This window comes from Citrobacter sp. CRE-46, from assembly GCF_059615875.1.
This window is the reverse complement of record NZ_JCAPUG010000003.1, coordinates 56,558-112,635: the sequence shown is the minus strand read 5'-3', so window position 1 is coordinate 112,635 and position 56,078 is coordinate 56,558. Positions and strand designations below refer to the sequence as shown.

General features: G+C 51.0%; 59 protein-coding genes and 6 pseudogenes (1 of these 65 cut by a window edge). 32 read left to right on the top strand and 33 right to left on the bottom strand.

The window, feature by feature from the left end; all coding sequences use genetic code 11:
- The 8 genes and pseudogenes from floR to AC534G_RS26690 all read right to left on the bottom strand — a co-directional run.
- A protein-coding gene (floR, locus tag AC534G_RS26725; protein WP_000214121.1) for a chloramphenicol/florfenicol efflux MFS transporter FloR crosses the window boundary here: on the bottom strand, positions 1 to 448 show its 5' end (the start). The gene continues 767 nt to the left of window position 1, outside the view; 448 of the gene's 1,215 nt are visible here — the first part of the coding sequence; its start codon is at positions 446 to 448; its stop codon lies off the left edge, out of view.
- Between the two features lie 216 nt (positions 449 to 664).
- Positions 665 to 1,549 carry a DUF3363 domain-containing protein gene (locus tag AC534G_RS26720; protein WP_001447541.1) on the bottom strand — a complete coding sequence of 295 codons (885 nt, stop codon included), beginning with the start codon at positions 1,547 to 1,549 and terminating at the stop codon, positions 665 to 667.
- 30 nt (positions 1,550 to 1,579) lie between these two features.
- Complete coding sequence (locus tag AC534G_RS26715; protein WP_001120888.1) at positions 1,580 to 3,073, bottom strand: IS91-like element ISCR2 family transposase; 1,494 nt, start codon at positions 3,071 to 3,073, stop codon at positions 1,580 to 1,582.
- A 210-nt stretch (positions 3,074 to 3,283) separates the two neighbouring features.
- On the bottom strand, positions 3,284 to 3,508 hold the full coding sequence (locus tag AC534G_RS26710) for a hypothetical protein (RefSeq protein ID WP_000743213.1): 225 nt from the start codon (positions 3,506 to 3,508) through the stop codon (positions 3,284 to 3,286).
- Positions 3,505 to 4,242, bottom strand: coding sequence for a recombinase family protein (locus AC534G_RS26705; RefSeq protein WP_001366550.1), 738 nt, complete (start codon positions 4,240 to 4,242; stop codon positions 3,505 to 3,507). Before AC534G_RS26705 ends, AC534G_RS26710 begins: the two co-directional genes overlap by 4 nt.
- 485 nt (positions 4,243 to 4,727) lie before the next feature.
- Positions 4,728 to 4,868: a hypothetical protein gene (locus tag AC534G_RS26700; protein WP_001044210.1), complete on the bottom strand. Its 141-nt coding sequence runs from the start codon at positions 4,866 to 4,868 to the stop codon at positions 4,728 to 4,730.
- A 5-nt stretch (positions 4,869 to 4,873) separates the two neighbouring features.
- Positions 4,874 to 5,578 (bottom strand): IS6-like element IS26 family transposase, encoded by a 705-nt coding sequence (locus tag AC534G_RS26695; protein WP_001067855.1) that lies wholly within the window; start codon positions 5,576 to 5,578, stop codon positions 4,874 to 4,876.
- Positions 5,579 to 5,641: 63 nt separating this feature from the next.
- A pseudogene (locus tag AC534G_RS26690) lies at positions 5,642 to 7,006 on the bottom strand (DUF4158 domain-containing protein); the annotation flags it as partial.
- 167 nt (positions 7,007 to 7,173) lie between these two features.
- Between AC534G_RS26690 and AC534G_RS26685 the strand changes: the two are divergent.
- The 5 genes from AC534G_RS26685 to AC534G_RS26665 all read left to right on the top strand — a co-directional run bounded on the left by AC534G_RS26685 (position 7,174) and on the right by AC534G_RS26665 (position 14,241).
- The gene (locus AC534G_RS26685) at positions 7,174 to 7,833 is read left to right on the top strand and encodes a recombinase family protein (protein WP_001567320.1); all 660 of its coding nucleotides are present in this window, start codon (positions 7,174 to 7,176) and stop codon (positions 7,831 to 7,833) included.
- Positions 7,834 to 8,556: 723 nt separating this feature from the next.
- Positions 8,557 to 9,207: a CPBP family intramembrane glutamic endopeptidase gene (locus AC534G_RS26680; protein ID WP_001567322.1), complete on the top strand. Its 651-nt coding sequence runs from the start codon at positions 8,557 to 8,559 to the stop codon at positions 9,205 to 9,207.
- 2 nt (positions 9,208 to 9,209) lie between these two features.
- Positions 9,210 to 10,463, top strand: a complete 1,254-nt coding sequence (locus AC534G_RS26675) for an HlyD family secretion protein (protein WP_001567323.1) — start codon at positions 9,210 to 9,212, stop codon at positions 10,461 to 10,463.
- Entirely contained in the window at positions 10,463 to 12,640 is a 2,178-nt protein-coding gene (locus AC534G_RS26670) for a peptidase domain-containing ABC transporter (RefSeq protein ID WP_086504903.1), read from the top strand. The genes AC534G_RS26675 and AC534G_RS26670 overlap by 1 nt, the downstream gene beginning before the upstream one ends.
- Positions 12,641 to 12,807: 167 nt before the next feature.
- Complete coding sequence (locus tag AC534G_RS26665; RefSeq protein WP_001288432.1) at positions 12,808 to 14,241, top strand: DNA cytosine methyltransferase; 1,434 nt, start codon at positions 12,808 to 12,810, stop codon at positions 14,239 to 14,241.
- A gap of 33 nt (positions 14,242 to 14,274) precedes the next feature.
- Here the strand turns inward: AC534G_RS26665 and AC534G_RS26660 are convergent, their stop codons facing one another.
- From AC534G_RS26660 to AC534G_RS26650, 3 genes are all read right to left on the bottom strand, one after another.
- A complete protein-coding gene (locus AC534G_RS26660; protein ID WP_001749969.1) occupies positions 14,275 to 15,483 on the bottom strand; it encodes a type II restriction endonuclease in 1,209 nt (402 codons plus the stop codon).
- Between the two features lie 46 nt (positions 15,484 to 15,529).
- Positions 15,530 to 15,640, bottom strand: a complete 111-nt coding sequence (locus tag AC534G_RS26655; RefSeq protein ID WP_072071622.1) for an NTP-binding protein — start codon at positions 15,638 to 15,640, stop codon at positions 15,530 to 15,532.
- A 109-nt stretch (positions 15,641 to 15,749) separates the two neighbouring features.
- The gene (locus AC534G_RS26650; protein ID WP_001389365.1) at positions 15,750 to 16,514 is read right to left on the bottom strand and encodes an IS6-like element IS6100 family transposase; all 765 of its coding nucleotides are present in this window, start codon (positions 16,512 to 16,514) and stop codon (positions 15,750 to 15,752) included.
- 87 nt (positions 16,515 to 16,601) lie between these two features.
- On the opposite strand from AC534G_RS26650, the gene AC534G_RS26645 reads away from it, so the two are divergent.
- Positions 16,602 to 16,715, top strand: coding sequence for a hypothetical protein (locus AC534G_RS26645; protein ID WP_001297012.1), 114 nt, complete (start codon positions 16,602 to 16,604; stop codon positions 16,713 to 16,715).
- A 305-nt stretch (positions 16,716 to 17,020) separates the two neighbouring features.
- On the opposite strand, the gene AC534G_RS26640 is transcribed toward AC534G_RS26645, so the two are convergent.
- From AC534G_RS26640 to AC534G_RS26630, 3 genes are all read right to left on the bottom strand, one after another.
- Positions 17,021 to 17,521 (bottom strand): GNAT family N-acetyltransferase, encoded by a 501-nt coding sequence (locus AC534G_RS26640; RefSeq protein WP_000376623.1) that lies wholly within the window; start codon positions 17,519 to 17,521, stop codon positions 17,021 to 17,023.
- A gap of 127 nt (positions 17,522 to 17,648) precedes the next feature.
- On the bottom strand, positions 17,649 to 18,488 hold the full coding sequence (gene sul1, locus AC534G_RS26635) for a sulfonamide-resistant dihydropteroate synthase Sul1 (RefSeq protein ID WP_000259031.1): 840 nt from the start codon (positions 18,486 to 18,488) through the stop codon (positions 17,649 to 17,651).
- Positions 18,482 to 18,829, bottom strand: coding sequence for a quaternary ammonium compound efflux SMR transporter QacE delta 1 (locus AC534G_RS26630; RefSeq protein WP_000679427.1), 348 nt, complete (start codon positions 18,827 to 18,829; stop codon positions 18,482 to 18,484). The genes sul1 (AC534G_RS26635) and AC534G_RS26630 overlap by 7 nt, the downstream gene beginning before the upstream one ends.
- Before the next feature lie 25 nt (positions 18,830 to 18,854).
- On the opposite strand from AC534G_RS26630, the pseudogene AC534G_RS26625 reads away from it, so the two are divergent.
- Positions 18,855 to 18,965, top strand: a pseudogene (locus tag AC534G_RS26625) (helix-turn-helix domain-containing protein); the annotation flags it as partial.
- Between the two features lie 94 nt (positions 18,966 to 19,059).
- Complete coding sequence (locus tag AC534G_RS26620) at positions 19,060 to 19,704, top strand: quinolone resistance pentapeptide repeat protein QnrB6 (RefSeq protein WP_001749994.1); 645 nt, start codon at positions 19,060 to 19,062, stop codon at positions 19,702 to 19,704.
- A gap of 91 nt (positions 19,705 to 19,795) precedes the next feature.
- Here AC534G_RS26620 and AC534G_RS26615 read toward each other — a convergent pair whose 3' ends face one another.
- From AC534G_RS26615 to AC534G_RS26580, 8 genes are all read right to left on the bottom strand, one after another.
- Entirely contained in the window at positions 19,796 to 20,704 is a 909-nt protein-coding gene (locus tag AC534G_RS26615) for an SDR family oxidoreductase (RefSeq protein ID WP_001749993.1), read from the bottom strand.
- 464 nt (positions 20,705 to 21,168) lie between these two features.
- Entirely contained in the window at positions 21,169 to 22,710 is a 1,542-nt protein-coding gene (locus AC534G_RS26610; protein ID WP_000050481.1) for an IS91-like element ISCR1 family transposase, read from the bottom strand.
- A 404-nt stretch (positions 22,711 to 23,114) separates the two neighbouring features.
- A complete protein-coding gene (gene sul1 / locus AC534G_RS26605; RefSeq protein ID WP_000259031.1) occupies positions 23,115 to 23,954 on the bottom strand; it encodes a sulfonamide-resistant dihydropteroate synthase Sul1 in 840 nt (279 codons plus the stop codon).
- Positions 23,948 to 24,295 (bottom strand): quaternary ammonium compound efflux SMR transporter QacE delta 1, encoded by a 348-nt coding sequence (locus AC534G_RS26600; protein ID WP_000679427.1) that lies wholly within the window; start codon positions 24,293 to 24,295, stop codon positions 23,948 to 23,950. The genes sul1 (AC534G_RS26605) and AC534G_RS26600 overlap by 7 nt, the downstream gene beginning before the upstream one ends.
- 116 nt (positions 24,296 to 24,411) lie before the next feature.
- Positions 24,412 to 25,257, bottom strand: a complete 846-nt coding sequence (locus tag AC534G_RS26595; protein ID WP_001749984.1) for an ANT(3'')-Ia family aminoglycoside nucleotidyltransferase AadA16 — start codon at positions 25,255 to 25,257, stop codon at positions 24,412 to 24,414.
- A 180-nt stretch (positions 25,258 to 25,437) separates the two neighbouring features.
- Positions 25,438 to 25,911: a trimethoprim-resistant dihydrofolate reductase DfrA27 gene (gene dfrA27, locus AC534G_RS26590; RefSeq protein ID WP_001749985.1), complete on the bottom strand. Its 474-nt coding sequence runs from the start codon at positions 25,909 to 25,911 to the stop codon at positions 25,438 to 25,440.
- A gap of 132 nt (positions 25,912 to 26,043) precedes the next feature.
- The gene (locus AC534G_RS26585) at positions 26,044 to 26,496 is read right to left on the bottom strand and encodes an NAD(+)--rifampin ADP-ribosyltransferase Arr-3 (RefSeq protein WP_001749986.1); all 453 of its coding nucleotides are present in this window, start codon (positions 26,494 to 26,496) and stop codon (positions 26,044 to 26,046) included.
- Positions 26,497 to 26,592: 96 nt separating this feature from the next.
- Positions 26,593 to 27,147 carry a fluoroquinolone-acetylating aminoglycoside 6'-N-acetyltransferase AAC(6')-Ib-cr5 gene (locus AC534G_RS26580; protein ID WP_063840321.1) on the bottom strand — a complete coding sequence of 185 codons (555 nt, stop codon included), beginning with the start codon at positions 27,145 to 27,147 and terminating at the stop codon, positions 26,593 to 26,595.
- A 291-nt stretch (positions 27,148 to 27,438) separates the two neighbouring features.
- Between AC534G_RS26580 and intI1 the strand changes: the two genes are divergently transcribed.
- Both intI1 and AC534G_RS26570 read left to right on the top strand, forming a co-directional pair.
- Positions 27,439 to 28,452, top strand: coding sequence for a class 1 integron integrase IntI1 (gene intI1 / locus AC534G_RS26575; protein ID WP_000845048.1), 1,014 nt, complete (start codon positions 27,439 to 27,441; stop codon positions 28,450 to 28,452).
- A gap of 145 nt (positions 28,453 to 28,597) precedes the next feature.
- Positions 28,598 to 29,302, top strand: coding sequence for an IS6-like element IS26 family transposase (locus AC534G_RS26570; protein ID WP_001067855.1), 705 nt, complete (start codon positions 28,598 to 28,600; stop codon positions 29,300 to 29,302).
- Between the two features lie 189 nt (positions 29,303 to 29,491).
- Here the strand turns inward: AC534G_RS26570 and aph(3')-Ia are convergent, their stop codons facing one another.
- The gene (gene aph(3')-Ia, locus AC534G_RS26565; protein ID WP_000018329.1) at positions 29,492 to 30,307 is read right to left on the bottom strand and encodes an aminoglycoside O-phosphotransferase APH(3')-Ia; all 816 of its coding nucleotides are present in this window, start codon (positions 30,305 to 30,307) and stop codon (positions 29,492 to 29,494) included.
- Positions 30,308 to 30,457: 150 nt separating this feature from the next.
- On the opposite strand from aph(3')-Ia, the gene AC534G_RS26560 reads away from it, so the two are divergent.
- Positions 30,458 to 31,162, top strand: a complete 705-nt coding sequence (locus AC534G_RS26560) for an IS6-like element IS26 family transposase (RefSeq protein ID WP_001067855.1) — start codon at positions 30,458 to 30,460, stop codon at positions 31,160 to 31,162.
- A 54-nt stretch (positions 31,163 to 31,216) separates the two neighbouring features.
- Positions 31,217 to 32,835, top strand: a pseudogene (locus AC534G_RS26555) (Tn3 family transposase); the annotation flags it as partial.
- A gap of 32 nt (positions 32,836 to 32,867) precedes the next feature.
- On the opposite strand, the pseudogene AC534G_RS26550 reads toward AC534G_RS26555, so the two are convergent.
- Positions 32,868 to 32,936: pseudogene (locus tag AC534G_RS26550) on the bottom strand (cytoplasmic protein); the annotation flags it as partial.
- Positions 32,937 to 33,193: 257 nt separating this feature from the next.
- Between AC534G_RS26550 and AC534G_RS26545 the strand changes: the two are divergent.
- Genes AC534G_RS26545 through AC534G_RS26530 form a run of 4 tightly spaced genes read left to right on the top strand, consistent with a single transcriptional unit; the run spans position 33,194 to position 36,221 of the window.
- A complete protein-coding gene (locus AC534G_RS26545; protein WP_275396284.1) occupies positions 33,194 to 34,309 on the top strand; it encodes a DNA-binding protein in 1,116 nt (371 codons plus the stop codon).
- Positions 34,302 to 35,165 carry a 3'-5' exonuclease gene (locus AC534G_RS26540; RefSeq protein WP_410001511.1) on the top strand — a complete coding sequence of 288 codons (864 nt, stop codon included), beginning with the start codon at positions 34,302 to 34,304 and terminating at the stop codon, positions 35,163 to 35,165. The genes AC534G_RS26545 and AC534G_RS26540 overlap by 8 nt, the downstream gene beginning before the upstream one ends.
- Before the next feature lie 52 nt (positions 35,166 to 35,217).
- Positions 35,218 to 35,613: a hypothetical protein gene (locus AC534G_RS26535; RefSeq protein ID WP_113336523.1), complete on the top strand. Its 396-nt coding sequence runs from the start codon at positions 35,218 to 35,220 to the stop codon at positions 35,611 to 35,613.
- A complete protein-coding gene (locus AC534G_RS26530; protein WP_275396285.1) occupies positions 35,610 to 36,221 on the top strand; it encodes a DUF2913 family protein in 612 nt (203 codons plus the stop codon). The genes AC534G_RS26535 and AC534G_RS26530 overlap by 4 nt, the downstream gene beginning before the upstream one ends.
- Here AC534G_RS26530 and AC534G_RS26525 read toward each other — a convergent pair.
- From AC534G_RS26525 to AC534G_RS26505, 5 genes and pseudogenes are all read right to left on the bottom strand, one after another.
- Positions 36,218 to 37,066 (bottom strand): annotated as a pseudogene (locus tag AC534G_RS26525) (Rpn family recombination-promoting nuclease/putative transposase); the annotation flags it as partial. The gene AC534G_RS26530 and the pseudogene AC534G_RS26525 sit on opposite strands and share 4 nt — an antisense overlap.
- An 82-nt stretch (positions 37,067 to 37,148) precedes the next feature.
- Positions 37,149 to 38,867, bottom strand: a complete 1,719-nt coding sequence (gene ltrA, locus AC534G_RS26520; protein ID WP_275396286.1) for a group II intron reverse transcriptase/maturase — start codon at positions 38,865 to 38,867, stop codon at positions 37,149 to 37,151.
- Positions 38,868 to 39,476: 609 nt separating this feature from the next.
- A pseudogene (locus AC534G_RS26515) lies at positions 39,477 to 39,569 on the bottom strand (Rpn family recombination-promoting nuclease/putative transposase); the annotation flags it as partial.
- A 145-nt stretch (positions 39,570 to 39,714) separates the two neighbouring features.
- Positions 39,715 to 39,915, bottom strand: coding sequence for a hypothetical protein (locus AC534G_RS26510; protein ID WP_275396287.1), 201 nt, complete (start codon positions 39,913 to 39,915; stop codon positions 39,715 to 39,717).
- 53 nt (positions 39,916 to 39,968) lie between these two features.
- Positions 39,969 to 40,601, bottom strand: coding sequence for a recombinase family protein (locus AC534G_RS26505; protein ID WP_275396288.1), 633 nt, complete (start codon positions 40,599 to 40,601; stop codon positions 39,969 to 39,971).
- A 616-nt stretch (positions 40,602 to 41,217) separates the two neighbouring features.
- Between AC534G_RS26505 and AC534G_RS26500 the strand changes: the two genes are divergently transcribed.
- From AC534G_RS26500 to AC534G_RS26475, 6 genes are all read left to right on the top strand, one after another.
- Positions 41,218 to 41,418, top strand: coding sequence for a hypothetical protein (locus tag AC534G_RS26500; RefSeq protein ID WP_253076407.1), 201 nt, complete (start codon positions 41,218 to 41,220; stop codon positions 41,416 to 41,418).
- Complete coding sequence (locus tag AC534G_RS26495; RefSeq protein WP_253076408.1) at positions 41,415 to 41,933, top strand: hypothetical protein; 519 nt, start codon at positions 41,415 to 41,417, stop codon at positions 41,931 to 41,933. The genes AC534G_RS26500 and AC534G_RS26495 overlap by 4 nt, the downstream gene beginning before the upstream one ends.
- Positions 41,934 to 41,942: 9 nt before the next feature.
- Positions 41,943 to 42,221 (top strand): hypothetical protein, encoded by a 279-nt coding sequence (locus AC534G_RS26490; RefSeq protein ID WP_253076409.1) that lies wholly within the window; start codon positions 41,943 to 41,945, stop codon positions 42,219 to 42,221.
- A 158-nt stretch (positions 42,222 to 42,379) separates the two neighbouring features.
- Positions 42,380 to 43,153, top strand: coding sequence for an HNH endonuclease (locus AC534G_RS26485; protein WP_253076410.1), 774 nt, complete (start codon positions 42,380 to 42,382; stop codon positions 43,151 to 43,153).
- Positions 43,154 to 43,593: 440 nt separating this feature from the next.
- A complete protein-coding gene (locus AC534G_RS26480; RefSeq protein WP_253076411.1) occupies positions 43,594 to 43,860 on the top strand; it encodes a DUF6953 family protein in 267 nt (88 codons plus the stop codon).
- A 565-nt stretch (positions 43,861 to 44,425) separates the two neighbouring features.
- Positions 44,426 to 44,737, top strand: a complete 312-nt coding sequence (locus AC534G_RS26475) for a hypothetical protein (protein WP_253076345.1) — start codon at positions 44,426 to 44,428, stop codon at positions 44,735 to 44,737.
- 442 nt (positions 44,738 to 45,179) lie between these two features.
- Here the strand turns inward: AC534G_RS26475 and AC534G_RS26470 are convergent, their stop codons facing one another.
- Positions 45,180 to 45,398 (bottom strand): hypothetical protein, encoded by a 219-nt coding sequence (locus AC534G_RS26470; protein WP_496594625.1) that lies wholly within the window; start codon positions 45,396 to 45,398, stop codon positions 45,180 to 45,182.
- Between the two features lie 308 nt (positions 45,399 to 45,706).
- On the opposite strand from AC534G_RS26470, the gene AC534G_RS26465 reads away from it, so the two are divergent.
- Both AC534G_RS26465 and AC534G_RS26460 read left to right on the top strand, forming a co-directional pair.
- Complete coding sequence (locus AC534G_RS26465) at positions 45,707 to 46,417, top strand: hypothetical protein (protein WP_496594624.1); 711 nt, start codon at positions 45,707 to 45,709, stop codon at positions 46,415 to 46,417.
- 219 nt (positions 46,418 to 46,636) lie between these two features.
- A complete protein-coding gene (locus AC534G_RS26460) occupies positions 46,637 to 47,035 on the top strand; it encodes a hypothetical protein (RefSeq protein ID WP_253076347.1) in 399 nt (132 codons plus the stop codon).
- A 41-nt stretch (positions 47,036 to 47,076) separates the two neighbouring features.
- Here the strand turns inward: AC534G_RS26460 and AC534G_RS26455 are convergent, their stop codons facing one another.
- Positions 47,077 to 47,304: a helix-turn-helix domain-containing protein gene (locus AC534G_RS26455; RefSeq protein WP_253076348.1), complete on the bottom strand. Its 228-nt coding sequence runs from the start codon at positions 47,302 to 47,304 to the stop codon at positions 47,077 to 47,079.
- 164 nt (positions 47,305 to 47,468) lie between these two features.
- On the opposite strand from AC534G_RS26455, the gene AC534G_RS26450 reads away from it, so the two are divergent.
- The 8 genes from AC534G_RS26450 to AC534G_RS26415 all read left to right on the top strand — a co-directional run bounded on the left by AC534G_RS26450 (position 47,469) and on the right by AC534G_RS26415 (position 54,209).
- The gene (locus AC534G_RS26450; RefSeq protein WP_012477564.1) at positions 47,469 to 48,059 is read left to right on the top strand and encodes a plasmid pRiA4b ORF-3 family protein; all 591 of its coding nucleotides are present in this window, start codon (positions 47,469 to 47,471) and stop codon (positions 48,057 to 48,059) included.
- 136 nt (positions 48,060 to 48,195) lie between these two features.
- Positions 48,196 to 48,768 carry a recombinase family protein gene (locus AC534G_RS26445; protein ID WP_001493762.1) on the top strand — a complete coding sequence of 191 codons (573 nt, stop codon included), beginning with the start codon at positions 48,196 to 48,198 and terminating at the stop codon, positions 48,766 to 48,768.
- Between the two features lie 36 nt (positions 48,769 to 48,804).
- Entirely contained in the window at positions 48,805 to 50,196 is a 1,392-nt protein-coding gene (locus AC534G_RS26440) for an ISKra4-like element ISKpn19 family transposase (protein WP_014839878.1), read from the top strand.
- Positions 50,197 to 50,504: 308 nt separating this feature from the next.
- A complete protein-coding gene (locus AC534G_RS26435; protein WP_253076349.1) occupies positions 50,505 to 51,023 on the top strand; it encodes a peptidase M14 in 519 nt (172 codons plus the stop codon).
- Between the two features lie 513 nt (positions 51,024 to 51,536).
- The gene (locus tag AC534G_RS26430) at positions 51,537 to 52,166 is read left to right on the top strand and encodes a nucleotide-binding protein (protein ID WP_042313791.1); all 630 of its coding nucleotides are present in this window, start codon (positions 51,537 to 51,539) and stop codon (positions 52,164 to 52,166) included.
- Between the two features lie 2 nt (positions 52,167 to 52,168).
- The gene (locus AC534G_RS26425; protein ID WP_253076350.1) at positions 52,169 to 52,558 is read left to right on the top strand and encodes a hypothetical protein; all 390 of its coding nucleotides are present in this window, start codon (positions 52,169 to 52,171) and stop codon (positions 52,556 to 52,558) included.
- 282 nt (positions 52,559 to 52,840) lie between these two features.
- Complete coding sequence (parM, locus tag AC534G_RS26420; protein WP_097361874.1) at positions 52,841 to 53,815, top strand: plasmid segregation protein ParM domain-containing protein; 975 nt, start codon at positions 52,841 to 52,843, stop codon at positions 53,813 to 53,815.
- Positions 53,816 to 53,819: 4 nt separating this feature from the next.
- The gene (locus tag AC534G_RS26415) at positions 53,820 to 54,209 is read left to right on the top strand and encodes a plasmid partitioning/stability family protein (protein WP_202837843.1); all 390 of its coding nucleotides are present in this window, start codon (positions 53,820 to 53,822) and stop codon (positions 54,207 to 54,209) included.
- A 3-nt stretch (positions 54,210 to 54,212) separates the two neighbouring features.
- On the opposite strand, the gene AC534G_RS26410 is transcribed toward AC534G_RS26415, so the two are convergent.
- Together AC534G_RS26410 and umuD are read right to left on the bottom strand one after the other, a co-directional pair.
- Positions 54,213 to 55,484 (bottom strand): Y-family DNA polymerase, encoded by a 1,272-nt coding sequence (locus AC534G_RS26410; protein ID WP_253076351.1) that lies wholly within the window; start codon positions 55,482 to 55,484, stop codon positions 54,213 to 54,215.
- Positions 55,484 to 55,897: a translesion error-prone DNA polymerase V autoproteolytic subunit gene (gene umuD, locus AC534G_RS26405; RefSeq protein WP_253076352.1), complete on the bottom strand. Its 414-nt coding sequence runs from the start codon at positions 55,895 to 55,897 to the stop codon at positions 55,484 to 55,486. Before umuD ends, AC534G_RS26410 begins: the two co-directional genes overlap by 1 nt.
- Positions 55,898 to 56,078: the final 181 nt, after the last annotated feature.

The following is a 56,078-nucleotide window of genomic DNA, read 5'->3' as shown; positions in this document are numbered from 1 at the left end:
ACGCCAGCATCGAACTGAAAAGGCCGTAGATGACGACACCCTCAGGACGGTTGGCATAAACGTCGCGAACCGTCGCGAACGTCGCCACCAGCATGGCCGACGCGCCCACTGCTTGAAGTAGACGGAAAGCGACAAAGGCCGGTGCAGTTGAAGACCAAGCTGCTCCCAGAGACGCAATGACGAAAGCCGTTGCGCCCGCAAGTAGAATTGGCCGTCGCCCGATTCTGTCTGAGAGCGGACCAAAAATCACCTGGCCCACGCCGAGCATCACCATATAGAGGCTCAACGTGAGTTGGATCATAGCGGGCGTCGTGTTCAGGATGCCGGGCATCGCTGGAACGACAGGGAGATAAATATCCATCGCCAGTGAAGCGAGGATGTCGAAAGGAGCCATCAGCAGCAGTGCTGCCGGCAGCGTATAGGCCCACGCGGGGCGTGTGGTGGTCATGACGAATCAACCCTCGATTAAGGAATACCGGGCGACGTCTGCTCGTCAGCAATCAGATGAGACTAGCCTTACAGAGCGCCGCAACAACAATACTGGTTGTTGCGGCTTACTTGTCTGCTGACTTGGAATTTCCCATCTGATTACTCCACGCTTACGAATATGAATTGCTACATTTTATCCGATTATCTTTTGCTTCGCAATGCGGCATGGGCGCACTCAGCGTTCCAGCCCCCTCTGCCGCCCTAACTGCCACGACACCGACCCGCCCTGCACGATGCCCATAACCTCGCGGCCGAGTTGGCGGTCGATGATCGGCCGCCACGGGACAAGGGTGAACTCATGGGATTTCTCGACCACGGCGAACTTGCCGCTCGATAGATGCACGGTTCCGGTAAACTTGCCGCTGACGCTCTCGCCGTCCGTGGCGGCGCGGAACGGCAGGCCCTTACTCAAAGCCATATCCGATCCGACGCCGGCTACCTCGCGCTCCCGCAGGATGGCGAGAAGGTTGCGCCGGTAGAAGACGCGGCTGTCCCGGCTGCGGGTGGCGTCGCCCTGTTCGATATGGTGCTCGCGGCGCTGGTCCATGGCTTCGCGGACTTGTTGCCCGAAGCCGGTTGGCGCAAGGTCGGCCGTCTCGCCGTGGATCAGCCGCCGGTCCAGCCAGGTCGCGCCGTCCGATCCGATCTGTTTGTTCAGATCGACCGGGGAAAGGACGCGAACGCTGGCCTGACTGTCTCGGCCGGCGTCATGGGCGGCGGCACGGCTGACCAGATCATCGGGGATGCGCCATTGGTCGGCGTCGATCCGCTCGACGATACCGGCCCGGCGTAGCGCCTCCAGCCGGCGCACATGGGCATCGACATAGCCCTCATAGTCGCCGCCTGGAACGCGGCACGTATAGGAAGAATAAACGCCCTTTTCACCCAAGTCCAACAGCTTTGGACCGCAGTTGACTCTTTCGACACCCCTGCGATGCAACCCAATCCGGCTGACGGGGAGCCAGCAACGCTGAAAATTTACCCTCCTCTTTCCCACTAGCGGCTCCTTTTCCGACAACCAGCACGGCGGATCCCTGCCGCGGCGCTGTGAACGCAGCATTTTGATTGGTATCGTTGGCCTTCAGGCTCGTCAGTCAAACAGACCCAGGAGCAGCTCAGCCGGTGGCGCCCGGCTTTCGGGTAACGCCCTGGTCCCGCTGGTTTCGGCTTTGTGCTTCAGGTGATCAAGGATCTGCTTGATCACTATAGGGTCTTCAATGCAGGCGATGACTTTCATGGCGCCGCCGCAGCCGCTGCAGGTCTCGATGTCGATATTGAAAACACGCTTGAGCCGTTGCGCCCATGTCATCGACGCTCGCCGTTGTGCTGGTGTTGCCGGTTCATCAGCCACCCTGACCTTGTTGCCCCTGCCCCGTTTTGCCGGCGTGACCAACGCCCGGTGCCGACTGTTGGGTGCGAACACCCCGTGGAAGCGGGTTAGGTTGACTCTGGGCTTCGGTACCAGGGCGGCCAGCCTTGCAATGAAATCCAATGGTTCGAAAATGACGTGCGTGGTGCCGTCCCGGTACGGCGTCTTGAGCTGGTAGCGCACGTTGCCGCCTCGTGTTAACGACAGCCGCTTCTCGGATACCGCCGGGCGGCTGATGTACCGGCACAGCCGTTCGAGCTTCTTGCGTTCATCGGCCCTGGCCGCCACGCCGGCGTGCAGGCTGGACCCGGCTACCTTGCCAATCCCGTCACCGAACGGATCACCACTGGTCGGCAGAGTTTGCAAAGTGAACACCTTTCGCCCCGCCTGTGAACCGACAGCGATACGGTAAGTGATCGAGTGCCCCAGCAGGGGTGTCATCGGGTCGTCATCCACCGCATCCGAGGCCAGATAGCTGTTTTCGACATCCCGTTCCAGCAGGCCTTGCCGTTCCAGATAGCGACCCACCCGGTGGGCGATGGTGTGCGTCAGCTGGGTGAGCTCTGGGCTGGTCGGCGCCTTGACCCAGCGGAAACGCGCTGAGCCGTGGGATTGCTCGACATACACACCGTCGAGAAACAGCATGTGGAAGTGAACATTCAGATTGAGCGCCGATCCAAAACGCTGGATCAGGGTGACCGCGCCCGTCTTGGCCACTTGGTGGGTATGGCCCGCTTTCTTGACCAGGTGCGTGGCAATGACGCGGTAAACGATGCCCAGCACCCACCCCATGATCTCGGGCCGGCTGGCAAACAGGAAACGCAGCTGAAACGGGAAGCTCAACACCCACTGACGCATGGGTTGTTCAGGCAGTACTTCATCAACCAGCAAGGCGGCACTTTCGGCCATCCGCCGCGCCCCACAGCTCGGGCAGAAACCGCGACGCTTACAGCTGAAAGCGACCAGGTGCTCGGCGTGGCAAGACTCGCAGCGAACCCGTAGAAAGCCATGCTCCAGCCGCCCGCATTGGAGAAATTCTTCAAATTCCCGTTGCACATAGCCCGGCAATTCCTTTCCCTGCTCTGCCATAAGCGCAGCGAATGCCGGGTAATACTCGTCAACGATCTGATAGAGAAGGGTTTGCTCGGGTCGGTGGCTCTGGTAACGACCAGTATCCCGATCCCGGCTGGCCGTCCTGGCCGCCACATGAGGCATGTTCCGCGTCCTTGCAATACTGTGTTTACATACAGTCTATCGCTTAGCGGAAAGTTCTTTTACCCTCAGCCGAAATGCCTGCCGTTGCTAGACATTGCCAGCCAGTGCCCGTCACTCCCACTCGATTGTAAACAAGCACACAAAACCCTTTAGTGACAACAATTTGCAAGAACTATCAGGCTCAGTGCCATGAAAAATACCATGACCAGATCATGAGGTTGAACACGGCTTGCGCCGGCAGCGTTCACGCTCCTGGTCGGCGATCTCGCCCGGCTGCAATGCTAGCTCAGCATCGGTCATGCGCTCCAGCACGTCGCGTAGGCGGATGGTGCAAGGAATGGGCGGCAGCTCGAACTCATAGCCGCCGGCGATCATTTCGGCCGCAATCTCCTCGGTGATGAAAAACGGCTCGTCGTCTTGGTTCGGCTTCTTCATGCCCTTTCCTCCTGGCGCTCATCCTGGCCGACAGCGGCCAGGGCATCGGCTTCCGTCAATGCGTCCTCCACGAACGCGCCGTGCTGCTTCGCTTCGGCCTGGCTGACCTCGGCCCATATCCGTTTCACCTGGGCCGCACTGTACCCGGCCAGCTCGGCGGTCTTGTTGATGCTGTAGCCGGACTTGCGCAGCGCGACAACTTGGGCGCGGCGCTTCGGATCAGCACGGCGGCCCTTGTACCGCCCGGCCTGGCGGGCCAACTCAATGCCTTGGCGCTGGCGTTCGCGCCTGTCCTCGTAGTCGTCGCGGGCCATCTGCAAGGCCAGGCGAAAAAGCATGATCTGCACGGCTTCCAGCACGATCTTGGCGACGCCCTGGGCCTCGGCCGCCAGGTCGGATAGATCGACCACGCCAGGGACGGCCAGGCGTGCGCCTTTGGCCTGTATCGAGGCCACCAGGCGCTCGGCCTCGGGCAAAGGTAGGCGGCTGATGCGGTCGATCTTCTCGGCAATGACCACCTCGCCGGGCTGTAGGTCGCCGATCATGCGCAGCAGCTCAGGCCGGTCGGCGCGTGCGCCGGATGCCTTCTCACGGTAGATGCCGGCGACGTAGTAGCCGGCGGCCTTCGCGGCCGTAGTGATCGCCTCTTGGCGTTCCAAGTCCTGCGCGTCGGTGCTGACGCGCAGATAGACCCGCGCCACCATCGGCGCGGCTACTGGCTTCGTCCTGCGCATACTTGCGGGCTCCTTTGGGCATACGCAAAGTGTCCGGTCATGCTACCCCCGGCCAAAAAGGCCGTCATGCGATTTATCTTGGCCGGGTCGTTATTGGCGGGTCTAAATGGCCGCTCCGTGGATCTCATCGCCAGAAATGGCGATGCGAGATCCAGGGCAGGGCGGCCGCCATCGTCAGACCTGGCGATGGTCGACGCCGGCGCGCATCGTCGGATGTGGCGATGCGAGCTCGAGGTCGGTGGCCACCGCCGGCGACCTGGTGCCATCGTCGGCAATGGCGATGCTGCAGCTCGACGTGCGCGGCCTGGTCGTCTCGGCATCGTCGGATGCGGCGATGCTCGAGCGAGGCGAAAAAAAACCGCCTCGGGGTGTCCGAGGCGGCAAGTCTGCATGCGGTTCAGGGAGGAAGAAACCGCGCCGGCGATCAGGGAGGAAAACCGCGCGGCCTGATGTGCAGCTCGGCCACTTTAGCCGGATTTTTCGACTTATCCGATGCGAGCGGCCCGCCGTGGGCGCTGCTCGATCTGCTGTTGCTTTTTCTCGACGTGCTTCTGCTCCTGGTGCTGCTGCTCGTCGCGCGGCACTGTTGCAAAGTTAGCGATGAGGCAGCCTTTTGTCTTATTCAAAGGCCTTACATTTCAAAAACTCTGCTTACCAGGCGCATTTCGCCCAGGGGATCACCATAATAAAATGCTGAGGCCTGGCCTTTGCGTAGTGCACGCATCACCTCAATACCTTTGATGGTGGCGTAAGCCGTCTTCATGGATTTAAATCCCAGCGTGGCGCCGATTATCCGTTTCAGTTTGCCATGATCGCATTCAATCACGTTGTTCCGGTACTTAATCTGTCGGTGTTCAACGTCAGACGGGCACCGGCCTTCGCGTTTGAGCAGAGCAAGCGCGCGACCATAGGCGGGCGCTTTATCCGTGTTGATGAATCGCGGGATCTGCCACTTCTTCACGTTGTTGAGGATTTTACCCAGAAACCGGTATGCAGCTTTGCTGTTACGACGGGAGGAGAGATAAAAATCGACAGTGCGGCCCCGGCTGTCGACGGCCCGGTACAGATACGCCCAGCGGCCATTGACCTTCACGTAGGTTTCATCCATGTGCCACGGGCAAAGATCGGAAGGGTTACGCCAGTACCAGCGCAGCCGTTTTTCCATTTCAGGCGCATAACGCTGAACCCAGCGGTAAATCGTGGAGTGATCGACATTCACTCCGCGTTCAGCCAGCATCTCCTGCAGCTCACGGTAACTGATGCCGTATTTGCAGTACCAGCGTACGGCCCACAGAATGATGTCACGCTGAAAATGCCGGCCTTTGAATGGGTTCATGTGCAGCTCCATCAGCAAAAGGGGATGATAAGTTTATCACCACCGACTATTTGCAACAGTGCCCTGCCGGTCAATACCCGCAGGTGTAATCACCACCTTGCGCCAGCTTTCAGGGACAAACTCAAGCGGCGCTGTCGCCGGAACTTTACGTGACTGCTTCCGGTACATATCCTGGATCACAACCAGCGCATCAGCCAGAGGTTGCGCTGCCGGGGTGGCGACTAACTGTAAAGCAGACAACATGCGCGGGGCATATTTCCGTAATGTGCTGTATTTCTCAGTAATAATATGCAGCGGATCAAAATTATTTTTTCTGGCGAGATGGCGCGTTTCTTCCAGACTGGCGACAAATTCAGGCCATGGCAGTATGTTTTCTATTGCGAGCCATGGATCGCCACCGGAATCACGAGCTTCAAACAGTGCCTGGCCGATATCTATGTACTGCCTCAGTTTTGACTGGATCAGCTTTCCGGTCTGCTGAAGGCGCTCAGCCTGTGTTCTTTTGGCTTTGCTGAACAGGCTGTTCAGCATGCGTTCATGCAGCTCAATCACTTCATCTGTCAGTGTGGCTCTGGCTTCTTCCAGCACGCACACCAGGATCGCATGACGCCGGGCTGCTGAAAATCGGGTCAAATCCCGGCTGCTCATCTTTCGGCCTTCCCGCGCCAGTTTCAGCAACCGGTTCTGGTGAATGGTACGATCTATACCTTCAGGTAATGCCAGCAATTCAATGCTACTGAGCCGATCAAGGTGTTGCAGCACGTTCTTACCATTGATTTTACCCGGCGGTTGCAGAAGCCACGTCAGTCTGGAAGACTTATTATCTGAGGACTCAAGTAAACGATCCAGGGCATCCCTGTGAGCCGGAGTTAACGGGGCATTCAGGGTCTGAAATACGATTTCATCGCCGCCAGCCATGGCCTCCGCACAGGTACGCTCCACGACATCAATCGCGGGGATTATCACGTTGTTCTTCCGGAGCCAGACCAGCAGTTCTTCGGCCAGAAGAATACCTTTATCGGTGCGCGTCGCCATCGGCAGCAGGTGTGTAATACAGTCCTGCTGTATTTTGCCGGTGAACGATTTTACGCCAAGGTAGCGGTACAGTTCGGTTAAATGTTCGCGTCGCGTGGTTTCCCTGCCGGAAAGGTAAGCAGGCCAGAGATCCCCGGTAAGTTTTAGCCTGCTGGCGATATGCTTCAGCAGCATATCAGAGGGTGGGATTTTTTTATCCGGTGCAAAGCCGACATTTTTCAGATAGCAAAGAAGGACAGCAAAACCAAAACGGCTGGCGGGTTTACGGTGAGCACTGATAAGCGCCAGATCATGTTCACTGAAATAGGCCATTCGTGTCAGCGTTAACTCATCGTCCGGTAATGCCAGTAATGATTCTCTTTCCGACAGAGAAAGAATCTGCCTCCTTGCCATATAGTTTCCTTCATAAATTATTCTGTGCGGTATTTTTAACAAAAATGCTTATCGCATAAGGGTACACCCTGACGCTATAACTAAAACGTGACGGCACATCATGAATGAAATAACCTATATGCGATAGATTAAATGCAATAACCTAAATGCGATAACACGGTGAAAAAATGTTCATCAGAGCTTATTTAAGGGCATCGACGGAAGATCAGTTCGCCGATCGGGCAAAAGAGATGCTGGAGCAGTTCGTTCAGGAACGAGGCTATAAAATAGCCAGTTACTACCGGGAGAACATCAGCGGAACAAAACTTGACCGCCCAGAACTGGGACGCTTACTGATGGACAGTCACCACAGTGATATTTTGCTGGTCGAGCAGATAGACCGCCTGACCCGTCTGAGTAACAGCGACTGGATGACGCTGAAAAAGCAGATAGAACAACATGAGCTGCGGATTGTCAGCCTGGATGTCCCCACGTCATGGCAGGCGCTGTCTGATAAAGACCCTTCACAGACTGACCCAATCACCTGCGCAGTGATAACAGCTATCAATAATATGCTTATCGACCTGATGGCTGCGATGTCGCATAAGGACTGGCTGAGCCGCCGCCAGCGGCAAAAACAGGGAATTGAACGGGCCCATATACTGGGGAAATATCGAGGCAAACAGGCTGATCAGGAACGACATCAGAAAGTTCTGTACTACCGGGAGGTCAAGAAACTGAGCATCCGTGAAACGGCAGAAGCAACAGGCTACAGCACTTCACAGGTTTGCCGAATCCAGGCATATCATCGAGATAAGTTAGATTTTAAATCAATAAGTAATAAATAATGCAAGTTCCATTCAATAACACATGATAATAAATTTACATTTATTTACATAAATTCACTTTGTGCATACATTTTGGTCATGTAATAGTGAAACAGCACTTTATGTTAAAATTTATAAGAGGGATTTTTATGTCAAATATCAGAGAATTGAGTTTTGATGAAATTGCATTAGTCAGTGGTGGCAACGCAAACAGTAATTATGAAGGAGGCGGAAGTCGTAGTCGTAACACCGGAGCCCGTAACTCACTGGGACGAAATGCACCGACACACATTTACAGTGACCCGAGCACAGTTAAATGTGCTAATGCTGTCTTTAGTGGAATGGTTGGTGGTGCCATTAAAGGTGGTCCTGTAGGAATGACCAGAGGAACTATTGGTGGGGCAGTTATCGGCCAGTGTCTCTCCGGTGGAGGAAATGGTAACGGAGGCGGAAACAGAGCTGGTTCCAGTAATTGTTCAGGAAGTAACGTCGGTGGTACCTGTAGTCGATAAGTAAGTATCAACGGAGGATACTGCAGTGTTTATTAAATTATTGTCTTTTATATTAAGTTTATTACTGGGTTTTGCGCTATTAAGTGGTTCCTCCATTATTGATTTGTCATGGTTTTCGTTGCCTGAGGAATTTTCAAAAATAGTAATTACATTGATCACCTTGTTTTCCACTGCTAAATTTACAGATATAGTTTTAGCAAAAATAATAACCTTCATAAAGTGATGTTTTGTAATGGATGAACGTTCGAGCCAGTTTAGATATAGTAAATACAGCGCTATTATTTTTCTTGCAGTGGTTATTATATCAACTATTGTAACATTATCGCCAACCTTTACACTGCGTTATGTTGGACTGGATATTGCATTTTTCATTGTGTTCATTACAGAGATTCTAATTTCAACTCTTGTTTACTTATTTTACCTAAAGGAATTTCCTGAGTGTAGAATAAAAATAAGAACAGACTCAGCTACAGTTAAATTTTCAGCCCTGTCATTCCTTATAATTATTCTGATACAGTTAGCTGTTTACTGCTACAGAGACTATTTATATCATTACGAACCATCACAGATAAACTGGATAACAGTTTTAGTGATGACACTGGTCGTACCCTACTATGAGGAGATCGTATACAGAGCCTGTGCCTTTGGATTTCTGCGTTCAATTTTCAAGGAAAACATTATCATTCCCTGTGTGATAACATCTTTGTTTTTCTCTCTGATGCACTTTCAGTATTATAATGTTCTGGATCAATCAGTCCTTTTTGTTGTATCTATGCTGTTATTAGGGGTCAGAATTAAAAGCAGATCCCTTTTTTATCCTATGTTAATACATTCAGGCATGAATACCTTTGTTATATTATTAAATATTCAAAATATTTTATAACCATGAGTATATTCAGGGAGGAAGCATTAGAACATAACAGTGATACAGAGTACGGAGATATTGTCTTACCCGCGTCATTTGGCATGTCAGTATGCGCCGTTGCTACATTACTTATATTTCTGAGCGTCTCATTATTCGTTTATTATGGTAGTTATACCCGCAAGGCTCATCTTACAGGTATAGTGATGCCTTCATCAGGACTGGTGAAAATCACACCGCAATATGCCGGATACGTCACCCGACAGACTGTTTCAGAAGGTCAGCACGTAGCTGCCGGTGAGCCTGTTTACCATATCAGCGGCGAGCATTACAACGGGCAGGGCACAGGTACACTGGCAGCCATGAGCATGTCCCTGAAGACTCAGTATGCCATGCTGTCTTCCCAGCAGACTCTGGAATTGCGTGACAACAGTCAGCAGCAGCAGGCCATACTACAGCGAATTGCCTCCCTGAAACCACAGATTAAAAGTGCAGAGCTGCGCCTGTCGCTTGCCGGGCATCAGGCCACGCTGGCCGTGTCCGTCATGGAGCGCTATAAAAAACTGGCTGGAACGCATTACGTATCAGATATCGAATACCAGCAGAAGCAAATTGACGTTTCTACGTCACTGCAAAACGTTGAGGATCAGCGTCAGGGGCTTCTGCAACTACACACTGCAATGGAGGCTGCTGAAGAAGATCTTAACCATCTCATCGTTCAGGGGGAAAGCCGTAAAGCTGAGCTGGACAGGCAGTTGCAGGGGATCAGGCAACAGCAGGACGAACTGGCCGGACAGGAGAACTTTACGCTGACGTCACCGGTATCCGGAACCGTTGCTGCCGTGCTGATCAGACAGGGACAGTCTGTCAGAGCATCTGAACCGGTCATGACTCTGGTTCCCGACAATGCTCGTCTGCAGATAGAACTCTATGCCACCAGTCAGAATGCCGGTTTTATTCAGCCGGGGCAGCGTGTTGCACTTCGGTTCGCCGCATTCCCCTATCAGAAGTTTGGCGTTCAGTACGGGACTATCCGAGAGATAAGCCGTACAACGCTGACCCCTTCGGATTTACTCTCCGTATCCCCTGTGACCTGGAAAGAGAATGAAGGGCACTACCGCGTCATCGTCGAACCTGAGAATACCTTCATTCTGGCTTATGGAAAACAGGAACCCCTGCGCCCCGGCATGACCCTTGAGGGGGATGTCAGCCTGGATACCCGCCATTTGTGGGAGTGGCTGACCGAGCCACTCTGGAGCCTGAAAGGAAAACTGTAATGGATACCCTTAAATGGACCGGGAGAAAACAGCTCCCCCTCATCCGGCAGACAGAGTCTGCGGAATGTGGTCTGGCATGTCTGGTCATGATGGCCTGCTGGCATGGTCTGCAGACAGATTTACCCACCCTGCGCGAACGTTTCAGTATCAGCACACAGGGGATGACCCTGCAGAGGCTGATAGAGTGTGCAGCCGGTATCCGGTTGTCCTCCCGGGCCGTCCGGCTGGAGCCGGAAGACCTGAAATCCCTTTCTCTCCCGTGCATTCTCCACTGGAACATGAACCATTTCGTCGTGCTTTATAAAGTTCGCGGGAGCAGGCTGGTTATCCACGACCCGGACAAAGGGAAGATAACGCTCTCCCTGCAGGATGCAGGAAAACATTTCACCGGTGTCGCGCTGGAGTTGACGCCGGCCAGTGATTTTACCGCCCGGGATGAAAGAAAAAAAATTCGCCTGCGCCAACTGACAGGCAGGACACCCGGGCTGCTGGCCGCGATGTCGCGCATCATCATTTTTGCCCTGGCGCTGGAAATCCTGACGCTGAGTAGTCCACTTCTCAACCAGCTGGTAATTGATGAAGTGCTGGTTGCCGCCGATCGAAGTCTCCTGACCGTTATAATCATTGCCCTGCTGCTGCTGTCAATGACCCAGATGCTGCTGTCGCTGGCACGCCAGTGGGCCAGTATAACTCTGTCCGTCAATTTTAACATGCAGTGGACAGCCCGGGTTTTCCATCATCTGGTGCGTCTCCCGCTGGGCTGGTTTGATGCGCGCAGTAAGGGAAGTATCAATGCCCGTTTTGAGGCCGTGGATACCATCCAGGAGGCGCTGACCACGCAGGTACTGGAAGGTATTCTGGACGTGTTGCTCGTGATAACTGCGCTCTGTATGATGCTGCTGTACAGTCCGGAAATGACGCTGATAGCCGTACTGGCAGCCATTATCTACGGTGTGCTGAGGGCGTTGTGGTATCCGTCCCTTCGACAGTCGGCAGAAGATGCCTGGGACGCAGGTGCCAGGGAGTCCGGGCATTTTCTTGAAACCCTCAACGGTATTCTGAGCCTGAGAATTAACGGCGTGACAGCGCACCGTGAGGCCGCCTGGCTGAACCTCAACATTGTTCGCAGGAATACGCAGCTGCGACAGAGCCGTCAGCTGATGTGCTATGACATTGCACACACCCTGACCGGCAGCGTGGTATCAGCGATTATTTTGTGGAAAGGTGCCGGGGAAGTACTGAACGGTACCTTCACCGTCGGCATGCTGGTTGCTTATTTGTCCTACCAGATGCGTTTTTCATCCAGTATCAGCAGCCTGACCGATAAGTATTTTTCCTGGCGTATGCTTGATATCTACAACGAACGCCTGGCTGACATTGTGCTGACCCCGACAGAAGACTATCAGCAACAACCCGCTCAGGAAGACAATGATACTTCTGTCTTCCCGTCCGTATTCCGGGGGGATGTGGCCGACGGTGCCCGTGTTCCTTTATCCCTTGAGCATATAACCTTCAGCCACAAGGGAGGGAATAAACCGATACTCCGCGGGGTGTCGCTGACACTCCATCCTGGCGAGGTGATGGCCATTACCGGTCAATCCGGATGCGGGAAATCGACACTGGTGAAGCTTATCCTGGGGATCCACATCCCGGATGAGGGAACAATCAGGGCATTTGGCATACCGCATACCCACCCGGATTATTTTCAGGTACGTCAGCGAATCGGTACCGTACTGCAGGATGACCATCTTTTCAGGGGCTCCATTGCAGATAACATCATTTTTTTCAGTGGAGACCGCAATCATGAACGAATGATCCAGTGCGCCAGACTGGCACTTATCGACAGCGATATCATGTCTATGCCGATGGGGTATCAGACGCTGATTGGTGAAACCGGTGGAGGGCTTTCCGGAGGGCAAAAACAACGCATTCTGCTGGCCAGGGCTTTGTACAAGAAACCGGGATTTTTATTACTGGATGAAGCGACCAGCCATCTTGATGTTGAAAGTGAAATTCAGATAAGCCAGACACTACGTCAGCTGGGGCTTCCTGTCCTGCTGATAGCCCATCGCCCGGAAACCATAGCCTCTGCAGACCGGGTTCTGTATCTGGCAGACGGCTGCTTTACGGAGCTGAGGCACAAGCGCACCATTGATGATGGGCTGAACAAAAATTAACCTTAACGTACAATAATTTTCGATATCCAAACTGACCCCCAGAAGACGCTCCAGCGTGGCCAACGTGCGTTACCTAACAATAAACCTGTTTAAATATCCAGATAAAAACATTCAATCTGGGTCAAATGAGTGATACAGTTTCACCCATAAGACCCAATGGAGGCAATATGTCTGAATTTGAATTACTGGCGCAGGATCTGCTTGAGAAAGCAGAAGCGGAAGAACAACTGCGACAGGAAAATGATAAAAAGCTGCTCGGGCAGGTGCTGGAAATCTATGACCAGAAGTACGTGGCTGAACTGCTTAGAAAAGTTGGTAAAAATGAGTGGAGTCGCGAGACTCTTAATCGCTGGATTAATGGTAAGTGCTCACCTAAGACGCTGACGTTAGCCGAAGAGGAACTTCTACGAAAAATGCTTCCGGAAGCGCCTGCACATCACCCTGACTATGCCTTCCGGTTTATTGACCTGTTTGCTGGGATTGGAGGTATACGGAAGGGCTTCGAAACCATCGGTGGCCAGTGCGTTTTTACCAGTGAATGGAATAAAGAGGCTGTGCGCACATATAAAGCTAACTGGTTTAACGATGCTCAGGAACACACTTTCAATCTCGATATTCGTGAAGTCACGCTCAGTGATAAACCTGAAGTACCTGAAAACGATGCCTATGCTTACATTAATGAGCATGTGCCGGATCATGATGTACTTCTAGCAGGTTTCCCCTGTCAACCGTTTAGCCTTGCGGGCGTAAGCAAGAAAAACTCGCTCGGGCGCGCGCATGGTTTCGAATGTGAGGCTCAGGGAACGCTTTTCTTCGATGTGGCGCGTATTATCCGCGCAAAAAAACCTGCCATCTTTGTTCTTGAAAACGTTAAAAACCTGAAGAGCCATGACAAGGGTAAAACCTTTAAAGTCATCATGGATACCCTCGACGAACTGGGCTATGAAGTTGCGGATGCAGCTGAGATGGGCAAAAACGATCCTAAAGTTATCGACGGAAAGCACTTTTTACCTCAGCACCGAGAACGTATCGTTTTGGTCGGTTTCCGCCGTGATCTGAACATTCACCAGGGCTTTACCCTGCGCGATATTAGTCGTTTTTATCCGGAACAGCGTCCGTCATTTGGCGAACTGCTGGAACCCGTGGTTGACAGCAAATATATACTGACGCCGAAACTCTGGGAGTATCTCTATAACTACGCCAAAAAGCACGCAGCTAAGGGTAACGGATTCGGTTTTGGCCTCGTTAATCCTGAAAATAAAGAAAGCATTGCCCGTACGCTTTCTGCTCGCTATCACAAAGACGGGTCTGAAATTCTGATAGACCGTGGCTGGGATATGGCCACAGGTGAAACAGACTTCGCGAACGAAGAAAATCAGGCGCATCGGCCCCGCAGGCTGACTCCGCGAGAGTGCGCGCGCCTTATGGGTTTTGAAAAAGTAGATGGCAGGCCTTTTCGCATTCCTGTGTCAGACACTCAGTCGTACAGGCAGTTCGGTAACTCCGTAGTGGTGCCCGTGTTTGAAGCCGTAGCCAAACTGCTTGAACCTTATATCCTGAAAGCGGTTAATGCCGATTCGTGCAAGGTTGAACGAATCTGATCGCTCCTCCCGGTATTTATGCCGGGAGATAATCTATGGAATATCTGCGTAAAGCCCTGTCAGCTCAGCAATAAACGCACCTAGCGTCATTAGCTCAGCTCTCACCGCCTCCGGGTATTTTTTGTGCAGAGATGATGGCACGACCAATCTGACACCCGACTCCCGCATCTCCCGATATTGAGCCAGAGAAACTCCCTCCTGGAGTGTAAACAGATGCACCTGATGAATTTTATCGGCCTCATTCAGTATCTGACGCCAGCGATCCTTACAGGTAGTCTTGACTGCCAGCATGCGCAGATTTTCTACGGGAAACTCAGTATCGTGGTAAGCCCCTGCGGAAGGGAAAAGGAAATCGGGTTTTTTATTACCTTCTGTGATGGCCTGCGTCGCAAAGTGTCGCAGGCCGTGCTCAATGAATAGATGCTCCAGGTGCAGTTCCAGCGACTTCCCGGCTCTGGATTTACGGCGATTGCTGACAGAATTGGCCAGCGCAATAAATTCATCCACAGAGCCAAATCCTTTCCGGATGATATCCAGAACATGCAGTTCCTCAACCAATAGAAATATGTCGTACTCCACGCGCCGGCGGTCAAGAAGTTGCTCATCCGGATCAAGGGAATTTTTCACATAATGGCTGGCTGCATACTGAATAATTTCACTTCCCGACGGAAAGCGCAGGTGCCAGTCTTCAGGTAGAATATATTTATGATTTACTGGCGCTTGCTGTAGAGATAGTCCGCCTAGAATCTGTCCTGCGGGGCCGGATATAAGCGCTCCGGGTATAACTTCACCAATAGCGGTCTCAATGACGTCCTCTTCATCAGTGCTGGCGCATACCCAAATATTTACTTCCTTACAGTCCCCCCCTTGCTCATCAAGCTTGAAAGCCAGGAGCGTCAGAGCCCCTGTATTTTCAGGATCCTGAAGTGGGCTGCCTCTACCCCAGCGGGTAATCCTTTTTTCATTCCGGGTTTTACCAAAATGACGGCTGTTATAATAAATTGCCCTGGCTTCGCTGTCAGGGCAATCATGCGATGACACATGTGCGGTGAGAAAAACCGAAGGGTTCAGTTCACGGGTATGGTTGATAGACGGAAAGAGTTTTTCAACGATACCTGAAGGGATATAAAGCCCTACCTGGTGACCACCTGTTGCGCCGGTATCGTTGGCGGAAAGGCGTTTGATGTAGACGAAGTAATTCTCACATGCGATCTCAAGTAGCCAGTTGTGGAAAACCGACATAAGCATCCCCTGTTACCCTGAAACTCTACTCACCATTTTTTCATGATTATATACAAACAGTGTCATTTTCAGAAGACGACTGCACCAGTTGATTGGGCGTAATGGCTGTTGTGCAGCCAGCTCCTGACAGTTCAATATCAGAAGTGATCTGCACCAATCTCGACTATGCTCAATACTCGTGTGCACCAAAGCGAGGTGAGCATGGCGACGGAGGCTCTGTTGCAAAGATTGGCGGCAGTCAGAGGTAGGCTGTCGCTCTGCGCCGATCAGGCGGCTGCTGCGAAATGGTGGTTGAGCATGCCCATGGCCTCCGTCAGCGCCGAGGGCCCAATGCCAAAAGCTCTCTCCACAAGGCGCACCTCGCCCCTGATGCCGGGCTGCAGGCACCAGGGGCGAGCCTGTCCTTTGCGCAGGGCTCGCATGACTTCGAATCCCTTGATCGTGGCATAGGCCGTGGGGATCGATTTGAAACCGCGCACCGGCTTGATCAGTATCTTGAGCTTTCCGTGATCGGCCTCGATCACGTTATTGAGATACTTCACCTGCCGGTGGGCCGTCTCCCGGTCCAGCTTTCCTTCGCGCTTCAATTCGGTGATCGCTGCACCATAGCTCGGCGCTTTGTCGGTATTGAGCGTGGCAGGCTTTTCCCAGTGCTTCAGGCCTCGCAGGGCCTTGCCCAGGAACCGCTTCGCTGCCTTGGCGCTGCGGGTCGGCGACAGGTAGAAATCGATCGTGTCGCCCCGCTTGTCGACTGCCCGGTACAGGTAGGTCCACTTGCCCCGCACCTTGACGTAGGTTTCATCCAGGCGCCAGCTCGGATCAAAGCCACGCCGCCAGAACCAGCGCAGCCGCTTCTCCATCTCCGGGGCGTAGCACTGGACCCAGCGATAGATCGTCGTATGGTCGACCGAAATGCCGCGTTCCGCCAGCATTTCCTCAAGGTCGCGATAGCTGATCGGATAGCGACAATACCAGCGCACCGCCCACAGGATCACATCACCCTGGAAATGGCGCCACTTGAAATCCGTCATCGTTCCGTCCGTCCAATCTCCGCCAAGCATGCTCAAGCTTCACGATTTTTGCAACAGAGCCCACACGAGTATTGAGCATAGTCGAGATTGGTGCAGATCACTTCTGATATTGAACTGTCAGGAGCTGGCTGCACAACAGCCATTACGCCCAATCAACTGGTGCAGTCGTCTTCTGAAAATGACATTTGGTATCTCTCATAAACGGATGTTTTTGAGAGAACTATCTTCGGCCTTCACACGCACGAAAGGCGGCGAAGCTCCGCCGTTAATCCGTCCGCCGGAGATCTCGCCCAGGCAGGCTGAAGGCCGAGCAAGCCTGACAGGCCCGAAAAGCCCGGCACGGGCGTCGGCGGCGATGACGGCGGCGGCATTATCCAGGGTTGATGATGGAAGTGGAGGATATCGACAACCTCTCGCGCAACCAAGACATCGCGGTCGGACTGCAAGTGATCTTGAAGCCACGGGCCCGTCCCACCCCGACATGGACCTCGATGCCCGAACGGACGTTAGATTTCGAGTTCTAGGCGTTCTGCGATGAAGGTTGGATCCCAGCCGGGATTGAAAGTGTCGACGTGGGTGAATCCGAGCCGCTCGTATAGGCCACGCAGGTTCGGGTGGCAGTCGAGCCGCAGCTTGGCGCACCCCTGCGTTCGCGCGGCATGGCGGCAAGCCTCGATCAGCGCGGAGCTGACACCCCGGCCCGCATGTGTCCGTCGCACCGCGAGCTTGTGCAGATATGCGGCCTCCCCCTTGAGGGCGTCGGGCCAGAACTCGGGATCCTCGGCCGACAAGGTGCAACAGCCGACGATGCCGTCGCTGCAACTCGCGACTAGGAGCTCGGATCTCAGGACGAAGGTCTCCGCGAATGTCCGGTCGATCCGCGCGACGTCCCAGGCGGGCGTTCCCTTGGCGGACATCCACGCCGCAGCGTCGTGCATCAGCCGCACAACCTCGTCGATATCACCCGAGCAGGCGACCCGAACGTTCGGAGGCTCCTCGCTGTCCATTCGCTCCCCTGGCGCGGTATGAACCGCCGCCTCATAGTGCAGTTTGATCCTGACGAGCCCAGCATGTCTGCGCCCACCTTCGCGGAACCTGACCAGGGTCCGCTAGCGGGCGGCCGGAAGGTGAATGCTAGGCATGATCTAACCCTCGGTCTCTGGCGTCGCGACTGCGAAATTTCGCGAGGGTTTCCGAGAAGGTGATTGCGCTTCGCAGATCTCCAGGCGCGTGGGTGCGGACGTAGTCAGCGCCATTGCCGATCGCGTGAAGTTCCGCCGCAAGGCTCGCTGGACCCAGATCCTTTACAGGAAGGCCAACGGTGGCGCCCAAGAAGGATTTCCGCGACACCGAGACCAATAGCGGAAGCCCCAACGCCGACTTCAGCTTTTGAAGGTTCGACAGCACGTGCAGCGATGTTTCCGGTGCGGGGCTCAAGAAAAATCCCATCCCCGGATCGAGGATGAGCCGGTCGGCAGCGACCCCGCTCCGTCGCAAGGCGGAAACCCGCGCCTCGAAGAACCGCACAATCTCGTCGAGCGCGTCTTCGGGTCGAAGGTGACCGGTGCGGGTGGCGATGCCATCCCGCTGCGCTGAGTGCATAACCACCAGCCTGCAGTCCGCCTCAGCAATATCGGGATAGAGCGCAGGGTCAGGAAATCCTTGGATATCGTTCAGGTAGCCCACGCCGCGCTTGAGCGCATAGCGCTGGGTTTCCGGTTGGAAGCTGTCGATTGAAACACGGTGCATCTGATCGGACAGGGCGTCTAAGAGCGGCGCAATACGTCTGATCTCATCGGCCGGCGATACAGGCCTCGCGTCCGGATGGCTGGCGGCCGGTCCGACATCCACGACGTCTGATCCGACTCGCAGCATTTCGATCGCCGCGGTGACAGCGCCGGCGGGGTCTAGCCGCCGGCTCTCATCGAAGAAGGAGTCCTCGGTGAGATTCAGAATGCCGAACACCGTCACCATGGCGTCGGCCTCCGCAGCGACTTCCACGATGGGGATCGGGCGAGCAAAAAGGCAGCAATTATGAGCCCCATACCTACAAAGCCCCACGCATCAAGCTTTTGCCCATGAAGCAACCAGGCAATGGCTGTAATTATGACGACGCCGAGTCCCGACCAGACTGCATAAGCAACACCGACAGGGATGGATTTCAGAACCAGAGAAAGAAAATAAAATGCGATGCCATAACCGATTATGACAACGGCGGAAGGGGCAAGCTTAGTAAAGCCCTCGCTAGATTTTAATGCGGATGTTGCGATTACTTCGCCAACTATTGCGATAACAAGAAAAAGCCAGCCTTTCATGATATATCTCCCAATTTGTGTAGGGCTTATTATGCACGGCTTACAGCAGGCAAAATTTAACCAGAAAAAAGCCGCTGAATTACTGGGGCTGACTTACCATCAGCTTCGCGCTTTGCTGAAAAAACACCAGATTTAACGCACATTTGCAGATGTCATATTGGCGGATTTGACGCATAACCCCATCAGGGTTTACCATGACGCCATTACTGTATAAAAAAACAGGTACAAATATGGCTCTGGCACTCGTTGGCGAAAAAATTGACAGAAACCGTTTCACCGGTGAGAAAATTGAAAATAGTACATTTTTTAACTGTGATTTTTCAGGTGCCGACCTGAGCGGCACTGAATTTATCGGCTGTCAGTTCTATGATCGTGAAAGCCAGAAAGGGTGCAATTTTAGTCGTGCGATGCTGAAAGATGCCATTTTTAAAAGCTGTGATTTATCCATGGCGGATTTTCGCAATGCCAGTGCGCTGGGCATTGAAATTCGCCACTGCCGCGCACAAGGCGCAGATTTCCGCGGCGCAAGCTTTATGAATATGATCACCACGCGCACCTGGTTTTGTAGCGCATATATCACGAATACCAATCTAAGCTACGCCAATTTTTCGAAAGTCGTGTTGGAAAAGTGTGAGCTGTGGGAAAACCGTTGGATGGGTGCCCAGGTACTGGGCGCGACGTTCAGTGGTTCAGATCTCTCCGGCGGCGAGTTTTCGACTTTCGACTGGCGAGCAGCGAACTTCACACATTGCGATCTGACCAATTCGGAGTTGGGTGACTTAGATATTCGGGGCGTTGATTTACAAGGCGTTAAGCTGGACAACTACCAGGCGTCGTTGCTCATGGAGCGGCTTGGCATCGCGGTGATTGGTTAGCATTCACGGAGCGGTAAGTACCGCTCCCGCCCTTATACAATAGTGTCCGCCCTTGCCTTAAAAGTCACTTTCGACGCACAGAGCGTAAACGTTAGAGGGTTCCGGTCCCCCCATCAGAACACCAGACCTGACCAGACGTATAGCTGTTCTCCCGAGCGGCCAGGGTGACATAAAGCGGCGCGATTTCCACCGGTTGACCAGGGCGTCCCAGCGGCGCATTTGCCCCAAATTTCTCCACCTTTTCCTGCGGTTGACCACCACAGCACTGCAGTACAGTCCAGTATGGACCCGGCGCGACGGCATTGACACGGATCCCTTTCGGGGCCAGCTGTTTCGCCAGCGATTTAGTAAATGCCACGATAGCTGCTTTAGTCTGAGCATAATCAAGCAAGATTTCACTTGGCTCATAAGCCTGTACGGAGGAGGTATTAATTATCACGCTGTCTGGTGAAAGATGGGGTATGGCCGCTTTGGTGATCCAAAACATAGCGTAAACATTGGTTTTGAATGTTGCGTCGAAGTCTTCTGTGGTGAGTTCCTCAATTGACTCACAAAATTGCTGACGACCCGCATTATTGACGAGGATATCCAACCCTCCCAGTCCTTTTACCGCCTGTGTTACCAGATGACCGCAAAAAGCCTCATCACGGATATCGCCGGGGATGGCCAAAACATTTCTGCCTGCTTTTTTTATCAGATCGACCACTTCACGCGCATCGTCTTCTTCTTCAGGTAAATAGTTAATCGCAACATCAGCGCCTTCACGAGCATAGGCAATAGCAACAGCACGACCAATCCCTGAATCCCCACCGGTAATTAATACCTTGCGCCCATTCAGGCGACCGCTTCCCTGATAGCTGTCTTCTCCATGATCGGGGCGCGGTTGCATTTTCCCCGCCAGCCCGGGAAAGGGCTGCTGCTGCTGTTGAAAAGGCGGCGCCGGAAAACGCGCAGAATTGGTTTTATTGATGGTCTTTTTTTCCTTGTTTAAGCCAGCCATTCAATTACCTCTCATTATTTATCACAAAGACTAATAATCGTAGACCAAAATGAATGGTATGACCTATATTATCCAGCTACACTTAATTTTCTCGGAATATTACCCTCCCTACTTTCCTCTACCGTTGCGCTTATATCCCCACCAACGTTAGATTTAATTTAAAAAATATTATTTGAGACTTATCCAGTTCGCAGTGTTAATAAATAGCAACCACACTTAACATCTCAATCTGGGGTATAGGAAGTATAAACCACCTTTTTGCTCCTCATCCGAAGTATCTTACCTGAAATTCCCTCACTCGTTTACCGCTCAAGCCCCAATTTTAACTGCCGGTCCAGCCTAAACCGCTCTAATAAGGTTCGATTTGGCGGTAAAATCTCTAGCCTGATAGCTCGAGAGATACAAACTGCCCCACCGCCCCGTTTAAAAGTTGGCAGTGTTGAGCAGTGTTGGATTTGGGGTCGTCAGTCAAAGAGACGACTCTGTGATGGATCGAACAGGCTGGGAGTCAGTGGCGGCGCTCGTTCTGGTGGCAGCTCACGCTGCTTGGCGGCATTCGCCTTGGCTGTTTTCTGTTTCAGATGCTTGAGAATCTGCTCAATGACCTTCGGATCTTCGATGCTGGCAATCACTTTGACGTGACCGCCGCAGTGTTCGCAGACTTCAATATCAATATTGAAGACTCGCTTGAGGCGTTGCATCCAGGTCATGGCGCGGTGGCGCTCTGCAGGACTCTTGTCACGCCAGTTAGTATCGAGACCTTCCGATTTGTCGGGCTTCTTGCCCCGCTTGGCGGGTGTTACTTGAACTCGGTGTTTGCTGTTCGGTGCAAAGACGCCGTGGAAGCGTGTGAGGTTGACTCGCGGCTTAGGTACCAACGCAGCGAGTTTGGCGATGAAGTCCAGCGGCTCGAAGATCACATGGGTGGTGCCATTGCGGTACGGAGTTTTGAGCTCGTAACGCACCTGCCCATTGGCGGTTAATGCCAGACGTTTTTCTGAAACCGCTGGCCGACTAATGTAGCGACACAAGCGCTCAAGCTTATCCCGCTGATGCGCTTCGGCCATCACACCGGCGTGTAGCGAGAAACCAGCATGGTTGGCTACTCGACTGCTTGAGTCGGCTTTATCCTCACGCCCTGGCAAGGTTTGCAGGGTGAAGACTTTGCGCCCTTGCTGGGGGCCGACGGCAATGCGATACGTAACCGAAGCACCATGTAATTGAGTCAGCGTATCGTCTTCGCCCTCTTCCAGTGTCAACCACGTATTCTCGGCATCACGCTCCAAAATCCCACGCTTTTCCATGCAGCGAGCGATGCGATGGCTGAGGGTGTGAGCGAGCGTATTCAGCTCATCGTAAGTGGGTGCCTTGACACGATGGAAGCGTTGCTTGCCATAGTCATCTTCGGCATAGACACCATCGAGAAACAGCATGTGGTAGTGGACATTGAGATTTAGCGCGGAGCCAAAGCGTTGGATAAGAGTCACTGAGCCAGTTTGTGCAGAGGCTTTGGTGTAACCGGCTTTTTTGATCAGATGAGTTGAGAGTGTACGATAGACGATACTCAAGACCTGGCCCATCAGCTGGGGATGGCGAGCCAGCAAAAAGCGTAGCTGGAAAGGAAAGCTGAGCACCCACTGGCGAATGGGCTCCTTGGGGAAGACTTCGTCTATCAGCAGCGCCGCACTCTCGGCCATCCGGCGGGCACCGCAGCTAGGGCAAAAGCCGCGTCGTTTACAGCTGAAGGCGACCAGACGCTCGTGATGACAATCCTCGCAGCGAACCCGCATGAAACCATACTCCAGACGGCCACATTGGAGGAGGTCGTTGAATTCTTGTTGGATGTAGCGAGGCAGGTGTTGACCTTGGGCTTCGAGTGAGGCTTTGAAGGCTGGGTAGTGCTGCTCAACCAGCTGGTAGAGCAGCGTCTGGTCGGGTTGGTGGCGTTCGTAACCGTTTGTTTGAGTGGGCGATTGACTCGCCGTGGCGTTCCTTGCCAGCGACATGGGTATCCTCCGCTGATACTGTGGTTATGTACAGTATCAGCGGCTTGCGTTCAGACGTCCAGTCTGGCCCTAGACATCGCTAAATGCTTAACCCGCAATAGCCCTCACGAGTTGTTATCAGCCACTACCGGTTGAGCGAGAAGGTTTTGGGTTCAGGGTGCTATTGCTCCACCAATCACAATACTGAAGCCCCAACTGTTATCAGTTGGGGCTTTTTCTTGTCTGTTTGCGGCGGTTGCGTTTTATCGGTAGTCGTCGAGCTCTGCACCATCCCACATAAGAGCTTAACGGTGCGATCTTCAACGCCATCACACAAAACTTTCTTTTTCACGCACAGTCAACTTATTGGATGTTTTATTAACAACCCAAAAGGAGATATTTAGCGGGCGGCCGGAAGGTGAATGCTAGGCATGATCTAACCCTCGGTCTCTGGCGTCGCGACTGCGAAATTTCGCGAGGGTTTCCGAGAAGGTGATTGCGCTTCGCAGATCTCCAGGCGCGTGGGTGCGGACGTAGTCAGCGCCATTGCCGATCGCGTGAAGTTCCGCCGCAAGGCTCGCTGGACCCAGATCCTTTACAGGAAGGCCAACGGTGGCGCCCAAGAAGGATTTCCGCGACACCGAGACCAATAGCGGAAGCCCCAACGCCGACTTCAGCTTTTGAAGGTTCGACAGCACGTGCAGCGATGTTTCCGGTGCGGGGCTCAAGAAAAATCCCATCCCCGGATCGAGGATGAGCCGGTCGGCAGCGACCCCGCTCCGTCGCAAGGCGGAAACCCGCGCCTCGAAGAACCGCACAATCTCGTCGAGCGCGTCTTCGGGTCGAAGGTGACCGGTGCGGGTGGCGATGCCATCCCGCTGCGCTGAGTGCATAACCACCAGCCTGCAGTCCGCCTCAGCAATATCGGGATAGAGCGCAGGGTCAGGAAATCCTTGGATATCGTTCAGGTAGCCCACGCCGCGCTTGAGCGCATAGCGCTGGGTTTCCGGTTGGAAGCTGTCGATTGAAACACGGTGCATCTGATCGGACAGGGCGTCTAAGAGCGGCGCAATACGTCTGATCTCATCGGCCGGCGATACAGGCCTCGCGTCCGGATGGCTGGCGGCCGGTCCGACATCCACGACGTCTGATCCGACTCGCAGCATTTCGATCGCCGCGGTGACAGCGCCGGCGGGGTCTAGCCGCCGGCTCTCATCGAAGAAGGAGTCCTCGGTGAGATTCAGAATGCCGAACACCGTCACCATGGCGTCGGCCTCCGCAGCGACTTCCACGATGGGGATCGGGCGAGCAAAAAGGCAGCAATTATGAGCCCCATACCTACAAAGCCCCACGCATCAAGCTTTTGCCCATGAAGCAACCAGGCAATGGCTGTAATTATGACGACGCCGAGTCCCGACCAGACTGCATAAGCAACACCGACAGGGATGGATTTCAGAACCAGAGAAAGAAAATAAAATGCGATGCCATAACCGATTATGACAACGGCGGAAGGGGCAAGCTTAGTAAAGCCCTCGCTAGATTTTAATGCGGATGTTGCGATTACTTCGCCAACTATTGCGATAACAAGAAAAAGCCAGCCTTTCATGATATATCTCCCAATTTGTGTAGGGCTTATTATGCACGCTTAAAAATAATAAAAGCAGACTTGACCTGATAGTTTGGCTGTGAGCAATTATGTGCTTAGTGCATCTAACGCCTGAATTAAGCTGCGCCGCGAAGCGGCGTCGGCTTGAATGAACTGTTAGACATCATTGGCGTGGAGCCGAGCAGACTGGCGGCTTCGTGCTTCACAAAGTAAATGAACGCAGTCAACTGATCAGCGCGTGAGGCCAAGCAATCCATCCCTTGTCCAAGGTAAGCCTGCTGGGCTTCAAGCAGCACGGGCTGATGTTGGACGGGCAGGCGTTCCATTACCCAGTTGGCAGCTACATCCTTCGGCGCGATCTTGCCGGTTGCTGCGCTGTACCAAATGCGAGACAAAGTAAGCACTACATTCCGCTCGTCGCCTGCCCAATCCGGTTGTGAGTTCCATAGTTTCAAGGTGTCGGCCAGTGCTTTGAATAGATCGCTTTCCGGGACTGAGTTGAAGAAATCTTCCGCGGCCGAACCTGCCAAGGCAAGGCTGTGTTGCCTTGCTTTAGTTAGCAGAATAGCCAGATCAACATCGGTTGTCGCGGGCTCGAAGATGCCCGCAAGAATGTCCTTGCGCTGCCACTCCCCGAATTGCAGTTCCCGTCTGGCTGGATAACGCCAAGGAACAACATCGCCGTACACGACGATGGTAACTTCCAAGGCACGGAGAGCTTCACTTTGGCCGGGAGAAGCGGAAACTTCCAGGAAATCTACGAACAGAGCCTGCCGCACAGTCTCATCGAGCTGTGCAGTCACAGTAACCAGCAAATCAATATCACTGCATGGCTTCAGGCCACCGTCGAGTGCAGAGCCGTACAAATGCACGGCCAGCAACGTCGATCCCAGATGATGCTCGATGACGTTGAGTGCCTGTGATAGCTGTACCGAAATCTCGGCGGGCACTGCGTTGCTCATGATGTCTAACTCCCAATTTGTGTAGGGCTTATTATGCACGCTTAAAAATAATAAAAGCAGACTTGACCTGATAGTTTGGCTGTGAGCAATTATGTGCTTAGTGCATCTAACGCCGCTAAGCAGCGGCACATTTTGCGTTTTGAGCGCAGCGAAGCAAAATGTGTCCGATGGCTTGGATGGTTAACCCCTTTGCCAGATTTGATAGCGATAATTTATATTTGAATGAAATTCCTGCTCGAACACCACATTGAACTCTTTGGGGATTTCCGGAAAGAAAACATTGCCCTCTGGCTCGGAATCTATTGTCGAGATATGTAGCGTGTCGGCATGGGCGATCAGACTCTTGTAGATCTCTCCACCACCAGAAACAACAACATGGTTCGTAAGAGTCTTTAGCTCCCTCATTGCTGCTTCTATAGATGGAAACACAACCACATCATCGTTAGTAGCTACCGATCCTGAGCGGCTGACAACTGCATACTTTCTATTTGGGAGAGCCCCCATTGCCTCAAATGTTTTACGGCCGACTAAGAGCCATTGATTGTAAGTTATTGCTTTAAAAAGCAGCTGCTCACCTTTAGCGTTCCACGGGATATCCGAGCCGCAGCCAATAACCCCATTTCTTGCTTTTGCAGCCATTAGTGATATTTTCACGATACTCCTTTGGGTTAACGCCGCCATAAACGGCGACAGGGTGGCGCGCCTATTGCGCATAAAATGGCGAAGCCATGCGCAACAGGCGCGGAATCTCTGGCGTCCGGTTTGATGGCTTTGTTATGCAAAGGACTAGTCTTCAATGACGTGTAAACCACGGCGCTTTAAGTCCTCCAACGAATCCAACATTCCCCTTATTAATTCAACAGGATGCCCCTCCCAGTCTTCAACAACGCCAACAATTCTCAAGGGTTCGCAGGTTCTATAGGACTGTGTTGGATTACCGGGAAATCTTTTGTTCGTAAGATTCGGATCGTCTTCGAACGGTCCTGTTGGCTCAACTATGTATATGTAGCCGCGACCCTCGAGGCCAGACAGTGACATAGCAAGTTCAGCTCCCCAAACTGCTGGCTCCATCAAGGCTGAAAAGTAGATGTGCTTAAGAATACGACCGTCCTCGAAATGAGAGATGAACCCTGTGGTTAGCAAGTCACCAATCGCCAAATTGGCTTTGGTTCCATGATAGAACGGTCCTTGCACCTGCTTGTAATTATCATGAGAGATGGGAATCCAATCTTTTACCATTTTAAGACCCTTAATTGTTGGGATTTGGCTGCATAACGTTTGACATGAGGGGCGGCCAAGGGCGCCAGCCCTTGGACGTCCCCCTCGATGGAAGGGTTAGGCATCACTGCGTGTTCGCTCGAATGCCTGGCGTGTTTGAACCATGTACACGGCTGGACCATATGGGGTGGTTACGGTACCTTGCCTCTCAAACCCCGCTTTCTCGTAGCATCGGATCGCTCGCAAGTTGCTCGGCGACGGGTCCGTTTGGATCTTGGTGACCTCGGGATCATTGAACAGCAACTCAACCAGAGCTCGAACCAGCTTGGTTCCCAAGCCTTTGCCCAGTTGTGATGCATTCGCCAGTAACTGGTCTATTCCGCGTACTCCTGGATCGGTTTCTTCTTCCCACCGTCCGTCCCCGCTTCCAAGAGCAACGTACGACTGGGCATACCCAATCGGCTCTCCATTCAGCATTGCAATGTATGGAGTGACGGACTCTTGCGCTAAAACGCTTGGCAAGTACTGTTCCTGTACGTCAGCAAGTGTCGGGCGTGCTTCTTCTCCGCCCCACCACTCGACGATATGAGATCGATTTAGCCACTCATAGAGCATCGCAAGGTCATGCTCAGTCATGAGGCGCAGTGTGACGGAATCGTTGCTGTTGGTCACGATGCTGTACTTTGTGATGCCTAACTTTGTTTTTGCGTTGCTCATGATGTCTAACTCCCAATTTGTGTAGGGCTTATTATGCACGCTTAAAAATAATAAAAGCAGACTTGACCTGATAGTTTGGCTGTGAGCAATTATGTGCTTAGTGCATCTAACTTTGTTTTAGGGCGACTGCCCTGCTGCGTAACATCGTTGCTGCTCCATAACATCAAACATCGACCCACGGCGTAACGCGCTTGCTGCTTGGATGCCCGAGGCATAGACTGTACAAAAAAACAGTCATAACAAGCCATGAAAACCGCCACTGCGCCGTTACCACCGCTGCGTTCGGTCAAGGTTCTGGACCAGTTGCGTGAGCGCATACGCTACTTGCATTACAGCTTACGAACCGAACAGGCTTATGTCCACTGGGTTCGTGCCTTCATCCGTTTCCACGGTGTGCGTCACCCGGCAACCTTGGGCAGCAGCGAAGTCGAGGCATTTCTGTCCTGGCTGGCGAACGAGCGCAAGGTTTCGGTCTCCACGCATCGTCAGGCATTGGCGGCCTTGCTGTTCTTCTACGGCAAGGTGCTGTGCACGGATCTGCCCTGGCTTCAGGAGATCGGAAGACCTCGGCCGTCGCGGCGCTTGCCGGTGGTGCTGACCCCGGATGAAGTGGTTCGCATCCTCGGTTTTCTGGAAGGCGAGCATCGTTTGTTCGCCCAGCTTCTGTATGGAACGGGCATGCGGATCAGTGAGGGTTTGCAACTGCGGGTCAAGGATCTGGATTTCGATCACGGCACGATCATCGTGCGGGAGGGCAAGGGCTCCAAGGATCGGGCCTTGATGTTACCCGAGAGCTTGGCACCCAGCCTGCGCGAGCAGCTGTCGCGTGCACGGGCATGGTGGCTGAAGGACCAGGCCGAGGGCCGCAGCGGCGTTGCGCTTCCCGACGCCCTTGAGCGGAAGTATCCGCGCGCCGGGCATTCCTGGCCGTGGTTCTGGGTTTTTGCGCAGCACACGCATTCGACCGATCCACGGAGCGGTGTCGTGCGTCGCCATCACATGTATGACCAGACCTTTCAGCGCGCCTTCAAACGTGCCGTAGAACAAGCAGGCATCACGAAGCCCGCCACACCGCACACCCTCCGCCACTCGTTCGCGACGGCCTTGCTCCGCAGCGGTTACGACATTCGAACCGTGCAGGATCTGCTCGGCCATTCCGACGTCTCTACGACGATGATTTACACGCATGTGCTGAAAGTTGGCGGTGCCGGAGTGCGCTCACCGCTTGATGCGCTGCCGCCCCTCACTAGTGAGAGGTAGGGCAGCGCAAGTCAATCCTGGCGGATTCACTACCCCTGCGCGAAGGCCATCGGTGCCGCATCGAACGGCCGGTTGCGGAAAGGGCACTGTTGCAAATAGTCGGTGGTGATAAACTTATCATCCCCTTTTGCTGATGGAGCTGCACATGAACCCATTCAAAGGCCGGCATTTTCAGCGTGACATCATTCTGTGGGCCGTACGCTGGTACTGCAAATACGGCATCAGTTACCGTGAGCTGCAGGAGATGCTGGCTGAACGCGGAGTGAATGTCGATCACTCCACGATTTACCGCTGGGTTCAGCGTTATGCGCCTGAAATGGAAAAACGGCTGCGCTGGTACTGGCGTAACCCTTCCGATCTTTGCCCGTGGCACATGGATGAAACCTACGTGAAGGTCAATGGCCGCTGGGCGTATCTGTACCGGGCCGTCGACAGCCGGGGCCGCACTGTCGATTTTTATCTCTCCTCCCGTCGTAACAGCAAAGCTGCATACCGGTTTCTGGGTAAAATCCTCAACAACGTGAAGAAGTGGCAGATCCCGCGATTCATCAACACGGATAAAGCGCCCGCCTATGGTCGCGCGCTTGCTCTGCTCAAACGCGAAGGCCGGTGCCCGTCTGACGTTGAACACCGACAGATTAAGTACCGGAACAACGTGATTGAATGCGATCATGGCAAACTGAAACGGATAATCGGCGCCACGCTGGGATTTAAATCCATGAAGACGGCTTACGCCACCATCAAAGGTATTGAGGTGATGCGTGCACTACGCAAAGGCCAGGCCTCAGCATTTTATTATGGTGATCCCCTGGGCGAAATGCGCCTGGTAAGCAGAGTTTTTGAAATGTAAGGCCTTTGAATAAGACAAAAGGCTGCCTCATCGCTAACTTTGCAACAGTGCCAATTTATGAGTAAAGGATTATGTCCACGATAAGCACCTGGGTCGATTCCTGGGAGGCGGCCATGAGGGTAGGGAAGCGCCGTCCCGTCAAGTCAGCGTAATGCTCTGCCAGTGTTACAACCAATTAACCAATTCTGATTAGAAAAACTCATCGAGCATCAAATGAAACTGCAATTTATTCATATCAGGATTATCAATACCATATTTTTGAAAAAGCCGTTTCTGTAATGAAGGAGAAAACTCACCGAGGCAGTTCCATAGGATGGCAAGATCCTGGTATCGGTCTGCGATTCCGACTCGTCCAACATCAATACAACCTATTAATTTCCCCTCGTCAAAAATAAGGTTATCAAGTGAGAAATCACCATGAGTGACGACTGAATCCGGTGAGAATGGCAAAAGCTTATGCATTTCTTTCCAGACTTGTTCAACAGGCCAGCCATTACGCTCGTCATCAAAATCACTCGCATCAACCAAACCGTTATTCATTCGTGATTGCGCCTGAGCGAGACGAAATACGCGATCGCTGTTAAAAGGACAATTACAAACAGGAATCGAATGCAACCGGCGCAGGAACACTGCCAGCGCATCAACAATATTTTCACCTGAATCAGGATATTCTTCTAATACCTGGAATGCTGTTTTCCCGGGGATCGCAGTGGTGAGTAACCATGCATCATCAGGAGTACGGATAAAATGCTTGATGGTCGGAAGAGGCATAAATTCCGTCAGCCAGTTTAGTCTGACCATCTCATCTGTAACATCATTGGCAACGCTACCTTTGCCATGTTTCAGAAACAACTCTGGCGCATCGGGCTTCCCATACAATCGATAGATTGTCGCACCTGATTGCCCGACATTATCGCGAGCCCATTTATACCCATATAAATCAGCATCCATGTTGGAATTTAATCGCGGCCTCGAGCAAGACGTTTCCCGTTGAATATGGCTCATAACACCCCTTGTATTACTGTTTATGTAAGCAGACAGTTTTATTGTTCATGATGATATATTTTTATCTTGTGCAATGTAACATCAGAGGGCACTGTTGCAAATAGTCGGTGGTGATAAACTTATCATCCCCTTTTGCTGATGGAGCTGCACATGAACCCATTCAAAGGCCGGCATTTTCAGCGTGACATCATTCTGTGGGCCGTACGCTGGTACTGCAAATACGGCATCAGTTACCGTGAGCTGCAGGAGATGCTGGCTGAACGCGGAGTGAATGTCGATCACTCCACGATTTACCGCTGGGTTCAGCGTTATGCGCCTGAAATGGAAAAACGGCTGCGCTGGTACTGGCGTAACCCTTCCGATCTTTGCCCGTGGCACATGGATGAAACCTACGTGAAGGTCAATGGCCGCTGGGCGTATCTGTACCGGGCCGTCGACAGCCGGGGCCGCACTGTCGATTTTTATCTCTCCTCCCGTCGTAACAGCAAAGCTGCATACCGGTTTCTGGGTAAAATCCTCAACAACGTGAAGAAGTGGCAGATCCCGCGATTCATCAACACGGATAAAGCGCCCGCCTATGGTCGCGCGCTTGCTCTGCTCAAACGCGAAGGCCGGTGCCCGTCTGACGTTGAACACCGACAGATTAAGTACCGGAACAACGTGATTGAATGCGATCATGGCAAACTGAAACGGATAATCGGCGCCACGCTGGGATTTAAATCCATGAAGACGGCTTACGCCACCATCAAAGGTATTGAGGTGATGCGTGCACTACGCAAAGGCCAGGCCTCAGCATTTTATTATGGTGATCCCCTGGGCGAAATGCGCCTGGTAAGCAGAGTTTTTGAAATGTAAGGCCTTTGAATAAGACAAAAGGCTGCCTCATCGCTAACTTTGCAACAGTGCCACCGGCAGTACTATGAATTTTGTGCGCTCAGCGAGCTTAAGGGGGCATTGCGCTCCGGAGACATCTGGGTTAAAGGCTCACGCCGCTACAAAAACTTTGATGATTACCTCATTCCCGAAAAGGACTTTGACAAACTCACACCGGCGCTGCCCCTGCCCGTATCAGCTGATAATCATGAGTACATTACCAGCCGTATGACTCTGCTTCAGTCCAGACTTGAAGAGGTCAATGCCATGGCAGCCCTTGGTGAACTGCCCGATGTGGAAATATCTGACAGGGGAGTAAAAGTCTCTCCGCTGGATAACTGCGTCCCGGTGCAGGTTTCACCGCTGGCAGAGCTGGTTTACAGCATGCTACCGCGCCCTAAAATCACGGAAATTCTCGATGAGGTAAACAGCTGGACGACGTTTACCCGACATTTTTCGCATATAAAAAACGACATTACCCGTCCCGATACCCGCCTGCTCCTCACCACCATCCTTGCGGATGGCATCAATCTTGGTCTGACCAAAATGGCGGAAGCCTGTCCCGGAAGCACCAAATCATCACTGGAAGATATCCAGGCATGGTACATCCGCGACGAAACCTATTCAGCCGCCCTCGCAGAGCTGGTAAACGCGCAGGGGAAAAGACCACTGGCGGCATTCTGGGGAGACGGGACAACGTCATCATCAGACGGACAAAATTTCAGAACAGGCAGCTCTGGCCGCTACGCAGGGCAGGTTAACCCGAAATACGGGCAGGAGCCTGGACGTCAGTTTTACACCCATATTTCGGATCAATACAGCCCGTTTTACACCTGCATAATCAGTCGGGTCAGGGATTCAACCCATGTTCTCGATGGCCTGCTATACCACGAAAGCGACCTGGAAATCAGAGAGCATTACACCGATACCGCAGGTTTCACCGATCATGTCTTTGCCCTGATGCATCTGCTGGGGTTTGCGTTCTGTCCGCGAATCAGGGATCTCCACGACAAAAAGCTGTTTATCAAAGGGAAAGCGGACCAGTACCCGGCGCTTCAGTCACTGATATCAACGACCAGCCTGAATCTGAAAGAGATCGAAATTCACTGGCGTGAAGTACTGCGTCTGGCGACCTCGATAAAGCAGGGAACCGTGACAGCATCTCTGATGCTGAAAAAACTAGCGAGCTACCCCAAGCAAAACGGACTTGCCAAAGCACTGAGAGAAATTGGGCGCATTGAGCGAACGCTATTTATGCTTGACTGGTTCCGCGATCCTGCATTGCGTCGGCGAGTACAGGCGGGGCTGAATAAAGGTGAGGCACGTAACGCACTGGCGCGGGCGGTATTTATGCACCGGCTGGGAGAAATCAGGGACAGAAAGCCTGAAAATCAGAGCTATCGCGCCAGTGGACTGACGCTTCTGACGGCTGCGATCTCGCTGTGGAATACTGTGTATATGGAAAGGGCGATCGATGCCCTGAAGCGTAAAGGACTAAAGATCAACGAACAACTGCTGTCGCATTTGTCGCCGTTAGGCTGGGAGCACATCAATCTGACAGGTGATTATATCTGGAAAAGCAACCGGATACCGGCTTCCGGTAAGTTTCGTCGGTTGAGACCAGCTAAAGTCGGAAGGTCAAAAAACAGCCTTAACGTACAATAATTTTCGATATCCAAACTGACCCCTCTGTATACCGGTGGTGCCGGAAAAAGTATTCCCTGGCCCGTTCGACGACTGATTCATCCTTCGGCATGTCTGTCTCCGGTTAATGCTAACGTATGCGTACATTAGCATTAACATCAGTACCCGGCAAGGGGAGTGGCGTGCATCGTACCTGTGGTGCATCCCGCCCGGGCTCCGGACATGCTATGCCGGCAATTCTACCGGCGGTGCGCTGTCCTGGTGTCCTTTTCGCTACCCTGTCACGTCTTTAATTTGTTTGTTAGTTAGTTTATTTGTTAGTTTGTTTGTGTATAATGTAAGCATACCCCTTTATGCGGAGACTGACAGATGCGTCCGGCGACATACGAACCAGAACAAATTATTGAAGCAGGGCTGGCCCTGCAGGCTGAAGGACGGAATATCACCGGGTTCGCACTGCGTAACCAGGTGGGTGGCGGCAATCCGACACGTCTCCGCCAGATATGGGACGAATACCAGGCGTCACAGAGCACGGTCGTCACTGAACCCGTTGCCGAGCTGCCCGTGGAAGTGGCTGAAGAAGTGAAGGCTGTCTCAGCCGCGCTATCCGGGCGCATCACCCAGTTGGCGACCGAACTGAATGACAAGGCTGTCCGGGCTGCAGAACGCCGGGTTGCGGAAGTCACACGTGCCGCCGGGGAACAGACTGCACAGGCTGAGCGGGAGCTGGCCGACGCCGCGCAGACAGTCGACGACCTGGAAGAAAAACTGGATGAACTGCAGGACGGATATGACCGGCTGACACTGGCGCTGGAATCAGAACGTTCACAGCGTCAGCAGCAGGATGTGGAGATGGCCCAGCTGAAAGAGCGTCTGGCCGCTGCTGAAGAGAATGCCCGTCAGCGGAAGGAACGGCATCAGGAGCAGAAGACAGTGCTGCAGGATGCGCTTAATGCGGAGCAGGCCCGGCACAAAAACACGCGGGAAGACCTGCAGAAACAACTGGAGCAAATTTCTGCCGAAGCGAATGCGCGCGCAGAAGAACTGAAGTCTGAACGCGATAAGGTCAGTACTCTCCTTACCCGCCTGGAATCGCAGGAAAATGCGCTGGCCTCAGAACGTCAGCAGCATCAGGCCACCCGCGAAACGCTGCAGCAACGCCTCGAGCAGGCCGTCGCTGATGCACAGGCGCGCGCCGGTGAGCTTGCGCTTGAACGTGACAGAGTCAGCAGTCTCACCGCCAGGCTGGAATCGCAGGAAAAAGCGTTTATGGAACAGCAACTGAGAATGGGTCAGGAACTTAACAGTCACACAGACCGTTGTGCCCGCCTGGAAAAACAGCGTGATGATGCCCTGCTGGATGTTATGTATGAGAAAGAAACGGTCGCGGCACTGCGTGGTGAGGCTGAAGCCCTGAAGCGTCAGAACCAGTCACTGATGGCGGCGCTTTCGGGCAATAAACAGACCGGTGGCCAGAATGCGTGATGATGACAATTCAGACGCCTGTGATGAAGCGCCCCGGGCGGAGGATAAATGCTACACCAAAGGGCGACTTCGGGATGAGTTCAGGATGAAGCCAGCCCCCGGTGCGGAACCGGTCAGAATGTACAAAAGTCCTTACGGCGGGAAATACGGCGTATGGCGGCTGGCTGACTGCGTCCCGATGCGGGCGAAACGCCCACAGACAGAAAAACAGCGGCAGGCCAGCGCACGTCTGGGCCTGCAGGCCCGGATGAAGAGTGAGCGTGGCAGGTTCGCCATGCTGGCACATACCTGGTTAGCGCTGGACCCCGTCTTCCTCGATACCGAAACGACCGGACTTGATGCCGGCGCGCAGGCGCTGGAAATCGGTCTGGTTAATGCCCGCGGTGAGAGGATATTTGAGACCCGCCTGAAACCCACTGTCGGAATCGATCCGGCAGCAGCTGCAGTACACGGTATCAGTGACGATGATCTGGTCAGTGCGCCATCGTGGCCCGATATTGCGCAGCAGCTGCACCACCATATCGGCCGGCGCCCGCTGGTTATTTTCAATGCTGAGTTTGATACGCGCATTCTGAAGCAGACAGCGGCAGCGCATAACGACCCTGCCAGCTGGCTGGACTCTCTGACGGTGTACTGCGGCATGAGGCTCGCTGCGGGTTATTACGGACCCTCCAATCGTTACGGTACCATATCGCTTTCCGGTGCTGTCAGTCAGGCTGGCCTGAGCTGGATCGGGGAGGCTCATTCCGCTGTCACTGACGCGGTTATGACGGCACAGGTGGTAAACAATATTGCCGGATACTGGCATGAGATCCAGTGTGAAATGAATGATGACGCAGGGAGTAAGCCAGCATAACGCAGCTCTCTGGCTGGTCAGACAGCTGCAGGTATTAATTCAGGAGTCTGGAATGGAAAATATGATGAAAACTATGCGTGAGCATTTCCCCGCGCGAACAGTGGTGATCGAACAGTCTCTGGATATGTTTGGTATCAAACGAAATGAGGACGGGACGTTACTCTTCCCCCGTCACTCCGATAAACGTTTTCCCGTTGCACGTATCCGTAAGCGACTGGCGGCTTATGGCTGGCGAGGAGAGCGCCTGAATAAGGAGGTGGCGCGCATCGTCGCGGGCCCTGATATCCTCCCTGACAGGAGTGAATACAGCATTATTTTCCCTTACGGATGGGAGAAGAAGCAGCTGACGCGTGAGATGCGGAGGATGTTTCCCCGTAAGACTGGCCGACGTGTGCTGATTATGCTCGATGAATTACATCAGTTTATTGACTCACGGGAGAAGCAGTGACGCTGACAGAAAAATCAGGCCATCTGGCATGGTGCGCCCTAGTGGCGCTTGCGCTGGCCAGACAGAACGGTGATGTGCTGTCACCGGCACAGGAAAATCTCTTTCTCACCCGATGGCTGGCGACCGCGCTAAAGCAACGGCGTTTTTCGCGTGATGTTGCCCCCGATATCGAGTGGCTTCTGAAACAGGGACGTCAGCTGGGCGTCAGCGCGAAGCTGGCCAGCAAGCTGAATTACCTCTGGCGTTCCTGCACTGGCGAGTTGACTGAACAGAACGATTTGTTCCGGCTGACCTATGCGCTGGAAACAGCCAAAGATATGCACTGGAACTACCGTCTGCTTAGCGATCGGGAATGGTCCGGCCGGAATGCTGTGGCGCTCAGTGCGGGCGTGAACGGCATTTATCTCTCACGGTCCAGCCTCGATGTCGCTTTTGACGACAGCGGCCAACAGATAAATCCGCTGACAGCGCGTCTGACGGGAAACGTAGCGGGGGTGATGAAGCTGTTTGAACGCTGTGGCTGGCAGGCAGAGCCAGAGTCTGGTGCTTCCCTGCCCCACCAGTATTCGCTGATGGCCGGGCAGGGAGAGCCAGGAAAGGGGGATTAGTGGCGGATCTGCGCCAGGTCGTCTTCAGTCAGACCGGTCATTTTCATGACGGTATTGCGGTCAATGCCGTTCTGGAGCATGGTACGGGCTATTTTCAGAGTCGCTTCGCGCTCCCCTTCTGAACGGCCTTTTTCAATACCACGTTGTTCACCGAGCTGAATCCCCTTCTCGATGCCCTTCTGTTCAAGCTGCTGTGCGATGGTCATAAGTGCGTCTCCGTGTTGCGGCACACGCTGTGCCAGTTCGCGTACAAAGGCTTCGGCGTCGGATGTTTCGCCTGCCTGTACTATATAGTGTACCAGCGATATCACCTGCGATGAAGACAAGTATCCCGCCAGCAAGATGGGCGCCAGCCGGTCAACCAGTTCTGCCAGGTCCCGCTGGTGAATATGCTTTTGCAGTAAAGTCAGGGCGGCCATGCTGCGATGGCCAGCGATTTCATCATCCGGAATAACCGTAACGTCTACCAGCGGGAAAGCGCCGCTGTAGAGTTTGCCTGCCAGCGCCGGATCGTCAAACTCATCCAGCCAGCGGGTAGAGTACGGATACGGGCTGCGCTTACCCGTATAGAACAGCACCGGTATCACCAGTGGCAACTTTTTATGTCCTGCCTCCAGGTGACGCTGCATGGCGGCCACCGCATACCGTATCAGGCGGAAAGCCATATGTTTGTCCGGCGTTGACTGGTGTTCGACCAGAACATGAATATATCCGTCGCCGGCCGTGGTTTTCAGGCTATAGAGGACGTCGCTGAAATACTGGCGGAGATCATCTTCAACGAACGAGCCTGATTCCAGTTTCAGCGTGCTGAGATCGCAGACTGCCCGCAGATCTGCGGGCAGGTGATCGGGTAGCAGTAGCACATTACTGTGCCACCGCCCCCTAAGAACCGTACGTGAACCTTTCGATTCATACGGCTCAAGCCTTTCAAAGCTCGTTGTAGTGAACCGGCTTCAATACTCGAAGATTACGGGCATGGATTTGATTATGGCAGGTAGGGTGTACCATCAGGAGGTTACTATTTTCGTTGCTTCCCCCATCCGTCCGTCGGATCATATGATGGACATGCCACCTACTTTCCGATGTGATTAACTGATGGCAGACTGCGCACCTTCCCTTCTGGTTTACCCACAGGTTATAGAGCTTCTTTCTACCTTTCAGGGAGTTTTGCATTTTGCTGCTTATGCGAGCCTCAAAGTATGTTTCCCATTCAGGGTCAAAAGGATTCGCATCCATCTTGATGGCTTTGTATCTTACTATCCGTGTATCTGACGCGAGTCGAAGGGATTTCAGCAGTCTTTTCCCGTTGGCTCCCCGCTCACTGGTTTCAACTGCGAATATCCAGCTTCGGGTCTGAGTTCGATGAAAATAACGCATTCTTACCCACCCTTTACCCTTGTTCGGATGACGGCGCAGGGACCATTGCCATAATGCTTTCCATATTTCGTGGTCAACTGAGGCGAACACCTTCTTCGATACGACGTGTTGATGGTAGTTCGCCCAACCGCTAATTACTGGATTAAGCATTTTTATCAGTTTTATCTGAGGTATGGCCTTGCCACTTCTGATAATCGAACGTACTTTTTCCAAAAATGCCTTAATATTCGTTTTCGAAGGTTTGATTAGTAATTTCCCCTTGTACTTGCGTATATTCTGACCCAGGAAGTCGAATCCTCCATCAAGGTGCGTGATTTTGGTCTTCTCAGGAGAGAGAGTAAGTCCTCTTTCCTTCATGAATTCCTCTATCAGCGGCTTAACATCTTGCTCCAGTTGTTCTTTTGAGCTTCCGGTAATTATAAAGTCATCTGCGTAACGCACGAAATTGACTTTATGACTGCATGTTCGCCCCCGAAAACGGAATTTCCTTCCGAAGTGGGTTTGTAACAGAGGCTCTAGGCCGTCCAGAGTAATGTTTGCTAAGACTGGAGATATTATCCCACCTTGTGGGGTTCCTGCTTCCGTTGGAAATAGTTGTCGATTTGCTACGTATCCGGCTTTTAACCATTTATGCAGGATCTTGCGATCCATTAAAACGTTATCCAGCAACCATTCATGGCTAATGTTATCAAAACAACCTTTTATGTCCCCTTCCATGATCCATTCAGCACCACCTTTTCTCGCAAAAACAACAAAACACTGTTCTATGGCGTCAGCGGTAGATCTGTCAGGTCGAAAGCCGTAGGATCTTCGAGCTGCTGTCGTCTCGGCTGTCGGAAGGAGAGCGAACATGTAAAGGGCCTGCATAGCCCTGTCTTTCAGCGTCGGGATTCCTAATGGTCTGGTTTTTCCGTTAGCCTTGGGTATGTAAACTCTTTTCAGGGGTTGTGGCTGGTAACCGCGTTGCTTAAGTGACTGGATCGCATGAGACTTAGCTTCAGGAGTGGTCCATAATTTTCGATCCACACCGGGCGTATTCTTGCCCTGATTTTCGGTAACTCGTCTCACGGCCAATGCTTTACCGCTAAACGAGTGGGTCAACAGGTGTTGCAGGCTTCTTACTTTGCCATACCTGCCTTCCTTTGTTGCCTTTACGATACGCGTCTGGAGTCTTCTCACTTCCCGATGGCATTTGGCCCAGTTTATATCGTGCCATTCCATCCGTTGGCGCGAGGGTGCACCTGTGCAAGAAATATCCTGCATAGTCATCTGCGACTCCCTCCTGTGAAGATTTATCAAACTATCTCGTAATGAAAGACCTTGTGGAAGTCTGCCCGCTTTCGCGTGAAATAATATTACGTATGTTCAACCTCTATCCATCCCATTACAGGACGGCATTCGCTTTTTCCACAATCTCTTACCCGCACCACTTACAACATTCCTTACGGTTTGCCTGCCCAAGAGGGCAGTGATACGGGCTTACCATGTTTCACCTGAATAACGAAGTAGGTTAGACCCTGCCTCTCCACCGACGGTTTTCGTGTCCGTGTACCCCCAGAAATCACAGAGGTAGCCAACCGTGCACCATTTTGGTTCAAGCCTGCCAGCATCTTTGGCTTGTTCTTTCATAACGATGTTTATCAGCAGTTCACATTTGTTGGTCATACTACTCAGCCTAGCCCTGTGTCCACATGATGCTTGCAGACAAACCTTAGCTTCACAGCATTGGTCGGATTTCCTAGGTACATTGTTCCAATAGCTTCACACCGAACATTTACCCGTTCCGCATGTATTGGTAGGCTACTGATGACGGAACATCAGGTTTCTCCCGGAATACTTCCCGTAGAAACAATTACACAGGCGACTTTCATGTCGCACGATTTCCATAAAGTCCCGGGCAATATCCGGTTGCGTCAGGAACTGCCTGAACGTGGCATCGTGAGGAGTGGGGGTGCTGTTTTTCTTCTTCATCTGCCCTGGCTCTGAAAAATGACCCGGAGATGTTATCACAGCCTGGAAAAAGCTAATATTGGCGATGAACGGAATTGCCATTCCTTCAGGGGACCGTTCCGGGGTGGTTCGGTCCCCTCCCTGAACCATCTTTACTCATCATCAATTACTGCCTTAGCAACTTTCTTCCCTCTCTCAGATATTCTAAAGCCTCTTCTCTCCGTCCTTCTGTGGCAGCTGTATATAATGTCGCGATACCGCTGACAGCCTGATGGCGGGTTATACTGCCTTTACTGAAATCATCCAGAACAGTACAAAGGAATTCCTCCAACAACTCCTGTTCTCTTTGAGATATTCTTTCAGCCATATTCGCTCCATAAGCTTAATTGTTTGTTCTGAACCTAACGTGAATAAGTATCGTCAATCAGTATCCTGCTTATGATTGCCGTTACAGACCCTGATTACTGTCATCTTTGATACGCCAGCCAGGCGGGCTGTTTCACGCAGTGATTTTCCGTGGGCCAGACGCAGAGTGCGTATCAGTTCATGTCTCTGCGCATCGGCCACCCTGCCCCGGTATTTTCCTTCAGCTTTCGCCTTACTGATACCCTCTGACTGACGACGTCGACGGTCTTCGTAATCTTTTCGGGCAATAGCGGCGAGCATATCCAGCATCATGCCATTTACGGCCTTCAGCATGCTTCGGGTAAAGTCATCACTTACTGTGCTGGATAGCGCCAGATGGCTGGTCGGTAGATCAAGACTGACGATGGCCAGCTGCTTATCAGTAATTTGCTTTCTGAGTGTCTCCCAGCCTGCATCATCCAGGCGGGTAAGCCTGTCGACCTGTTCTATGAGAATCACATCACCAGGTTCCGCATCACCAAGAAGCCTGATCAGTTCTGGACGGTTCATTGTCGTACCGGAGACATTATCGATATACCAGCCAGCAATACGGTGACCATTTTGGTTTGCAAATGCCTTCAGTGCATTTTTTGCCCGGCTGGCATCCTGCTCTGAAGTGGATGCCCGGAGGTAACCAAAAACGAACATATTTTGTCCTTCTGGTAACTTTTAAGTGGTCTTGCTTATAATGGTATCACTTATGTAGTAACAATAACATTCGCCGGTATTTTTTCGGATGGTATATATAGAGCATACCTGAATGTGACTGGCTGACGCGCCCGTCGGGCTTGTCCAACCCCTCCCCTGTTCAGAAACAAGTTCTGAACAGACTCACGGTTTGCAATGTGGGTCAACAAAAATAAATACGATCACCAAAAATATTTTCTGGACACTTTTTCCGATAGTGCCGAAATGTACAGGACGGATAGCATTTTTTGTATGTTGTCGGAATGTATCTGTGGAGGGTGAACGTCAATAGGTTAGACATGGACAGGAACACCAGAACGTCCAGGCAGCGCGGGAATTACATAACGGGGGCGGTCTGCCAGCAGTTCTGCGACCGCACCGGCGCATCGATGCCGGGTTATGCCTGCACCATAGCAGATGGCCGCGCAGCTGCAGCTGATGTAATGCCAGCAGCGGACAGAAATGCCGATATGTCCTGGCAGAGAAAGCGCTGGAAACTGAAACAGTAAAAGTAGACGTTTAACGGAGTGGATTTTACAATGGATTTGTATATCACGACTGTACTCAGGAATAACATATGGCTAGCCAAAAACCAGGAAAGCAAAGCAGTAATCCGAAAGCTTCATGTACTGATGCAAAAGTCGGGACGCTGAAGCAGAAAAATAGCGGTGAATATAAAGCTATTTGTCCGAGCATAAAGCGGAGCGGAAAAATATCGTTTGATTCTGCTGATAAACTGGCCGAGGAAATTGCAGCGTTAAGGGATAAAAAGTCATGAGTGAACCCGTTACATCAACAGCACTTGCAGTAAACGCATCGGGATTTACGTTAAAGGATTACATGTATGCGGCAGGGGTCGTAATATCGGTATTTTCAGCAGGCGTGGCCTGGGTGAGTGCCAGTCGGACATTAAAACGCGACCTTAATTCACTGGGTGATTCAGAAATTAAAATTTTTGAGCTCATTTCTAAGGCTGAAGCTGAACTGGCTAAGTTTAATATAAATTTAAAAGAAGAAACCGAAAGCCAAGGTAAGGCTTTCGTCTTTAAAGAAGCATACGGTTACGAACTAGATTGCCTGTCAGAAAGTTTGCTGAATGTTTATGATATCGCATGCCAGCGTTACATTGATAATAAACTGGATAAATCAAGGTTTGAAAAAACCTATAAATTAAGAATTGGGAAATTATTCTCTAATTCTCTCTTTAAACCCTACTTAGGTGCTGGCGAATTTCAGTATAGCGCGCTTAAATTGGTTAACGAAACGCTTAACAACCCTGAAAAAATAAAATGAGAATTGGACATGAACCTATTAATGATTATTGCTTGTGGTTTACTACTTCTTATCGGTGTCTTTATTTATGCCATTAGCAGGGGGCGCAAAACGGTGCGTGCATATGTGTACCTTATGCAAGTTGAGAACGGTCTGGATTTGAAAATGGCAAATGCTATCGCAGGTAGCCTGTCAACGGCGTCAGCCGGTGAATACAGGAACGCGGCAATGAGGCACTGCCATGCTGCCTTTAATGGTAGCCAACTGAACATGATAAAGGCAGCCCGTAACAAAGGATTCATACAGTAGAGACTTGTGGATGCAATGCTGGACAGCATCCCCGGAACGTCCAGGCTGGTGCGGGGGTAACGTAATGATGACGCTTTGCCAGCAGACCCGAGAAAGGGTCAAGTGGATATAGAAACAAAGGATTTAATGAGATTATTTTAAAAAATAAGGAGAGAGGATTGGAGATTAAAAAAACATGTGCTTATTGCAGCAACACATCAAACTTCACAAAAGAACATATTTTTCCTGCGGCGATAATAAAAAGCTTTAACGTAGACCTTTTATCTGTAAGTGATAAAAATGACTATTTTTTCAAAGGTGATTTAGTTATAAGAGATGTCTGTGCCACATGTAACAATGGCGTTTTATCTCAATTAGATCAGCACTTCATAAAATCGTTTAAAAATCAAATGATCACACCCTTAAAACCTGGTGATGAAGTCACATTCAATTATGACTATGATTTATTGCTGCGTGTGCTTTTGAAAATATCATATAATTCAGCAAGGGCCTCAAAAAATGGCTATAGTTCAAAGGTGATTTTAGAAAAATATAAATCATTTATTGCACATGGCGAAAAAAAACCAGATGGGATTATTGTGTCACTGCTAATTGTTACTTCGGCCAATAGAATTAATTTAGAGACAGGAAATGACGAAAAGCCACTGGAACCATATTTATTAAGAAGTGGGTTAATTGACGGTTTGAACTTAAGCTCCAATAATTATATAGTTAGAATGGTTGCGTTTAATAGTTTTTGGTTCTATTTATTAATTCCGAAAAAGCCAGTTAATGCCAAGGTAAAGAAACAATTTTGGGATGAATTTAAAAGTAAAACACATTTACATGGAGTGTTGTTAAAAAAGAACGATACTTCTATAAAAATAACAAAAGATAAAACAACATATTTACATCATAGTCTAATGAGCAGAATGGTTAGGTTAAGTAAGTAACCTACAGCCTTGCCTTTGGGCAGAGTCCATGGCGTGAAGCAGCTGCGCCACGCAAACGGCCGGTAGTGTTGGGGATTTTACGGCTAAAGCCGTAATGCGCTCTGAGCCCTCGCTGACGCTGCGTGGCTTCCGGCGTAGAACGACTCCTGTGTGCTCTGCACATCTAACGGATCGACAGAATCACCTGAACGTCCAGTTTGGTACGATATCCGGACAGATGACGCAGGGTGTCTAGGTGCCAAGAGAATTAACCCGGAACCTGAATAATCCCGCTGGCGCATACTGTCAGTGAGTTGTGATCTGCCCGGACACGGCGCCCGGAGCACATTGGGGCTTTTTTACTTGAGCAGAAAGTGCTATATGTCAAATCCGGGCGGGAATTAATATGCCCATCTCGATAAGTGGAACGGGTTAGGCAAATAAAATTATGAGGTAAATTAATGCATACTATTGATGATGTGGCTGAATGGATGAAGTCTCAAGTCGAAGTGTCATCCAGGCTCTACCAAGAAGTTGCTGTGTATAAAATAAAAAGTTTGTTTGGCGATAACTTTGTCTATACAAATGAAAATGGTAATCTCTCTATAGATAAAAAAGTTTTAGTCAAATTCAAAAAACTAACTGGCGACGTAGTTATTTGGGAGCGAGGTGACAAAGCTTGGCGTAAAAGAACTTCTTACGATAAGCCTGGTAGACAGCAAGATTGATAGACAAAGAACCGCGTAAGCGGTTTTTTGTTCTGGACAGAAAAACCTGAACGTCCAATATGGGGAAAGGATTACGTGACGGGGCGGGTTTGCTAGCAGTTCTGCGACCGTACCGGCGCATCGAGGACTGGTAATGCCAGCAATGGAAAGACTATTACGTCCGGGCTGGAAAATCGAGAGTTGCGATGATAGCGAGGCAAGGGGATCGCAGATATTAACCTCTGCAATAGAATATCTATTGCGTGATTTATTATAAATGTTATCCCTTTATTGTTTTCCAATTATCACCGCAGTTGAAGAAATCAGCACTGAATAAAATTTTCAAAATTTTATTCATGATGCTTACAAATAAATTAATGTAGATGAATCATCGGGATAGAGTATTCTACATCAACTGCATTCTTAATTTTACGTCAAAATCAACCGTTGCACTAAAATAAATCCTTACTAGAATAGCTATCCAGAAGAATCACCATGTATTCAGTGGCTGTCTTCAGTCTGACAGTCGGGCGCAGATTCTGGTTGTGTTAAAATATTGGGAAAATAAATCAGGAGTGAAAATGCAGTGACAGAGACACGTTACACAACGTCTGAAAGCAAAAAAGCCCTGAATAATCAGAGCTTTATTACTGGATTGGAAATGACGGCCATCAAATCCAATTCAAAACACACCAAAGGCATGTCCTCAAGTGATGAAGATAATAGAAAACTATTCAATCTACGTCAACCGAATGCCTGCGGTAACAATCCCAAAGCCGTTATCGGAGGTACGATTATGTTGCCATTGCTCGACACGTTCATGAATGCCCCTCTTCTGAGTCAGGGGGCTACTATCCTGTTTCTTGGGCTTCTTATCCTTGCGCTCAAGAACCAGTGATCGCACTGAGCTGGCTTCGGCCAGCTTCTTTACTTGGATAGAATTACCTTTATGTCCAACGTCGAAGGGATATAAACGGGAGGCGTAAAAAAGGTCGCTCAAGCGGCCTTAGTGCAGGAAATGGCTTCCCGATATGCAGATTCTAAATCACGGGGATCTCTTGAGTTGTAAAGGCGAACGATAGATTCATAACGTTCCGCGCATCCCCGCTCGTCAGCGCGGCGGTAATACTCATTGTGGAGCCTATTCAGGCTCTTTCGCAGCAGAAGATTACCGACAACTATCAGAGCAAACGTAATAATAAGAAAAGATGTCATGCCTACCTCCTGTCGTTATTACACAATAATATCAGGCTAGATCTCGCGCTGCCAGCAGAACTGGACGGAATAACCTTTATGTCCAATGTCGAAGGGATATAAACGGGAGGCGTAAAAAAGGCCGCTTAACCGGCCTTAGTGCAGGAAATGGCTTCCATATAAGCAGTTTCTAAAACGCGGGGATCTCTGGAGTTGTAAAGGCGAACGATAGATTCATAACGTTCAGAACATCCCCGCTCGTCAGCGCGGCGGTAATACTCATTGTGGAGTTTATTCAGGCTCTTTCGCAGCAGAAGCCTACCGACGACTATCAGAGCAAACGCAATAATAAGAAAAAATGTCATGTCTACCTCCTGTCGTTATCACCCAATACTATCAGGCCAGATCCTGCGCTGCCAGCAGAACTAGACAGAATGTGCTGTATGTCCAATCCGGGCGGGAATTAAGAGTGATGGGGTTCCGGTGCCTGGAACAAGCCAGAACGCAGACTCCGAAAGCGCCAGTAAAAGACGCCCCGACAGGGTACAGGAAAACGGCCCGGAGCATGGAAAATCGTTTCCACAAACTGCACGTCAAAGCACACTACCCCGGCAGAGATATTCGCAGTAAAATACCCAATACATTAATATAATTACGAACAGATGGCGTCTAAATGAAAATTGATTTCTTCGGATGTAATTACTTTCATATATTGAACAGTTTTAAAACCGAATTGCACACAATAAAAAAATTTCACAGTCACAGTGAAGTGTACTGGCAAAATGAAGGAGATGATATTAACAACTCTATGCTTTCAGAGATAAGAGACGCAGACGCAGAACATCACGAAGATATTGTTGATACCTATGTAGAAGAACTTATTATTGCACAAAGCACAGCGCCAAGATTTCATCGTGAGACCATACTGGTATCTCTCTATTGCCAGACTGAATACACTATTTTAGATTACTGTTCGTGGTTTAATCAGGATGTCATGGGTAAGAAAGCTAATTTTGACAGCCTGAGCAGACACGCCGTCCTGGATAATATTTCAGAGTATATGCAGAAAGTAATGGGGTTTGATTTATCATCATTCAAAGAAGAATGGGAATATTTAAAGAATATAAAACTAATCAGAAACCGATTAGTGCATTACAACGGAAAAGTTGGAAAAAAAAGCAAAGCAATAGAATCGTTTTGTGAGCAGAACGTGCATTTCAGAATCCAGAATGAATTTATCATTCTTCAGAGTGGGGCAATTAATAATATCATTAACGTGTTAATGACATTACTCAATAAACTGGAGAGTGAAAATCAATTGTTCATAGGCAGACATCAGGAAACATTTGGTGCATTTGAACACGCTGGGTTTAATAAAAGTTGACAGGTGCTGCACCTGTTGCCCACATGTAGAATTCTCCCGGTTTTTTAGTTCGTTAAACCAGTTTACCAGGCTAGATCCCGAATTTCTAGCCTAACTGGACAGACTAACTCGAATGTCTAAGTGATGAGATTTATTATAAATGGGCTTCACAGTGCCACTTCCCCGCAAAAAATCTAATGATGATATAATCGAACTCATCAACCACAAGAGTACGCGATTATGACACTGGCTCAACTGAAAGGTATTTGTTCCCGTTCTGATATTACTGTGGATGAACTTCGTATAGTTGTAGAGCGTCTTAACCAACAACGCATTAACTTCGGTACTGAACTGCACGAAATTAAGCCGCCTGCGCCCTGTGGGTGGTTACCAAGAAGCCGACCGCTATCGCAAGAAATAATAAGCGAAAGTCTCTGTAAACATTATAAAGAGCAGATTCAGCAATGGATAACGCTGATCGAACTCCATGAGGCATCACTGACTTGGGCGGAAAAGCTAAAGCGCTTTGTGGGAAAGCATAAATGGTTGTATTCCATTTCAGCAATGGTTATCGGAGGCATCGGAACTATACTAAATGGGTACGATATGATTGCTCAATGGTTCTGGCCGCCACACTAAATTCTCTGGACAGAATTACCTGAACGTCCAGGTCAGGGAAATCAGAGCAAAATGCTTTCGGGCCAAACCATGTGTCCCTCACTCGCATCAGGGTGATTTTTCCGAATTTCTCCGCCTGCCTTGCGGCCGGATTCAGTGAAATAAAATAGTCCTGATTTAGTAGCTTCGATATACCCGCGTTCAATGAGCTGTTGCTGAACCTCAATTACCGATTCGTTTCGCATACGAGCCAACTTAGTTGCCGAAAGTTTTTGGGTTTTTGAGGGCATGTTTATTTCCTTTTTAATTTTATTGCAGCCATCTTACTAGGCCAGATCCCAGACTGCCAGCAGTACTGGACGGAGAGCATGAAAAACCTCGGGGCAGCCATCGAATGATGCCATCTACAGGGGTTAAAATAACCACCATCATTTCATAACAATACCTGCTGACTATGAAGATCTACGTCATCAAAATAGCAGTTCATGGAGTCAGTCCGATGGTCTGGCGTCGGCTGAGAATTGCTGCCGACACGTCACTGGCCGCGCTTCACTTCATTTTCCAGATAGTGCAGGGCTGGGGGGACGACCATCTCCATCAATTTCACATTTATGGCAAAGATTACGGTATCTCCTACGAAGGAGGCATCGGTTTTGTCGATAATCCGTTCCGGGTCGTGATTGATGATTTTGCTTTTGATGCTGGCGATCGCTTTACCTATGAATACAATTTCTTTGAGCACTGGCTTCATGACATTCGTGTTGAGGCCATTTATGAAAACTCTACGCTGAAAGCGCCGTTTTGTATAAGCGGCCATGGTATGCCCGGAGCCACAGCTGCGGATGAGTTCGATAAAACCCTGGCGTTTCTTGAAGCTATCGTTAATGCGGATGATGAAACAACGGTCGGCGAGATCCGCCCTTTTGCTGACGACCTGGATGCTGTCAGGTTCAACCGCCACAAAATCAACCGGCAACTGAGCAGGCTCGACCTTGCATCTCCGGTACTGGAGCCTGAAGTTATCTGGCTGGGCCGTCGTCGCTGACTGATGTCTATAAAGGTATACGTTTTCAGCATGCCTCTCAGATCCCCGAAAAAATGTCTATAAACCTCCCTAAATCAGTGTTTATGGATTATTCTTTAAATCTCTATGATGTTTAAAGACCTTCCGGAGGTTTTGCGTGCAATATGCCTACATCAGGGTAAGCTCGGCCGATCAGAATACGGCCCGTCAGGAAGAGGCATTGTCAAAGGCGGGTTTTCAGCCTGATAAAATTTGTGTTGAGCATGCCAGCGCGAAGGACACAAACCGCCCGGGGTTACAGGAACTCCTGGGGCAATTACGCCCTGGTGATACGCTTCTGGTTCATTCCATCGATCGCCTTTGCCGGAATATGTCGGATATGTGCGCTGTCACCACCCGGCTTCGTGACCAGGGCGTTACCCTTATTTTTCTGAAAGAGCAGCTGACGTTCAGCGCCGGCACAAACAATCCGATGCAGGAACTGCAGCTGCACATGATGTCGGCATTCAGCCAGTTTGAACGAGCCTTACTGAAGGAAAGGCAGGCCGACGGCATCGCCGCGAAAAAAGCACGGGGTGAAAAAACAGGGCGCCCCGGCGCCGATATCAAAAAGATCCAGGAAATTGACGCACTCAGAAGCAGAGGGGTCAGGCTCAGGATCGCCTGCGACCATGCGGGCCTTGGCGTTTCCACATATTATAAGCTTCGTCACCAGATGAACAACCAGTAGCCGGGAGATAGTCATCCACCACAGCAGGAGGCAATGATGCAACTGACGCTCCAGATAGTCATCACCGATGAATCAGGCTCCAGTCGAACGGAGGAACTGATGACAATCCAGAAATCAGGGGAGACCCGGAACGACATCGGATTATCGGTGTCAGAATCCAAGCTGTTGCTGAATACGGTCCAGCAGTCGGTGGTCCAGCTGCAGGCAGACGAATATACTCAACACCATATCCGGTGCCCTCACTGCCTTGCTGCGCGCAGAATCAAAGGCAAACAGAAAATACGGTACCGGACGCTGTTTGGCGTTATTCCGGTATCCGGGCTTCGGGTGTACCGGTGCCGTTGTGAAGAGAGTGATACAAAGACAGTCAGTTTGCTCAGCGACTGGGCCGGCGATTATTCTCACCCGGCACTGAAATATATTGAAACCCGCTGGGCCTCGATGATCTCCTATGAAATGACGACTCGTCTGCTGAAAGATATTCTGCCGGTGGGCCACAGCCTGAATGCCTCAACGGTGAGGAATCATTTATGCCAGGTGGCGCAGCGTCTTGACGCTGAGGCTGAAGCTCATTCAGGTTTTCTTTCCGGCTGCCCCCGCGACTGGGGGAACCTGCCCAGGCCAGGAAAACCGCTTGTGGTGGGTATAGATGGTGGTTATGTTCGCGATCGGGATGACAAAAAGCGTAATTTTGAAATTATTGCCGGGAAGTCTTTTTCCGTTGGTGCGCCTGCTGACACCCGCCGCTTCGGTTTTGTTCAGAAGGATGACTGTCATCCGGAACGCAGGCTCATGACCCACCTTTCAGCGCAGGGAATGCAGGCCAACCAGCAGATATTTTTTCTGTCCGACGGCGCGGATAATCTCAGGGACCTCCAGTTCGGTATGTACCCTGAGTCAACGCATGTGCTGGACTGGTTTCATATCACCATGAGGCTGACGGTGCTCATGCAATATGCCCGGGGACTGCTGGTATCAGATCCAGAGGCGGGGAGTAAAGTTCTGGCACTGCTGGAAAGCATTAAACGATATCTCTGGCATGGCAATGTTGTCGCTGCGCTGGAACATATTGATAATTGCGTTATGTATTGCGATGACCCTGAACTCAGCTATCCTAGCCTGAAATCCCTGCAAAAACATCTGGATGAAATGTATACCTACATCCGGAATAATAAGATGATGATCCCAAACTACGGCGAAATGCGTCGGTACGGAGAGCCGGTATCAACCGCGTTTGTGGAATCCACGATCAATGAAGTGATCGCCAGACGAATGGCCAAAAAGCAGCAGATGCAGTGGAGCAGAAAAGGGGCTCATTATTTGTTACAGACCCGGACCGCCGTTTTGAATAACGAACTGCAGGATAAATTTGTCTGCTGGTATCCGGGTTTTCAAAGTGACGGGAAGGGACCAGCGATGGCAGCATAGCTCACGCTGCCCCAATATTTTTTATGCTCTCTACTGGACGGGGTCTGAGGGCCAATGGAACGAAAACGTACGTTAGTGAAGTAACTGTCTGATATATCAAAACATAATGGACATAGAAAAACATCCTTAAAATGGTGTCTTTTTAATCGAAAAATGGCATTTAATGGACAGCGTTGTCTGCTAATCGATTTTTCAGACGTTCATTTTTAGCTTACCGTACGTTTTCGTACGGTTGGCCCTCAAACCCCTATGTCCAAATGAGTAGGATTTAAACTGACTGTTTAACTTGATGCGTGGTGAGCTAACTCATGGCTGTTGAATGGACTGATGTTGCAGATAATGCCGTTAAAATTGGGCTGGGATCGTTGATTACCTTTTTAGGTGGTTATTTGACTCTCAAGCTAACACAACGGCATGAGTCGAGGAAAGAACGTGCGGCACTGCATCTAAAGGAAATTGATATACGAACCGGGAGATACATAGATTTTCTTTCAATGTCACAATCACTTATGCAAACGTATTTGTTTAAGGATTGCCGGGGTGACAGTGATGATTACATTAATTACATGCGTATTCACAATGAACTAAGTGTCACTTCTACTGATGACATTCGGACTGCTGCCTTTCATGCCCAATATGCGGTATCTCTGTTTGTTACTCAGAATAAGGAAGGGGATCAGGACATTATCCGTTCCTATCGTAACGATGCGCGGGATAAGGTTGCATTGTTTCAGGGGCTGGCAAATGCTGAATTGCGGAAGGAGAGAGCGGCGCTGATGGATCCACCTGTGGCATGGTGGAAGGTCTGGAAACATTGGCGCAAGTGAGCTGGACAGAAATGCCTGAAAGTCCTGGTAGCGGAGAAATTACGTCACAGTAGGTTTATGCCAGCAGTTCTGCGACCGGTGAGCCTCTCCTGAACATCGATCATCAACTTTGTCTCCTGACAGCTCAAATGCCTGTCACGGCTTGAAAAGTATACAGAGGCAGCGTTCGTGCTACCTGGGACTTAAGGTTAGAACTATGTTATTACGTTACTGCGTTAGCGTCGGGTTGTGACTGATCTGCTTATAACTTAATAGCCGCAATCTTTCTGCAATATAGCTGCAAGATTGCAGTTTTGAATTCTAACACACCACGCCGTCGTGACTGAATTTTTCATCAGTTCCGTATTGTCTGGATTGCTTCTATAATGCTTCAATCAAGTAGCAATCTTGCAGCATGATTTTTTATGTTGCAATCTAGCTGCAAGATGCCAGATTGATGCTCAGATATTGACCTCTGCTGTGGAGGTCCTAAATCAAGTATGCTGCAATCTTGCAGCAATACCGGAGGGCTTTATGGCCTGGATAGTTGGATTTATATCGCAGAAAGGCGGGATTGGTAAAAGCACAAAGGCCAGAGCACTGGCCCGGGAAGCTACCAACAGCGGTATTAAAACTAAGCTCGCAGACTTAGACCTTGAGCAGGCAACCAGTTCGGACTGGCATCGCCGTCGTCTGGCTGCCGGCTTACCTCCTGCTGCTTCAGTTGAGTTGTTTGGGACAGCAAAGCAGGCTATCGAGTCAGCAGGTGATGTCGACCTTCTGATTCTTGATGGGCCCGCACGAGCAAGTAAGGGAACCCTGGAAATTGCCAAAGTCGCTGATCTCGTTGTTCAACCGACAGGGGCTTCGCTCGATGATTTAATACCTGCAATTAAGGTTTTCAATGCTCTCGTTAAAGATGGCATCCCTCGCTCCAAGTTAGTCTTTTCGTTAAGCCGTGTTGGCACCGAGGCAGAAGAGGCTGAAGCCAGGGCATATATAAGTGAAGCTGGCTATGAAACATTAGCCGGTTGTTTGTATGAGTTTCCTGCCTATCGGCAGGCCATGAATGCGGGTTTAGCCGTGACGGAAACGCGTTATAAGCGGCTTAAACAAAATGCCGATGAAGTTATACAGTCGCTTATAGACAAGATTGGAGAATAGTAATGGCTGATGCATCTAAGCTAAAAAACCGGACTCGCAAAAATTTGGGGAATCCTCCGGGGCCTGAAGAAGTCGCAACCAGCCTTAATTCACCGGAAGTGGCTCCTGTAGCTGTCGTTCCTGATGCTGCTGAGCAAACTGCACCCGTACCACCGGCTTCTTCTGTACCTGAAACAATGACACCGGCGACGACTCAGGTGATCAATTCCGCGCCGTACACCCGTCGTGATGGCCGTTCAGCTAGAAAAACATATCGTATTATTCCTTTTGCGACCAGGGTAACCCCTGAATTTGATAATGAAATTCGTGACATTGCAGAGCGCGAAGGTATCAAACTGGTCGAAGTTCTTGAGAACGCGCTTATCGCTTATAAGGCACAGAAGGGCTATTAATCCGGATAGCAGCATGATGCTGCTATCTTTTTAGTTATATAATCTTGCTGCAATATTGCAGCAATCATAACGCAATCTAGAATTTTGATTGCTGCTATCTGAAAGCTATCTTTATGCTAGATTGCTGCTATGAAAATGCGTTATGATACTCAAAATGAGTATCACTGGATGTGCGGCAAATACTCAGATTGAGTATTGGTACTCGATTTGAGGGCCTTCCGCTCGCACCTGAATGATATGGGTTAGGTATAAATACTCAATTTGAGTATCAATGGAGATAGTATGAATATTGCTTGTGATGATGGCTCTACCACAGTAAAGCTCGCATGGTTCGCAGATAAAGGTAAATTGAAGACAGGTTTGTCTTCCAACTCATTCCGTCAGGGCTGGAAAGTAGAAGGGATGGGCGCACGCCAGACCTTTAACTATGAACTGGAAGGCAAAAAGTACACTTATGATGAAGTCAGTAACGAATCCATCCTGACTACTCATATTGAGTATCAGTATACCGATGTGAATGTCCTCGCTGTGCATCATGGTCTTCTGAACAGCGGATTAAAACCGCAGCCGGTATCTTTAACAGTGACTTTGCCCATCAGCGAGTTCTATACAAAAGAGTGCCAGAAAAATGAGCTGAACATTCAGCGTAAAATTGACAACCTGATGCGACCAGTAAAACTCAACAAGGGCGAAGTGTTTACCATTGAACATGTTGAAGTCATGCCTGAGTCCCTGCCTGCCGTTTTTGCTCAACTGGTAAAAGATAATGTAGGGCCCTTTGAAAAATCTCTTGTGATTGATCTGGGGGGCACCAGTCTTGATGTTGGTCTTATCGTTGGTCAGTTTGACTCAGTCAGCGCAATTCATGGAAATGCAGAAATTGGTGTATCTATGGTGACAAGTGCAGCACTCACTGCGCTGAAAATGGCCTCCAGTGATACCAGCTCGATGGTTGCTAATGAGTTAATCAAACAGCGTCACGACCCTGATTTTGTACGTCAGGTTGTTAATGATGAAAGCAAAATACCCCTTGTTCTGGATACTATCGAAAGTGCAATCGCCAGTCTGGGTGAGCGTGTAGTTGATGACCTTGCCGGATTCCGCCATGTTAACCGGGTTTACATTATTGGCGGTGGTGCACCGTTGATCGAGGGAGCGGTTAAGGCTGCATGGCATCACCTGGGCCAGAAAGTTGTGATGATGGATTCACCACAAACAGCACTTGTGGAAGCTATCGCGGCATTTAAAGGGGAGTAATTCTGTGGGCGATGAGCGGAAGAAGTTTACTGTCTATCTTCATCCGGATCAGACGGCAGACAATATGTCCCTGGACATAATTGAGTCTGTACCGCGGAATGAGAGAGGGGAGTTATACCGGAGGGCATTTATCTCCGGGCTGGCTCTGCATCAGCTTGATCCGCGACTTCCTGGTTTACTTGCTGTGTTGCTGGACAGGGATTTCAGTGCGGACCAGCTGGTCGGGTTACTTAGCCAGACTACGGGGTGGAAACCATCCCGTGCCGACATTCGGGATATTCTCGCTGAAATGGGCACAGGTCAGGCCATACAACCTCCTCAGCCGGAAGTTATAGAGGATGAGGAAAAGCAGCGCCTCGAGCTGATGCGGGAAAAAATGAAGAAATTTATCTGAGACTCAGATCGATGCGCAGGGAATATCCGACCAACGGGTCGTGTATGCCGGTGAAAGCATTTCTCTCTTCATCTGCCATTCTGGCGCAATCCCGCGTCCTGCAAACCATACTTTCCCAAGTCCTGAATGGTTAATACCATCCAGGACTTTCATCAGCTGCTCGCTCCGTTCCCGTGGTTGTACTTCATCAAACAAATTCAGTTGCGATACCCCGGTTGGTGTGAAATCGTTCAGCATACAGCCTGCCTTTGCGTAACGATGACCATCCACCCAGATCCTGTCCAGAGTTCTGACGGCAGCGGCAACGATGTGCCGTGTATCCTGCGTGGGGATGAGCAGCTTTTCACTGGCCAGATTACCGTAGTAGGGCTCATTTACGGCAAACGGCGATGTTTTCACAAATACGGCAATATGCCTGCAGAACTGCCGTTCGCCGCGCAGCTTTTCGGCGGCCCGTTCTGCGTGCTGACAGACTGCCTGCCGCATTGCTTCATACGTCGTGACTCGCTCTCCAAATGACCGGCTGCAGACAATTTGCTGTTTGGGCGGCGGAGCTTCCTCCAGTGAAATACAGCTTTCTCCGTTGAGTTCCCGGACCGTTCTCTCCAGAACCACATTGAAATTTTTCCTGATGAACGTTGGATTCGCGCGGGCCAGCTGCAGTGCTGTGGTGATCCCCATTGTGTTCAGTTTCTTTGAGATCCTGCGGCCCACCCCCCAGATCTCCTCCACCGGCTGCAGTGACAGCAGTTTTTCTGTACGGCGGGGATTGCCCGGTGTTAACGCCAGTACGCCGCTAAATTGTGGCCACTCTTTGGAGGCCCATTGTGCAGACTTTGCCAGCGTTTTCGTGGGGCCCATTCCGACGCCGATGGTCAGCCCCGTGCCGGAACGAACGTGCTCACGCAGCTGCCGGCCGAAATCCTCGAAATTGATGCAGCTGTCAATACCCCGCACGTCGAGAAACATCTCGTCAATCGAGTACTGCTCAACGCGTGGCGCCAGCGCTTCCAGGTGAACCATGACTCTGTTCGACATCGATGCGTATAGCGCGTAATTACTGGAGAACGCGATGACCGGCTCCGGAAATTTCACCGACTTCAGCTGAAACCACGGCACTCCCATTTTTATGCCCAGCCGTTTCGCTTCAGCGCTGCGCGCGATTACACAACCATCATTGTTACTCAGGACCACCACAGGCCTGTCACGCAAATCGGGACGAAATACTTTCTCGCAGCTCGCGTAAAAGCTGTTAACGTCAGCCAGAGCGAACATCAGTCCGTGCTCCGGGTGAAGGCTGTCACCACCCCAAAAATCTGCAGGTCTTCCGGATAGAGAGTGGGATAGGCCGGGTTCATCGGCAGCAGGGCGACACGGGGTGTCAGCTGCAGGCGTTTAACCGTGAATTCGCCATCAGTTTCCGCGATGACAATGTCACCCTGCAGCGGCTTTTCGGCTTTGTCGACCACCATCAGGTCGCCGGAATGCAGGCCCATCTCTTTCATTGAATCCCCGATAGCCCTGACGAAGAACGTTGCAGCCGGACGCCGGATACACCAGGCATTCAGGTCAAGTTCCTCCTCCGTGTAATCGGCGGCCGGCGACGGAAAACCCGCCGGGCAACGTTCGGTGAACAGTGGGGCAGTGGACGGCACCGGCTCCTGTTCGGGGGCGACAAAAAGTAACATGGCATACCTCTTAAAATACCTGTTTGCATATACAGTATTATTTAAGATATTTCCTGTCCTGCAAGTAAAATTTTACCGTTTCCCGTCAGGTAACTGTTCTGCCTGGAAAAACAGATGTCAGGTTATCCACAGAATCGGTTAATAACCCTGTGGAGGACCGGCGCAGAACTGTTGGTATGTC

Coding starts and splice junctions, on each gene's coding strand:
- AC534G_RS26440 (WP_014839878.1), top strand. CDS start 48,805: ATGCAACTGACGCTCCAGATAGTCATCACCGATGAATCAGGCTCCAGT.
- AC534G_RS26545 (WP_275396284.1), top strand. CDS start 33,194: ATGCGTCCGGCGACATACGAACCAGAACAAATTATTGAAGCAGGGCTG.
- parM (WP_097361874.1), top strand. CDS start 52,841: ATGAATATTGCTTGTGATGATGGCTCTACCACAGTAAAGCTCGCATGG.
- AC534G_RS26465 (WP_496594624.1), top strand. CDS start 45,707: ATGAAAATTGATTTCTTCGGATGTAATTACTTTCATATATTGAACAGT.
- AC534G_RS26640 (WP_000376623.1), bottom strand. CDS start 17,521: ATGGACAGCGAGGAGCCTCCGAACGTTCGGGTCGCCTGCTCGGGTGAT.
- AC534G_RS26505 (WP_275396288.1), bottom strand. CDS start 40,601: ATGTTCGTTTTTGGTTACCTCCGGGCATCCACTTCAGAGCAGGATGCC.
- AC534G_RS26430 (WP_042313791.1), top strand. CDS start 51,537: ATGGCCTGGATAGTTGGATTTATATCGCAGAAAGGCGGGATTGGTAAA.
- AC534G_RS26585 (WP_001749986.1), bottom strand. CDS start 26,496: ATGGTAAAAGATTGGATTCCCATCTCTCATGATAATTACAAGCAGGTG.
- AC534G_RS26715 (WP_001120888.1), bottom strand. CDS start 3,073: ATGCCTCATGTGGCGGCCAGGACGGCCAGCCGGGATCGGGATACTGGT.
- intI1 (WP_000845048.1), top strand. CDS start 27,439: ATGAAAACCGCCACTGCGCCGTTACCACCGCTGCGTTCGGTCAAGGTT.
- AC534G_RS26705 (WP_001366550.1), bottom strand. CDS start 4,242: ATGCGCAGGACGAAGCCAGTAGCCGCGCCGATGGTGGCGCGGGTCTAT.
- AC534G_RS26535 (WP_113336523.1), top strand. CDS start 35,218: ATGGAAAATATGATGAAAACTATGCGTGAGCATTTCCCCGCGCGAACA.
- AC534G_RS26660 (WP_001749969.1), bottom strand. CDS start 15,483: ATGTCGGTTTTCCACAACTGGCTACTTGAGATCGCATGTGAGAATTAC.
- AC534G_RS26630 (WP_000679427.1), bottom strand. CDS start 18,829: ATGAAAGGCTGGCTTTTTCTTGTTATCGCAATAGTTGGCGAAGTAATC.
- sul1 (WP_000259031.1), bottom strand. CDS start 23,954: ATGGTGACGGTGTTCGGCATTCTGAATCTCACCGAGGACTCCTTCTTC.
- AC534G_RS26695 (WP_001067855.1), bottom strand. CDS start 5,578: ATGAACCCATTCAAAGGCCGGCATTTTCAGCGTGACATCATTCTGTGG.
- AC534G_RS26425 (WP_253076350.1), top strand. CDS start 52,169: ATGGCTGATGCATCTAAGCTAAAAAACCGGACTCGCAAAAATTTGGGG.
- AC534G_RS26675 (WP_001567323.1), top strand. CDS start 9,210: ATGAGTATATTCAGGGAGGAAGCATTAGAACATAACAGTGATACAGAG.
- AC534G_RS26650 (WP_001389365.1), bottom strand. CDS start 16,514: ATGACGGATTTCAAGTGGCGCCATTTCCAGGGTGATGTGATCCTGTGG.
- AC534G_RS26435 (WP_253076349.1), top strand. CDS start 50,505: ATGGCTGTTGAATGGACTGATGTTGCAGATAATGCCGTTAAAATTGGG.
- AC534G_RS26560 (WP_001067855.1), top strand. CDS start 30,458: ATGAACCCATTCAAAGGCCGGCATTTTCAGCGTGACATCATTCTGTGG.
- umuD (WP_253076352.1), bottom strand. CDS start 55,897: ATGTTACTTTTTGTCGCCCCCGAACAGGAGCCGGTGCCGTCCACTGCC.
- AC534G_RS26680 (WP_001567322.1), top strand. CDS start 8,557: ATGGATGAACGTTCGAGCCAGTTTAGATATAGTAAATACAGCGCTATT.
- AC534G_RS26510 (WP_275396287.1), bottom strand. CDS start 39,915: ATGGCTGAAAGAATATCTCAAAGAGAACAGGAGTTGTTGGAGGAATTC.
- AC534G_RS26600 (WP_000679427.1), bottom strand. CDS start 24,295: ATGAAAGGCTGGCTTTTTCTTGTTATCGCAATAGTTGGCGAAGTAATC.
- AC534G_RS26570 (WP_001067855.1), top strand. CDS start 28,598: ATGAACCCATTCAAAGGCCGGCATTTTCAGCGTGACATCATTCTGTGG.
- AC534G_RS26685 (WP_001567320.1), top strand. CDS start 7,174: ATGTTCATCAGAGCTTATTTAAGGGCATCGACGGAAGATCAGTTCGCC.
- AC534G_RS26620 (WP_001749994.1), top strand. CDS start 19,060: ATGGCTCTGGCACTCGTTGGCGAAAAAATTGACAGAAACCGTTTCACC.
- AC534G_RS26670 (WP_086504903.1), top strand. CDS start 10,463: ATGGATACCCTTAAATGGACCGGGAGAAAACAGCTCCCCCTCATCCGG.
- AC534G_RS26470 (WP_496594625.1), bottom strand. CDS start 45,398: ATGACATTTTTTCTTATTATTGCGTTTGCTCTGATAGTCGTCGGTAGG.
- AC534G_RS26665 (WP_001288432.1), top strand. CDS start 12,808: ATGTCTGAATTTGAATTACTGGCGCAGGATCTGCTTGAGAAAGCAGAA.
- AC534G_RS26615 (WP_001749993.1), bottom strand. CDS start 20,704: ATGGCTGGCTTAAACAAGGAAAAAAAGACCATCAATAAAACCAATTCT.
- AC534G_RS26720 (WP_001447541.1), bottom strand. CDS start 1,549: ATGCTGCGTTCACAGCGCCGCGGCAGGGATCCGCCGTGCTGGTTGTCG.
- AC534G_RS26410 (WP_253076351.1), bottom strand. CDS start 55,484: ATGTTCGCTCTGGCTGACGTTAACAGCTTTTACGCGAGCTGCGAGAAA.
- AC534G_RS26490 (WP_253076409.1), top strand. CDS start 41,943: ATGAACCTATTAATGATTATTGCTTGTGGTTTACTACTTCTTATCGGT.
- AC534G_RS26710 (WP_000743213.1), bottom strand. CDS start 3,508: ATGAAGAAGCCGAACCAAGACGACGAGCCGTTTTTCATCACCGAGGAG.
- sul1 (WP_000259031.1), bottom strand. CDS start 18,488: ATGGTGACGGTGTTCGGCATTCTGAATCTCACCGAGGACTCCTTCTTC.
- AC534G_RS26540 (WP_410001511.1), top strand. CDS start 34,302: ATGCGTGATGATGACAATTCAGACGCCTGTGATGAAGCGCCCCGGGCG.
- AC534G_RS26480 (WP_253076411.1), top strand. CDS start 43,594: ATGCATACTATTGATGATGTGGCTGAATGGATGAAGTCTCAAGTCGAA.
- AC534G_RS26460 (WP_253076347.1), top strand. CDS start 46,637: ATGACACTGGCTCAACTGAAAGGTATTTGTTCCCGTTCTGATATTACT.
- ltrA (WP_275396286.1), bottom strand. CDS start 38,867: ATGACTATGCAGGATATTTCTTGCACAGGTGCACCCTCGCGCCAACGG.
- AC534G_RS26595 (WP_001749984.1), bottom strand. CDS start 25,257: ATGAGCAACGCAGTGCCCGCCGAGATTTCGGTACAGCTATCACAGGCA.
- AC534G_RS26610 (WP_000050481.1), bottom strand. CDS start 22,710: ATGTCGCTGGCAAGGAACGCCACGGCGAGTCAATCGCCCACTCAAACA.
- AC534G_RS26450 (WP_012477564.1), top strand. CDS start 47,469: ATGAAGATCTACGTCATCAAAATAGCAGTTCATGGAGTCAGTCCGATG.
- AC534G_RS26500 (WP_253076407.1), top strand. CDS start 41,218: ATGGCTAGCCAAAAACCAGGAAAGCAAAGCAGTAATCCGAAAGCTTCA.
- AC534G_RS26455 (WP_253076348.1), bottom strand. CDS start 47,304: ATGCCCTCAAAAACCCAAAAACTTTCGGCAACTAAGTTGGCTCGTATG.
- AC534G_RS26495 (WP_253076408.1), top strand. CDS start 41,415: ATGAGTGAACCCGTTACATCAACAGCACTTGCAGTAAACGCATCGGGA.